Origin of the sequence: Haloplanus salinarum (assembly GCF_009762275.1) — an archaeon.
In the GTDB taxonomy this organism is placed as follows: Archaea; Halobacteriota; Halobacteria; order Halobacteriales; family Haloferacaceae; genus Haloplanus; species Haloplanus salinarum.
In genome coordinates, this window is the sequence record NZ_CP034345.1 from 2284711 (window position 1) to 2338551 (window position 53841).

General features: G+C 70.4%; 65 protein-coding genes (2 of these 65 cut by a window edge). 38 read left to right on the forward strand and 27 right to left on the reverse strand.

Annotated elements, in window-relative coordinates; all coding sequences use genetic code 11:
- The 10 genes from EI982_RS19180 to EI982_RS13105 form a co-directional block, all read left to right on the forward strand.
- On the forward strand, positions 1-3459 hold the 3' portion of the coding sequence (locus EI982_RS19180; protein ID WP_394352051.1) for an intein-containing protein. 906 nt of this gene lie to the left of the window's left edge; only the last 3459 of its 4365 coding nucleotides appear in the window; its start codon lies beyond the left edge, outside the window; it ends in the stop codon at positions 3457-3459.
- Positions 3460-3546: 87 nt separating this feature from the next.
- Complete coding sequence (alaS, locus tag EI982_RS13065) at positions 3547-6315, forward strand: alanine--tRNA ligase (protein ID WP_157690119.1); 2769 nt, start codon at positions 3547-3549, stop codon at positions 6313-6315.
- Positions 6316-6367: 52 nt separating this feature from the next.
- A complete protein-coding gene (locus EI982_RS13070) occupies positions 6368-6646 on the forward strand; it encodes a hypothetical protein (protein WP_157690120.1) in 279 nt (92 codons plus the stop codon).
- A gap of 57 nt (positions 6647-6703) precedes the next feature.
- Complete coding sequence (locus EI982_RS13075) at positions 6704-7474, forward strand: alpha/beta fold hydrolase (RefSeq protein ID WP_157690121.1); 771 nt, start codon at positions 6704-6706, stop codon at positions 7472-7474.
- A gap of 32 nt (positions 7475-7506) precedes the next feature.
- On the forward strand, positions 7507-8205 hold the full coding sequence (locus EI982_RS13080) for a type 1 glutamine amidotransferase (RefSeq protein WP_157690122.1): 699 nt from the start codon (positions 7507-7509) through the stop codon (positions 8203-8205).
- A 56-nt stretch (positions 8206-8261) separates the two neighbouring features.
- Positions 8262-9050 carry an HVO_0234 family beta-propeller protein gene (locus tag EI982_RS13085; RefSeq protein ID WP_157690123.1) on the forward strand — a complete coding sequence of 263 codons (789 nt, stop codon included), beginning with the start codon at positions 8262-8264 and terminating at the stop codon, positions 9048-9050.
- Positions 9051-9087: 37 nt separating this feature from the next.
- Positions 9088-9939, forward strand: a complete 852-nt coding sequence (gene prs, locus EI982_RS13090) for a ribose-phosphate diphosphokinase (RefSeq protein WP_157690124.1) — start codon at positions 9088-9090, stop codon at positions 9937-9939.
- Between the two features lie 188 nt (positions 9940-10127).
- Positions 10128-11234, forward strand: a complete 1107-nt coding sequence (locus EI982_RS13095) for an ABC transporter substrate-binding protein (protein ID WP_157690125.1) — start codon at positions 10128-10130, stop codon at positions 11232-11234.
- A 3-nt stretch (positions 11235-11237) separates the two neighbouring features.
- Entirely contained in the window at positions 11238-12782 is a 1545-nt protein-coding gene (locus EI982_RS13100; RefSeq protein WP_157690126.1) for an ABC transporter permease, read from the forward strand.
- A gap of 45 nt (positions 12783-12827) precedes the next feature.
- Positions 12828-13247 (forward strand): HIT family protein, encoded by a 420-nt coding sequence (locus tag EI982_RS13105; protein WP_157690127.1) that lies wholly within the window; start codon positions 12828-12830, stop codon positions 13245-13247.
- Between the two features lie 414 nt (positions 13248-13661).
- On the opposite strand, the gene EI982_RS13110 is transcribed toward EI982_RS13105, so the two are convergent.
- Positions 13662-13910 carry a TrmB family transcriptional regulator gene (locus EI982_RS13110; RefSeq protein ID WP_157690128.1) on the reverse strand — a complete coding sequence of 83 codons (249 nt, stop codon included), beginning with the start codon at positions 13908-13910 and terminating at the stop codon, positions 13662-13664.
- A 288-nt stretch (positions 13911-14198) separates the two neighbouring features.
- Between EI982_RS13110 and EI982_RS13115 the strand changes: the two genes are divergently transcribed.
- Together EI982_RS13115 and EI982_RS13120 are read left to right on the forward strand one after the other, a co-directional pair.
- Positions 14199-14666 (forward strand): hypothetical protein, encoded by a 468-nt coding sequence (locus tag EI982_RS13115; protein WP_157690129.1) that lies wholly within the window; start codon positions 14199-14201, stop codon positions 14664-14666.
- Positions 14667-14786: 120 nt separating this feature from the next.
- Complete coding sequence (locus EI982_RS13120; protein WP_157690130.1) at positions 14787-15299, forward strand: MOSC domain-containing protein; 513 nt, start codon at positions 14787-14789, stop codon at positions 15297-15299.
- Between the two features lie 12 nt (positions 15300-15311).
- Here EI982_RS13120 and EI982_RS13125 read toward each other — a convergent pair whose 3' ends face one another.
- From EI982_RS13125 to EI982_RS13135, 3 genes are read right to left on the reverse strand one after another with little or no spacing between them, the layout of a single operon-like run.
- A complete protein-coding gene (locus tag EI982_RS13125) occupies positions 15312-16073 on the reverse strand; it encodes a DUF7537 family lipoprotein (protein WP_157690131.1) in 762 nt (253 codons plus the stop codon).
- Positions 16070-16801 (reverse strand): cytochrome c biogenesis CcdA family protein, encoded by a 732-nt coding sequence (locus EI982_RS13130; RefSeq protein ID WP_157690132.1) that lies wholly within the window; start codon positions 16799-16801, stop codon positions 16070-16072. The genes EI982_RS13125 and EI982_RS13130 overlap by 4 nt, the downstream gene beginning before the upstream one ends.
- A complete protein-coding gene (locus EI982_RS13135; protein ID WP_157690133.1) occupies positions 16802-17350 on the reverse strand; it encodes a TlpA family protein disulfide reductase in 549 nt (182 codons plus the stop codon).
- Between the two features lie 121 nt (positions 17351-17471).
- Between EI982_RS13135 and EI982_RS13140 the strand changes: the two genes are divergently transcribed.
- The gene (locus EI982_RS13140; RefSeq protein WP_157690134.1) at positions 17472-18683 is read left to right on the forward strand and encodes an iron-containing alcohol dehydrogenase family protein; all 1212 of its coding nucleotides are present in this window, start codon (positions 17472-17474) and stop codon (positions 18681-18683) included.
- Here EI982_RS13140 and EI982_RS13145 read toward each other — a convergent pair whose 3' ends face one another.
- Together EI982_RS13145 and EI982_RS13150 are read right to left on the reverse strand one after the other, a co-directional pair.
- Positions 18684-19127 (reverse strand): peroxiredoxin, encoded by a 444-nt coding sequence (locus EI982_RS13145; RefSeq protein WP_157690135.1) that lies wholly within the window; start codon positions 19125-19127, stop codon positions 18684-18686.
- 47 nt (positions 19128-19174) lie between these two features.
- Entirely contained in the window at positions 19175-20086 is a 912-nt protein-coding gene (locus EI982_RS13150) for a hypothetical protein (RefSeq protein WP_157690136.1), read from the reverse strand.
- Positions 20087-20232: 146 nt separating this feature from the next.
- Here EI982_RS13150 and EI982_RS13155 point away from each other — a divergent pair, with 146 nt between their 5' ends.
- Positions 20233-20982 carry a P-loop NTPase family protein gene (locus EI982_RS13155; protein WP_157690137.1) on the forward strand — a complete coding sequence of 250 codons (750 nt, stop codon included), beginning with the start codon at positions 20233-20235 and terminating at the stop codon, positions 20980-20982.
- Here EI982_RS13155 and EI982_RS13160 read toward each other — a convergent pair whose 3' ends face one another.
- Positions 20983-21498 (reverse strand): DUF7858 family protein, encoded by a 516-nt coding sequence (locus EI982_RS13160; protein ID WP_157690138.1) that lies wholly within the window; start codon positions 21496-21498, stop codon positions 20983-20985.
- Between the two features lie 162 nt (positions 21499-21660).
- On the opposite strand from EI982_RS13160, the gene EI982_RS13165 reads away from it, so the two are divergent.
- On the forward strand, positions 21661-22521 hold the full coding sequence (locus EI982_RS13165) for a transcription initiation factor IIB (RefSeq protein ID WP_157690139.1): 861 nt from the start codon (positions 21661-21663) through the stop codon (positions 22519-22521).
- Here the strand turns inward: EI982_RS13165 and EI982_RS13170 are convergent.
- The 7 genes from EI982_RS13170 to EI982_RS13200 form a co-directional block, all read right to left on the reverse strand.
- A complete protein-coding gene (locus tag EI982_RS13170; protein ID WP_157690140.1) occupies positions 22500-23195 on the reverse strand; it encodes a nucleotide-binding protein in 696 nt (231 codons plus the stop codon). The genes EI982_RS13165 and EI982_RS13170 overlap by 22 nt on opposite strands.
- The gene (locus EI982_RS13175) at positions 23192-23953 is read right to left on the reverse strand and encodes a DUF7857 domain-containing protein (protein WP_157690141.1); all 762 of its coding nucleotides are present in this window, start codon (positions 23951-23953) and stop codon (positions 23192-23194) included. The genes EI982_RS13170 and EI982_RS13175 overlap by 4 nt, the downstream gene beginning before the upstream one ends.
- 17 nt (positions 23954-23970) lie before the next feature.
- Entirely contained in the window at positions 23971-24795 is an 825-nt protein-coding gene (locus EI982_RS13180) for a DUF7856 family protein (RefSeq protein ID WP_157690142.1), read from the reverse strand.
- 30 nt (positions 24796-24825) lie between these two features.
- Positions 24826-25164, reverse strand: coding sequence for a DUF7855 family protein (locus EI982_RS13185; protein ID WP_157690143.1), 339 nt, complete (start codon positions 25162-25164; stop codon positions 24826-24828).
- Positions 25165-25298: 134 nt separating this feature from the next.
- Positions 25299-25580 (reverse strand): DUF7854 family protein, encoded by a 282-nt coding sequence (locus EI982_RS13190; protein WP_157690144.1) that lies wholly within the window; start codon positions 25578-25580, stop codon positions 25299-25301.
- Positions 25580-29278 carry an LAGLIDADG family homing endonuclease gene (locus EI982_RS13195; protein ID WP_157690145.1) on the reverse strand — a complete coding sequence of 1233 codons (3699 nt, stop codon included), beginning with the start codon at positions 29276-29278 and terminating at the stop codon, positions 25580-25582. The genes EI982_RS13190 and EI982_RS13195 overlap by 1 nt, the downstream gene beginning before the upstream one ends.
- 44 nt (positions 29279-29322) lie before the next feature.
- Positions 29323-29925: a conditioned medium-induced protein 4 gene (locus tag EI982_RS13200; RefSeq protein ID WP_157690146.1), complete on the reverse strand. Its 603-nt coding sequence runs from the start codon at positions 29923-29925 to the stop codon at positions 29323-29325.
- Positions 29926-30017: 92 nt separating this feature from the next.
- Here EI982_RS13200 and EI982_RS13205 point away from each other — a divergent pair, with 92 nt between their 5' ends.
- Genes EI982_RS13205 through EI982_RS13215 form a run of 3 tightly spaced genes read left to right on the forward strand, consistent with a single transcriptional unit; the run spans position 30018 to position 32004 of the window.
- Positions 30018-30602, forward strand: coding sequence for a biotin transporter BioY (locus EI982_RS13205; protein ID WP_157690147.1), 585 nt, complete (start codon positions 30018-30020; stop codon positions 30600-30602).
- Positions 30599-31300: an energy-coupling factor ABC transporter ATP-binding protein gene (locus tag EI982_RS13210; protein WP_157690148.1), complete on the forward strand. Its 702-nt coding sequence runs from the start codon at positions 30599-30601 to the stop codon at positions 31298-31300. The genes EI982_RS13205 and EI982_RS13210 overlap by 4 nt, the downstream gene beginning before the upstream one ends.
- A complete protein-coding gene (locus EI982_RS13215) occupies positions 31297-32004 on the forward strand; it encodes an energy-coupling factor transporter transmembrane component T family protein (protein WP_157690149.1) in 708 nt (235 codons plus the stop codon). Before EI982_RS13210 ends, EI982_RS13215 begins: the two co-directional genes overlap by 4 nt.
- Positions 32005-32010: 6 nt before the next feature.
- Here the strand turns inward: EI982_RS13215 and EI982_RS13220 are convergent, their stop codons facing one another.
- A complete protein-coding gene (locus EI982_RS13220) occupies positions 32011-33261 on the reverse strand; it encodes an MFS transporter (RefSeq protein ID WP_233255231.1) in 1251 nt (416 codons plus the stop codon).
- 130 nt (positions 33262-33391) lie between these two features.
- Here EI982_RS13220 and EI982_RS13225 point away from each other — a divergent pair, with 130 nt between their 5' ends.
- Positions 33392-33871, forward strand: coding sequence for a cupin domain-containing protein (locus tag EI982_RS13225; protein ID WP_157690150.1), 480 nt, complete (start codon positions 33392-33394; stop codon positions 33869-33871).
- Here the strand turns inward: EI982_RS13225 and EI982_RS13230 are convergent.
- From EI982_RS13230 to EI982_RS13240, 3 genes are all read right to left on the reverse strand, one after another.
- Positions 33850-34146 (reverse strand): DUF7853 family protein, encoded by a 297-nt coding sequence (locus tag EI982_RS13230; protein ID WP_157690151.1) that lies wholly within the window; start codon positions 34144-34146, stop codon positions 33850-33852. The genes EI982_RS13225 and EI982_RS13230 overlap by 22 nt on opposite strands.
- Positions 34147-34223: 77 nt before the next feature.
- Positions 34224-35384, reverse strand: a complete 1161-nt coding sequence (locus EI982_RS13235) for an acyl-CoA dehydrogenase family protein (protein ID WP_157690152.1) — start codon at positions 35382-35384, stop codon at positions 34224-34226.
- Positions 35385-35433: 49 nt separating this feature from the next.
- The gene (locus tag EI982_RS13240; RefSeq protein ID WP_157690153.1) at positions 35434-35781 is read right to left on the reverse strand and encodes a hypothetical protein; all 348 of its coding nucleotides are present in this window, start codon (positions 35779-35781) and stop codon (positions 35434-35436) included.
- A 123-nt stretch (positions 35782-35904) separates the two neighbouring features.
- Here EI982_RS13240 and EI982_RS13245 point away from each other — a divergent pair, with 123 nt between their 5' ends.
- Positions 35905-37026 carry a tRNA (guanine(26)-N(2))-dimethyltransferase gene (locus EI982_RS13245; protein ID WP_157690154.1) on the forward strand — a complete coding sequence of 374 codons (1122 nt, stop codon included), beginning with the start codon at positions 35905-35907 and terminating at the stop codon, positions 37024-37026.
- A gap of 83 nt (positions 37027-37109) precedes the next feature.
- Here EI982_RS13245 and EI982_RS13250 read toward each other — a convergent pair whose 3' ends face one another.
- A complete protein-coding gene (locus tag EI982_RS13250; protein ID WP_157690155.1) occupies positions 37110-37532 on the reverse strand; it encodes a CBS domain-containing protein in 423 nt (140 codons plus the stop codon).
- A 78-nt stretch (positions 37533-37610) separates the two neighbouring features.
- Positions 37611-37949 carry a hypothetical protein gene (locus EI982_RS13255; protein WP_157690156.1) on the reverse strand — a complete coding sequence of 113 codons (339 nt, stop codon included), beginning with the start codon at positions 37947-37949 and terminating at the stop codon, positions 37611-37613.
- Positions 37950-38026: 77 nt separating this feature from the next.
- On the opposite strand from EI982_RS13255, the gene EI982_RS13260 reads away from it, so the two are divergent.
- The 4 genes from EI982_RS13260 (at position 38027) to EI982_RS13275 (ending at position 41369) form a co-directional block, all read left to right on the forward strand.
- A complete protein-coding gene (locus EI982_RS13260; RefSeq protein ID WP_157690157.1) occupies positions 38027-38707 on the forward strand; it encodes a class I SAM-dependent methyltransferase in 681 nt (226 codons plus the stop codon).
- Between the two features lie 6 nt (positions 38708-38713).
- A complete protein-coding gene (locus EI982_RS13265; protein WP_157690158.1) occupies positions 38714-39121 on the forward strand; it encodes a disulfide bond formation protein B in 408 nt (135 codons plus the stop codon).
- Positions 39122-39201: 80 nt separating this feature from the next.
- Positions 39202-40458, forward strand: a complete 1257-nt coding sequence (locus EI982_RS13270; protein WP_157690159.1) for a YihY/virulence factor BrkB family protein — start codon at positions 39202-39204, stop codon at positions 40456-40458.
- A 53-nt stretch (positions 40459-40511) separates the two neighbouring features.
- A complete protein-coding gene (locus EI982_RS13275) occupies positions 40512-41369 on the forward strand; it encodes a phosphatase PAP2 family protein (protein ID WP_199243628.1) in 858 nt (285 codons plus the stop codon).
- Between the two features lie 149 nt (positions 41370-41518).
- Here the strand turns inward: EI982_RS13275 and glnA are convergent, their stop codons facing one another.
- Positions 41519-42892, reverse strand: a complete 1374-nt coding sequence (gene glnA / locus EI982_RS13280) for a type I glutamate--ammonia ligase (RefSeq protein WP_157690161.1) — start codon at positions 42890-42892, stop codon at positions 41519-41521.
- A gap of 126 nt (positions 42893-43018) precedes the next feature.
- Here glnA and lrp point away from each other — a divergent pair, with 126 nt between their 5' ends.
- From lrp to EI982_RS13300, 4 genes are all read left to right on the forward strand, one after another.
- Complete coding sequence (gene lrp, locus EI982_RS13285) at positions 43019-43480, forward strand: HTH-type transcriptional regulator Lrp (protein WP_157690162.1); 462 nt, start codon at positions 43019-43021, stop codon at positions 43478-43480.
- Between the two features lie 67 nt (positions 43481-43547).
- Positions 43548-43889, forward strand: coding sequence for a winged helix-turn-helix domain-containing protein (locus EI982_RS13290; RefSeq protein WP_157690163.1), 342 nt, complete (start codon positions 43548-43550; stop codon positions 43887-43889).
- 71 nt (positions 43890-43960) lie between these two features.
- On the forward strand, positions 43961-44677 hold the full coding sequence (locus EI982_RS13295) for an AzlC family ABC transporter permease (RefSeq protein WP_157690164.1): 717 nt from the start codon (positions 43961-43963) through the stop codon (positions 44675-44677).
- A gap of 37 nt (positions 44678-44714) precedes the next feature.
- Positions 44715-44978 (forward strand): branched-chain amino acid transport AzlD family protein, encoded by a 264-nt coding sequence (locus tag EI982_RS13300; protein ID WP_157691206.1) that lies wholly within the window; start codon positions 44715-44717, stop codon positions 44976-44978.
- Positions 44979-44998: 20 nt separating this feature from the next.
- Here the strand turns inward: EI982_RS13300 and EI982_RS13305 are convergent, their stop codons facing one another.
- Together EI982_RS13305 and EI982_RS13310 are read right to left on the reverse strand one after the other, a co-directional pair.
- Entirely contained in the window at positions 44999-46285 is a 1287-nt protein-coding gene (locus tag EI982_RS13305; RefSeq protein WP_157690165.1) for an L-lactate MFS transporter, read from the reverse strand.
- Positions 46286-46363: 78 nt separating this feature from the next.
- On the reverse strand, positions 46364-47452 hold the full coding sequence (locus tag EI982_RS13310) for an aminopeptidase (RefSeq protein WP_157690166.1): 1089 nt from the start codon (positions 47450-47452) through the stop codon (positions 46364-46366).
- A 158-nt stretch (positions 47453-47610) separates the two neighbouring features.
- On the opposite strand from EI982_RS13310, the gene EI982_RS13315 reads away from it, so the two are divergent.
- On the forward strand, positions 47611-48180 hold the full coding sequence (locus tag EI982_RS13315) for a cyclodeaminase/cyclohydrolase family protein (RefSeq protein WP_157690167.1): 570 nt from the start codon (positions 47611-47613) through the stop codon (positions 48178-48180).
- Here EI982_RS13315 and EI982_RS13320 read toward each other — a convergent pair.
- Positions 48177-50303, reverse strand: coding sequence for a 4Fe-4S dicluster domain-containing protein (locus EI982_RS13320; protein WP_157690168.1), 2127 nt, complete (start codon positions 50301-50303; stop codon positions 48177-48179). The genes EI982_RS13315 and EI982_RS13320 overlap by 4 nt on opposite strands.
- A 114-nt stretch (positions 50304-50417) precedes the next feature.
- On the opposite strand from EI982_RS13320, the gene EI982_RS18935 reads away from it, so the two are divergent.
- The 3 genes from EI982_RS18935 to EI982_RS13330 all read left to right on the forward strand — a co-directional run bounded on the left by EI982_RS18935 (position 50418) and on the right by EI982_RS13330 (position 51112).
- Positions 50418-50552: a hypothetical protein gene (locus EI982_RS18935; RefSeq protein ID WP_257627906.1), complete on the forward strand. Its 135-nt coding sequence runs from the start codon at positions 50418-50420 to the stop codon at positions 50550-50552.
- Between the two features lie 55 nt (positions 50553-50607).
- Positions 50608-50787: a hypothetical protein gene (locus EI982_RS13325; protein ID WP_157690169.1), complete on the forward strand. Its 180-nt coding sequence runs from the start codon at positions 50608-50610 to the stop codon at positions 50785-50787.
- Positions 50788-50878: 91 nt separating this feature from the next.
- Positions 50879-51112 carry a DUF2249 domain-containing protein gene (locus EI982_RS13330; RefSeq protein ID WP_157690170.1) on the forward strand — a complete coding sequence of 78 codons (234 nt, stop codon included), beginning with the start codon at positions 50879-50881 and terminating at the stop codon, positions 51110-51112.
- A 6-nt stretch (positions 51113-51118) separates the two neighbouring features.
- Here EI982_RS13330 and EI982_RS18940 read toward each other — a convergent pair whose 3' ends face one another.
- Both EI982_RS18940 and EI982_RS18795 read right to left on the reverse strand, forming a co-directional pair.
- Positions 51119-51256, reverse strand: coding sequence for a hypothetical protein (locus tag EI982_RS18940; protein ID WP_269846461.1), 138 nt, complete (start codon positions 51254-51256; stop codon positions 51119-51121).
- A complete protein-coding gene (locus EI982_RS18795; protein ID WP_269846462.1) occupies positions 51253-51498 on the reverse strand; it encodes a putative zinc-binding protein in 246 nt (81 codons plus the stop codon). Before EI982_RS18795 ends, EI982_RS18940 begins: the two co-directional genes overlap by 4 nt.
- Before the next feature lie 35 nt (positions 51499-51533).
- Between EI982_RS18795 and EI982_RS18800 the strand changes: the two genes are divergently transcribed.
- Positions 51534-51794, forward strand: a complete 261-nt coding sequence (locus EI982_RS18800; protein ID WP_157690171.1) for a hypothetical protein — start codon at positions 51534-51536, stop codon at positions 51792-51794.
- Positions 51795-52024: 230 nt separating this feature from the next.
- On the opposite strand, the gene EI982_RS13345 is transcribed toward EI982_RS18800, so the two are convergent.
- Positions 52025-52261: a DUF2249 domain-containing protein gene (locus tag EI982_RS13345; protein ID WP_157690172.1), complete on the reverse strand. Its 237-nt coding sequence runs from the start codon at positions 52259-52261 to the stop codon at positions 52025-52027.
- An 88-nt stretch (positions 52262-52349) separates the two neighbouring features.
- On the opposite strand from EI982_RS13345, the gene EI982_RS13350 reads away from it, so the two are divergent.
- From EI982_RS13350 to EI982_RS13370, 5 genes are all read left to right on the forward strand, one after another.
- A complete protein-coding gene (locus EI982_RS13350) occupies positions 52350-52490 on the forward strand; it encodes a hypothetical protein (protein WP_157690173.1) in 141 nt (46 codons plus the stop codon).
- Between the two features lie 69 nt (positions 52491-52559).
- Positions 52560-52793: a hypothetical protein gene (locus tag EI982_RS18805; RefSeq protein ID WP_233255233.1), complete on the forward strand. Its 234-nt coding sequence runs from the start codon at positions 52560-52562 to the stop codon at positions 52791-52793.
- A 134-nt stretch (positions 52794-52927) separates the two neighbouring features.
- A complete protein-coding gene (locus EI982_RS13360; RefSeq protein ID WP_157690174.1) occupies positions 52928-53179 on the forward strand; it encodes a hypothetical protein in 252 nt (83 codons plus the stop codon).
- 94 nt (positions 53180-53273) lie between these two features.
- Entirely contained in the window at positions 53274-53576 is a 303-nt protein-coding gene (locus EI982_RS13365; protein ID WP_157690175.1) for a cupin domain-containing protein, read from the forward strand.
- A 139-nt stretch (positions 53577-53715) separates the two neighbouring features.
- A protein-coding gene (locus EI982_RS13370) for a threonine aldolase family protein (RefSeq protein ID WP_157690176.1) crosses the window boundary here: on the forward strand, positions 53716-53841 show its start. It continues 903 nt past the right edge of the window; the window shows 126 of its 1029 coding nt (coding positions 1-126); the start codon lies at positions 53716-53718; the stop codon falls past the right edge of the window.

Below are 53841 nucleotides of genomic sequence, written 5' to 3' on the forward strand. Positions count from 1 at the left end.
TTCGTGGGGCTTGCCGTGAGCGAGGCCCGGATCGATGGCGGTCGGGTGAAGTTCTACAATACGGACGACGGGCTACTCGACCGGTTCGAGACCGCCGCCGAGTCGGTGTTCGGTCTCCAACCGCGACGGGGAACACAGGACGGCGTTCCGTACCGCGAGCTTCACACGCGGACGCTGACACACTTCCTCGCAGCCTGTTTCGACGTCGACGGCGGGACGGCCGGCATCGGTTCCACGCTCGTCCGCGCCGACGAGGCGAGTCGGACGGCGTTCCTCCGTGCCGTCTTCGACGCCGAGGCGCACGTTACCGAACACGGGATTATCGAGTTGACACAGAAGGACGAACACCTCATCACCCTTCTCTCGTACTTGCTCTCGGGATTCGGCATCCCGAGTCGACGCAAGCGCGAGCGGAAGGCGCCGACGAACGGCTCGGGAACCGAGCGGGCGTACCACACGCTGTACGTCTCCAGTGCCCGACATCTCGAGCGATTCGCCGACTGCGTCGGGTTCAGCATCGACGAGAAGGCGGATCGGCTCGAAACCAACGCCGCCCGCGATCCGAATCCGAACGACGATACGGTGCCGACACAGGACGCCGCCGATACGCTCTGTGAGCGGCTCTACCTGACGAAAGGCGACTACATCCCCGACAGTCTGAATCCCGAATCCCCCGGTCGCGAGCGGTATCTCGACTGCGTCGACGCCCTCGTGGATGCGGCGACGGCGCGCCTCGACGACGCGCAGCGGACGCTCGAACGGATCGACGAACTCGCCGCAGATCTCGATGCCGTCGCATCGATCCCCGCGACGGGGGTCGGCACGCGCGACGACTTGGAACCGATCGAGACGCGACGAACCCTCGCCGAACGGGTCGGCGTCGGATCCGACCGACTGCTGGAGTACGCGGACGGCCGCCGCACGCCCGGCAGCGACCGAACGATCGAACTGCTCGATCGGCTTCACGAAGACGGCGTCGACGTCGACGTCGAGCACGTTCGAGCGACGCTTCGGGACGCCATCGAGACGCTGGAGATTCCATACGAGCACGTCGCGGACGGGACGGACATGCACGGGACGGACGTCCAGAGCCTCCTCGACGGCGGCAACGACCTCGGATCGCTGACGCGGTTCCGAACCATCGCCGATCGCATCCGGTCCATCGCGTCCGGACTCCCGTCCGCGGCGGTCCTCGACGCGCTCACGACGCTACACACGCTCACCGATGCCGACCTCTACTTCGACGAGGTCGAATCGGTCGAACCGGTCGACGAAGCACGTCGGGTCTACGACCTCGCCGTCCCCGGAACCCGCAACTACGTCGCCGGCGGCGTGCCGTCGGTGATGCACAACACCACCTGCGCCACGGCCATCGCCCGTGAGGTGTACGCCGACGACTGGCGGGGCAACTTCCTCGAACTCAACGCCTCCGACCAGCGCGGCATCGACGTCGTGCGCGACCGGATCAAGAACTTCGCGCGCTCCTCCTTCGGCGGCTTCGACTACCGGATCATCTTCCTCGACGAGGCCGACTCTCTGTGCGTACCGCCGGGGACAGAGGTGGTCACCGGCTATCCGTCAAACCCCGAAGTGAAGCCGATAGAAGAAGTGAGCGACGACGGTGAGCCGATCCCGTCGGTCGACTTCGAGACGAACGAGATACAGTCCGACAGCGGGAAACTCGTCGATTCGGGCGTTGCGGACTTCTTCGAGATCGAACTGGCGGATGGCCGGTCCGTTCTGGCGAGTCCGAGCCACCCGTTCTTCGTGATCGACGAGGACGGGAAACTCGTCGAGAGGGAGTTGCACGAACTGTCCCCGGGGGACGAGATCGCGGATTTCAAAGACGACATCGGCGTGTCGCGGTGTGAGATCTGTGATGCGTGGACCGCCGGACGCTTCTGCTCCGTCGACTGCAAGGACGAAGGGCACAGCCGGGATATGAGCGGCGAACGGAACCCGATGCACGGGACGACGTGGTCGGACGAACGACGCCGGAAGATCGTCGAGAAACTCTCTGACGGGAGGTTCGCGGGCGAAAACAACCCGAACTACGGTGGCGAGTTCCACGGCGTCCACGTCTGGGAAATGGACGAGCGGACGGTCGAGCGCGTCCGCGAAACGATCAGCGAGATGCGGTCCGGAACGCCGTGGGAGGAGTGGGTCGTCGATGCCGATCCCGAACGGGTGAAAGAGGATATCGGGTCGGCCTCTGCCGAGTGGTGGGAGGGCCTCGGCGACGACGAGCGAGCGGCGATCATCGAAAAGAGCGTCGAGAGTACGGATTATCCGGTCCGTGATATCAGCGGCGACGACAACCCCATGCGCGACCCCGAGATCGCACAGAAAGTCTCGGACGCACTACAGGGACACGAACCGACTGGCGGCAACGTCAGACACAGCGACGAACTCGGTCACCTCGTCCGCTCCGACTGGGAGTACGAGGTCGCTAAGGCGTTGCAGGACGCGAACATCGACTACGAGTACGAGCCCGCGTTCGAACTGTCCGATTCCGTGTTTCACCCGGACTTCCTGGTCGACGATACGGTAATCGAGGTCAAGGGCGTTGCCGAACTGTGGGGACAGACGGAGAAAGTAACGGAATTCCTCGACACCTACGGCGACGAATACACGTTCGTCGTTGTCGGCGACTCGGAACTCCCCCACCACGAACACTACGAGCGGTCGGAGTTCGATCCTGCAGTACTCTCGGATGGCGGCCTCCGGACGGTCGACACCGTAGAGATCAGTCGCATCGAACACAGCCACCGGGGCAAGGCCTACAACATCAGTATGGAGGGAACGCCGAACTTCATGCTCGCCAACGGGATTCTGACACACAACACCTCCGACGCCCAGTCGGCGCTCCGCCGGACGATGGAGCAGTTCGCGGACAACACCCGCTTTATCCTCTCGTGTAACTACTCCAGTCGGATCATCGACCCGATCCAGTCCCGGTGTGCGGTCTTCCGGTTCTCGCCGCTGTCCGACGACGCCATCGCGGCGCAGGTCCGCGAGATCGCCGACGCGGAGGGCATCGAGACGACCGAGGACGGCCTCGACGCCATCGTCTACGCCGCCGGCGGCGACATGCGACGGGCGATCAACACGTTGCAGGCGGCGGCGACGACCGGCGACGTCGTCGACGAGGAGGCCGTCTACACCGTCACCGGTACCGCCCGCCCCGAGGAGATCGAGTCGATGGTCGAGGCCGCCATCGAGGGCGACTTCCCCCGCGCCCGTTCGACGCTGGAGACGCTGCTCGTCGACTCCGGCATGGCCGGCGGCGACGTCATCGACCAGCTCCACCGGTCGGCGTGGGACTTCGACCTCGACGACCGCCGAACCGTCCAGTTGATGGAGCGCCTGGGCGAGGCCGACTACCGCATCACCGAGGGGGCCAACGAGCGGGTGCAGTTGGAGGCGATGCTGGCGGCGCTGGCACTGGAGTCGGAGTGAGCCGGTCGAATGCCGTGTGCCCCCGTCACGGGGCGTGAGGGCCGTTCCCGGAACTGTTTTAGGCGGAGACGGGCCAACGTGGTGGTAATGAGCGAACTCGAAGACGCCTACCGCCTCGAGTACTTCGAGGAGGAGGGGTTCACTCGACAGGAGTGTGCCTCGTGTGGCGTACACTTCTGGGCGCGGGTGGACCGCGAGACCTGCGGCGAGCCCCCCTGCGACGACTACGCCTTCATCGGTGATCCCGGATTCGACGAGGCCTACACCCTCGAGGAGATGCGCGAGACCTTCCTCTCCTTTTTCGAGGACAACGGCCACGAGCGCATCGAGCCCTACCCGGTCGCGGCGAACCGCTGGCGCGACGACGTCCTCCTGACCCAGGCCTCCATCTACGACTTCCAGCCGCTGGTGACGTCCGGCGAGACGCCGCCGCCGGCCAACCCACTCACCATCTCCCAGCCCTGCATCCGGATGCAGGACATCGACAACGTGGGCAAGACCGGCCGGCACACCATGGCCTTCGAGATGATGGCCCACCACGCGTTCAACACCCGCGAGGACGCCGACGGCGAGTACGCCTACGAGGGTGAGGTGTACTGGAAGGACGAGACCGTCGAGTACTGCGACCGCTTCTTCGAGTCGATGGGCGTCGACCTCGCGGACATCGTCTACATCGAGGACCCGTGGGTCGGCGGCGGCAACGCCGGCCCCGCTTTCGAGGTGATCTATCGCGGCCTCGAACTCGCCACGCTCGTCTTCATGTCGATGGAGCAGGACCCCGACGGCGAGTACGAGATGAAAGACGGCAACCGCTACAGCCCGATGGACACCTACATCGTCGACACGGGCTACGGGCTGGAGCGGTGGACCTGGATGAGCCAGGGGACGCCGACGGTCTACGAGGCGGTCTACCCCGAGATGATCGACTTCCTGACCGACCACGCGGGGATCGACCACTCCGAGGAGGAGCGGGCGCTGATCCAGGAGGCCGCCCGCCTCTCGGGCTACCTCGACGTCGACGAGATCGACGACCTGGCCTCCGCCCGGGCCGAGGTGGCCGACGAACTCGGCGTCGACGCCGCGGAGTTGACCGCCCTCCTCGAACCCCTGGAGGACGTCTACGCCATCGCCGACCACTGCCGGACGCTCGCGTACATGCTCGGCGACGGCATCGTCCCGTCGAACGTCGGCACGGGTTATCTCGCACGGATGGTGCTCCGGCGGACCAAACGCCTCGTCGACGGGCTCGACATCGACGCGCCGCTCGACGAACTCGTCGACATGCAGGCCGAGCGCCTGGGCTACACCAACCGCGACACCGTCCGCGACATGGTACGGACGGAGGAGCGAAAGTACCGGGAAACGCTCGAACGCGGCCGTCGCAAGGTCGAGAGTATCGCCGAGGAGTACGCCGAACGCGACGAGCCGATCCCCCGGGGGACGCTGATCGAGCTGTACGACTCCCACGGTATCCAGCCCGACATGGTCGCCGACATCGCCGACGAGTACGGCGCCGCGGTCGACGTGCCCGACGACTTCTACGGGCTGGTCGCCGCCCGGCACGAGGGCGGCGGCGACACCGAGTCGGTCACCGACCGCGACGAGCGGCTGGCCGACCTTCCGGAGACAGAGCGGCTCTTCTACGACGACCAGGAGCGGATCGAGTTCGAGGCGGTCGTCCTCGACGTGTTCGAGCGCGAGGACGGCTACGACGTCGTCCTCGACCAGACGATGTTCTACCCCGAGGGCGGGGGACAGCCGGCCGACACCGGGACGCTCTCGACCGACGAGACGACCGTCGAGGTGACGGACGTCCGGCGCCGCGACGGCGTCGTCCTCCACCGGACGGCCGACGACCCCGGCAAGGGGGAGTTCGTCCGCGGCCGGATCGACGCCGACCGCCGGTTCAGCCTGATGCGACACCACACGGCGACCCACGTCGTCGGCCACGCCGCCCGGCAGGTGCTCGGCGATCACGTCCGGCAGGCGGGCGCACAGAAGGGGACCGACCGTGCACGGCTCGACATCCGCCACTTTCGGCGGCTCTCCCGCGAGGAGGTAAAGGAGATCGAACGCGTCGCCAACAAGGTCGTGACGGACAACCTGTCGGTCACCCAGGAGTGGCCGGACCGACACGAGGCGGAGGCCGAACACGGCTTCGACCTGTACCAGGGCGGCGTCCCCCCGGGACAGCAGATCCGTCTCATCCACGTCGACGACGACGTGCAGGCGTGTGCGGGCACCCACGTCTCCCGGACGGGCGACATCGGCGCGATCAAGATCCTCGGAACCGAGCCGATCCAGGACGGGGTCGAACGCCTCGTCTTCGCGGCCGGCGAGGCCGCCATCGAGGCGACCCAGCGCACCGAGGACGCCCTCTACACCGCCGCCGACACCCTCGACGTCGATCCCGAGGACGTCCCCGAGACGGCCGAGCGCTTCTTCGAGGAGTGGAAGGAACGGGGTAAGCAGATCGACCGCCTGAAGGAGGAACTCGCGGAGGTGCGCGCGGCGGCGGCCGATCCCGACGCCGTCGAGGTCGGCGACGTCTCGGCCGTGATTCGGCGGATGGACGCCGACGCCGACGAGTTGCGTGCGACCGCGAACGCCATCGTCGACGAGGGCGCGGTGGCGGTCCTCGGAAGCGCCGCGGGCGGCAGCGCCCAGTTCGTCGTCGGCGTCCCCGACGACGTCGACCTCAACGCCGGCGAGGTCGTGGGCCGTCTGGCGGGTCGCGTCGGCGGCGGCGGCGGCGGCCCGCCCGACTTCGCACAGGGCGGCGGCCCCGACGTCGACGCCCTCGACGACGCCCTCGACGACGCTCCCGACGTCCTGCGGGCGATCCGAAACGCCTGACTCCGTCGTCACGCCGCCGAGTATCACTCCTGAGGATCGGGGGCGAGCCTTGATGTACGAAGACGCGGCACCTCGTCGCGTGAAGTCGTCGTGGCTCCCGAGTCCGTCCGCGCTGTCGGTGTACGGACTGCTCCTTGCGGGTATCGTGGCGCTCGTCGGCGTCTCGGTTCCCAGCAGTTCGCTCCTTCGGCAGGTGTCGCCGGTCGCGCTCGTGACCGGAGCGAACCCCGTCGACGTCCCGTCGCTGGCGCTGAGCGGCGGCTTGCTCGCCGTCGGGGTCGCGGCCATCGCGCTCGGCCTGTCGTTGCTCTTCGCTCGCGTCTCCCGATAGTCACCCGGCGCGGCCCGACGGGAACGCCTCAAGTGGTTCGCCCGTCTACGGTCGCCCATGTCCACCGCGTCCAACGGCTCCGTGTCCCTGTACTACGAGGTCGACGGTGATCCGGACCGGGGGACGGTCCTGCTCCTCGGCGACGCGGGCTACGGCGCCTGGCAGTGGGGGTGGCAACACGCGGGCCTGACCGGCCCCTTCGAGACGGTAGTGACCGATCTCCGCGGTACCGGCCGCTCCGACGCTCCGCCCGGTCCCTACACCGTCGACGACTTCGTCGCCGACGTCCAGGCCGTCCTCGAAGCGCACGGCAGTCGGCGGATCCACGTCGTCGGCGCCGGCCTCGGGGGGATGGTCGCGCTCGAACTCGCGCGCCTCTCCTCGCGCCCGCGGTCGCTCGCCCTCCTCGGCACCGCCCCCGTCGGCGCCGACCTGACCCTCGATCCGCTGTACGGCGACCCGTCCGATCCCGACGCCCTGGAGGCGTCGCTCGCGGCCGCCCTCTCGCGGGACTTCCTCGACGCCCATCCGGACGTCGTCGAACAGGTCGTCGAGTGGCGCGCCGCCGAGGACGCCACCCCCGAGGCGTGGGCGGCACAGGCCGCCGCCGTCGAGGCGTTCGACGTCTCGGATCGGCTGTACGAGGTCGACGTCCCGTCGCTCGTGATCCACGGCCGCGACGACGCCGTCTGGCCGGTCGAGCGCGGCCGACGCCTCGCTCGCGAGCTGCCACGGGGGGAGTTCGTCGGCCTCGACGGTGGCCACCTGATCGGGATCGAGCGCTCCCGCGCGGTCAACGATCGACTGTTCGGCTTCCTCGGGGCGTAAGAGCCAACCGTCTCGGCGGCCTCACCGTGCGTATGCAGCGCCCCCGTCTCGCCCTTCTGGACGCCTCCCACGGCGCCGACCACACCCGCCGCAACTTCCGGCGGGAGCTAGACGCCGACCTCGCCGAGTTCGACGTGACTGTCGGCGACCTGCCGCCGAACTTCGACTACGACGGCGTGGTCGTCACCGGGTCGCGGGCCTCGGTCTACTGGGACGAGTCCTGGATCGACGACCTGCTCACCTGGATCGAACGGGCGGTCGACCGCGGTCTGCCGGTCCTCGGGGTCTGTTACGGGCACCAGGCGCTCGCGGCGGCCCTCGGCGGCCGCGTCGAGGCGATGGACGACGTCGAGATCGGTTACCGGGAGATCGACGTCGTCGACGCCGATCCCCTGCTCGCGGGGATCGACTCGCCCTTCGTCGCCTTCGAGACCCACTCCGACCGCGTGGCCGACCTCCCCCCCGGCGGGACCGTCCTCGCGGAGAACGACCGGGGGATCCAGGCGTTCCGGCGCGGCGACTGCTGGGGCGTGCAGTTCCACCCCGAGTACGACCGATCGAGCGCCGAGACGGTCACCCGTGGGAAGGACCTCCCCGAGGCTCGCATCGAGGCGGTCGTCGACGGCATCGACGCCGACGCCTACGCCGCGGCCTGTCGGACCAAGCGGCTGTTCGACAACTTCCTCGAACACGTTCGGTTGCGGGCGGTCGAGACGGCGGCGGACGCGTAGTCGATGGCCGACGACGGCCCACCACCGTTTTTCACCGCTCCCCACGGAGGTGGGGTATGAGCCACGACGTCACCATCGACGAGAAGCGGGTCTACGCGGACCGGACGGGCGCCACCGAGATACTGGTCGCCGCCGAACAGGGACTGGTCGTCGCCTCGCTCTCGGCCGACCTCGTCGGCGAGTTCGGCCTCGACCACCGGGCGGCCGTCCGGGACGTGGCCGCGACCGGCGACCGCCGCGTCCTCGCCACCGACGGGGACGTCCTCGTGGGGAGCTACGACCCCACCGACTTCGGGACCGCCGTCGCCGTCGGCTTCGACCGCGAGGGGGCGCCGCTGGCGGCGGCCCCCGACGGCCGGGTCGCCCGCCTCGACGACGGCTGGACGCGGCTGGGGACCGTCGACGACCCCCGCGCGGTCGACGCGGGGATGATCGCCGCGGCCGACGGCGTCCACCGGGTCGTCGACGACGGCCTGCGGCCGGTCGGCCTCGCCGACGTCCGCGACGTCCACGGCCGGGACCTGCCGTTCGCGGCGACCGGTGACGGCCTCTACCGACTGGGCAACGGCTGGATGGACGAACGCGACGGCGCGTTCGCGGCGGTGGGCGCCGACAGGGACCGGGCCGCAGCCGTCGGCGACGCCGGCCTCCTCGTCCGCGAGGACGTCGCGGCGTGGTCGGCCGTCGAGACGCCTGCGACCGACCGGATCGTCGACGTGGGGTTCACCGAGGCGGCGACGGTGGCGGTGACCACCGACGGGACGTTGCTGGCGGACGCGGGCGACGGCTGGCGGACGCGGACGCTGGGTGTGACCGGCGTCTCGCGGCTGGCGGTGCAGGCCTAACGGAAACGGTTTTCGGCCCGGCCGTCGACCCCCCCGTATGATCGTTCCGGGTTCCGAGTCACAGGCGCTGGGTGCGGCCCTAGCCGCGGAGACGGGGGAGCCGCTGGCCGCGGTCCGCTACGAGCGGTTCCCCGACGGCGAACGGATGGCGTCGGTCGAGGTCCCCGCCGACGCCGACCGGGCCGTCGTCGTCGCCGCGACGACCACCGACGCCGCACACGTCGAACTCCTGCAGTTACAGGACGCCGTCCGCGAGGCGGGCGTCGAGGAGGTGGTGACGGTCCTCCCCTACATGGGCTACGGGCGACAGGAGCGTGCGTTCGAACCCGGGCAACCCGTGTCGGCCCGGGCCGTCGCCCGCGCGATATCGACGGGGACCGACCGGGTCGTCCTCGTCGACCCCCACGAGGCGTCGGTGACCGACTGCTTCGACGTGCCCTGCGACGTGGTGCGGGCCGCGTCGCGGCTGGCGACCCCTCTGCCCGGGGGGCTGACCGACCCGCTTTTCCTCTCGCCCGACGCGGGCGCCGTCTCCCTCGCCGAGTCGGTGCGCGACGCCTACGGCCGCGGCGCCGTCGACTACTTCGACAAGGTGCGTCACTCGGGAACGGAGGTCGAGATCACGCCGGGCGACGCCGCCGTCGAGGGGCGGGACGTGGTCGTCGTCGACGACATCGTCGCCACGGGGACGACCATGAGCGAGTCCATCGCCGTCCTCGACGACCGGGCGGCGGCCGCGGTGTACGTCGCCTGCGTCCACCCCCTGCTCGCGCGGGCGGCGCGGACGAAACTCGAACGCGCCGGCGTCGAGGCCATCTACGCCACCGACACCATCGAACGCGACGTGACCGCCGTCTCCGTGGCGCCGGCCCTCGCGGACGCCCTGTAGGCGATGGCCGGCCCCGACGTCCCGACCCCCGACGACGCCCTCGTCCTCGACCCGGACTGTCGCCGGTGTCCCGCCCTCGTCGACGCCTGCCACGTATAAACCATCCCGCGAAACATTTTTAAATCAACCGTCGAACTACCGGACACCGAACGAATCGGCCGGCCTCGGTGCCGGTCGGGGATCCGACCATGACGACGACACCCTCACGACGACGCGTGCTCGGTGCGCTCGGCGCCACGTTCGCGGTCGGTGCCGCCGGCTGTCTCGGCGGGACGGCCGGCGACAGCGGGGCCGAACCGACGACGGCGGCGACGCCGACGCCGGAGCGGTCCTCGGTCCAGTTGCTCCTGGACTGGAAGGCCAACGCCACCCACGCCGGGCACTTCGTCGCCCGGGAGCGGGGGTTCTACGAGGCCGAGGGCCTGAGCGTCGACATCGTCTCCGGGAAGGGCGGCGCCTCGACGGCGAAACAGGTCGGCCTGGAGAAGTATCCGCTGGGGCTGACGAGTGCCGCGGCGACGCTCGGCACCCGCGACGAGGGCGTGGCGCTCCAGGCCTACGCCGCCGCCCAGCAGGGTCCGAACAGCGTGGTCTACACCACCGCCGAGGCCTTCGGCGGACAGCTCGACGGGCCCGCGTCGCTCGCGGGCAAGACGGTCGCCGTCCCGCCGGCGGCCTCGAACCTCGCGCTGCTGAAGGCCATCCTGAAGGGGGCGGGCGTCCTCGGCGAGGTGTCCTTCCTCGAAGTGGGGTGGGGCGGGCTGACCTCCTCGGTGCTGTCCGGCGACGCCAACGCCGCGCTCGGGGCCTTCCCCGACGGTATCTCGCTCGGCCGCGACGGCCACGACTCCGCGATGCTGTGGATCGCCGATCACATCCCCACCGTCGGGCGGTCGGTCGTCGCCAACCCCGCCTTCGTGGAGTCGAACCCCGAGACCCTGCGGGCGTACCTCCGGGCCACCGCCCGCGGGTGGGCGTGGGCGTCGAACAACCCCGAGGGGGCGATGGACCACCTCGTCGACGCCCAGCCCCGACTGGAGGCCTCCTACGACCTCGGCGTGACGAAGATCAAGCACACGGCGAAGCGCCTGATCCTGACCGACGCGGTGCGGGAACACGGCTGGGGGTGGCAGTCCGCGACGGCCTGGGGGACCGTCGCGGACGCGCTGACCGAGGCCGACCTCCTCTCGGCGGACGTCGCCGTCGACGACGCGTGGACCAACGCCTACCTCGACGGCGACGACCCCTACGTCGGATCGTACGCCGACCGGGTCTCGGCGGAGTACGAGTTCTGACCCGTGGGTGGGACGCGCTCGCTGTCCGGCGCCGAGCGCGCACCCGCCCTCGGGCGGCGGTCGGCGGCGCTGCTGGTCGCGGCCGCCGCCCTGTTCTGCTGGCACGCCCTCGCCGTCGTCGTCGGCGTGCCGTCGCTGTTGCTCCCGGCGCCCGCGACGGTGGCCGCGACGCTCGTCCGTCGGGCCCCCGAGATGGCCCCCCACGTCGCCTACACGGGCTACGAGGTGATCCTCGGGGGTGGCCTCGGGGTCGGCGTCGGCGTCCTGCTCGCGCTCGCGCTCGCCGTCTCCCGTCCGATCCGACTGCTCGGAACGCCACTCCTCCTCGGGGTGCAGGTCGTCCCGGTGGTGGTGTTCGCCCCCCTCCTGATCCTCCTGTTCGACGCGACGCTCCTGACCCGGACGCTCATCGCCGCCCTCCTCACCTTCTTCCCGGTGACGGTGGCGACCCTCGACGGCCTCCGGTCGGTACCCGCGGGCCAACTGACCCTCCTCCGGTCGGTCGGCGTCCCGCGCTGGCGACGCGTCCTCTACGTCCGCGTCCCCAACGCCCTCCCGACGTTCGTGACGGGGCTGAAACTCGCTACGCCGGTCGCCATCCAGGGGGTCATTCTCGCGGAGTTCCTGGCCGCCGAGCGTGGCATCGGACACCAACTGCTCGCGACGGCCAAGCGCTTCGACACCGCGCTCCTGTTCGCGTACGTCCTCGTCCTCGCGGCGTTCGGCGTGGCGCTGTTCGTCGCGGTGGCGGCCGTCGAGCGCCGGCTCCACGCCGACGCCACGGACGTGACCGACCTGCTCGAATCCACCGGCGTCCTCGGGAGCGCGTCGCTCCCCGCCCGCGGCACCGCCGCCGTCGCGTCCGTCCTCCTCCTCCTCGGTGGCTGGCACGTCGCCGCCGCGGCGACGACCCTCCTCCCGACGCCCGCGGCCGTGGCCGCCACGCTCGCCGCCTTCCCCGCGCTCTTCCTCTCCACGAGCGTCGACACGCTGACGAAGTTCGGCGTCGGGTGGGGCGCGGGCGCGGCCGTCGGACTCGCCGTCGGCACCGCCACCGCGCTGGTCCCGGAGGCCCGCTCGACCGTCGAGGGGTCGCTGATCGGCCTCCGTGCGGTCCCGGACCTCGCGCTCGTCCCCCTCCTGCTCGTGTGGGTTCGCATCTCCTTCGAGGCGGCGGTGGTCCTCGTCGCCATCGCGGCGGTGTTCCCGGTCACCGTCGGCACCGCCGCGGGACTGCGGCGGATGCCCGCCGCACACGCCGACCTGCTGGACCTGGTCGACGCCGCCCCCCGGCGTCGGCTCGCGGTCCGGTTCAGACACGCCGTCCCCGCCCTCTTCGCCGGCGTCAAACTCTCGGTCGTGCGGAGCCTCGCCGCCGTCGTCGTCGCCGAGTGGTTCGTCGCCGAGTCCGGGGTCGGCGTCCTCCTGCTTCAGGGGATGACCAACGGCCAACCCGCGCTCACCTTCGCCGCGGCCGTCGTGCTCTTCGGCCTCGGGTTCGGCCTGTTCGGCCTGACCGCCGGCCTCCAGCGTCGCGCCTCGTGGTGACCGCCGCCGCGTAGTTTCTTTAGCGTGGACACACTATCCGCACCCATGACCGACTGCATCTTCTGTTCGATCGTCGACGGCGAGATTCCGAGCGACACCGTCTACGAGGACGACACCGTCGTGGCCTTCCACGACGCCAACCCGCTGGCCCGCGGGCACACGCTCGTCATCCCCAAAGCACACCACGAACGCCTCGACGACCTCCCCGCGGACCTCGCGACCGACGTCTTCGCCGCGGTCCACGGCCTGACCGGCCGCGTGGAGCGGGCGGTCGACGCCGAGGCGACGACGGTCGCCGTCAACAACGGCGAACTGGCCGGGCAGGAGGTCCCCCACGTCCACGTCCACATCGTCCCGCGGTTCGCCGACGACGGCGGCCGCCCGATCCACGCCCTGATCGACGAGCGTCCGGAGCTGGACGACGACGAACGAGCCGAGGTGGCCGCGGCCATCGAGTCCGCCTGACCGGCGACGTCCCGCCCCTCATTATACAGATAAATGAGTCAAAGGAAATGCAAACAAACGCATTTATACTAACGATGCGTGCACCCTGATGCGAGAGGTGATCGAACATACGAACAAATAGAGGCGATTGGTGACCGATTCGACGATCTGGTCTCGCCGCATCGTCAACGCCACACGAGCCGGTCAGTCTTCAGGGTGATCGGACTGGGAATGCTACCCATCAGCTCGTCCATGGCCGACACGCCCATCCGCTCCCGGTGGGCGTTCACCCTGGTTTCGCGATATGCCACATCACCTGCCCGCTGGCCACGGGCACCGATTCTCACGGTCGATTCCTGCCACGGTAACCGATCCGCCACCACGAGCGGATCGACCGCCCCGACGCCGAGTCCGCCGGGAGCCCCGCCGACGCCGTTACGCCGCCGGGACGTACCGTGCGCCGTCGCGGTTGATCGCGTCCCGCTCGGCCAGCGTGTCCAACACCGGAAAGAGCGTGATCTTCCGGAGGTCTAGGGCTTCGTGCAGTTCTTCGACCGTCGCCCCGTCGGTGGCAGCGAGGAACACGTAGACGAGTTTCGATTCCGCGGATCGGAGCGTCTCGGGCACGTCGATGTTCGGTCGGTCGCGCTCGTTCACGTCGGCGGCGAGGTGGGTGGCACTCATCTCGACTAGTCCGATGAGCTACATGTCCATAAAAATTTCTGCAATATGATATGTCGTAATCGATCCGGATAATTCCCTCATCGACGATGGCAACGGATTCGTAAAATCGGAACAGATCCCTATATAACGATCTTTACGCTAGTTTTCGACTTCCGAGACATTCGCGCTCGTTCGTGGTCGATCCCGCGTACTTTCCCATTATCTATCGGAAAAATTACCTTCGTGAACGGCGGGCAGCCGTCACCCGACCACCGTCAGGTCGAAGTCGGTCGCGTCCGTACGGCCCGCATGTCGACACTGCCGTCGGCGTCGCCCGCCGTATCGTTGCTGTTCCCGGTCGGCGTCGCCGCCGCCGTGGTCGCGACGCTCGTGATGGACGTGGTGATGGCCCGCCTTCCGGAGGGGGAGACGCCGCCGTTCGTCGCGGCCGGCGTCCTGACCGGCCGACCGCCGGACGATGCCCCCGGCCGTCTCGCCGCCGTCGTCCACTACCTCGCCGGCGTCCTGACCGGCCCGCTTTTCGTCTGGCTCTCCCTGACGGGCACGGCCCTGTTCGGCCCGTCGCTCGTCGTCACCGCGATCGCGGCCGGCCTGCTCTATGCCCTGATGGTCGCCTTCTTCGCCGTCGTCGTGTTGCCCCGGTCGCGGGTCGCCGACGGTCGGGTTCCCGCCATCCGACGGGGGTGGGCGGTGTCGGCGGCCGCGTACCTGGCCGTCCTCGTCCCGCTCGTCACCCTCGTCGGGCGGACGCTCTGATACGGATTATTGTAACTGGTTGCCGGTGGTTCGCCGGACCGTCTCGGCGAACCACCGGTAATGACTTACAATAAACAGTATGAGCCCACTGGTTATGCGTCACGGCCGCCAAGATGGGGTATGGCTCGCGTCACCGATCTCTTCGTCGCGCCCGCAGGCTCCGAACCCATGGCGTCGGTCGACCGCGTCGAGGCCGTCGCCGACGCCGGCCTGCGCGGCGACCGCTACTGCACCGGCGAGGGGTACTACTCCCCCTACGACACCTGTCAGGTGACGCTCGTCGCCCACGAGGCCCTCGCGGAAATCGAGCGCGAGGCGGGTATCGACCTGACCGACGGCCGCCACCGGCGCAACGTCGTCGTCGCCGGTCTCGACGTCCACGACCTCCTCGATCACCGGTTCCGACTCGGCGAGGCGACGCTCGTCGGGACCCGTCCCCGTCCGCCCTGCGCACACGTCGAGGAACTCGCCGAGGAGGCGGGCGTCGCCAGAGCCCTCGGCGACGGCCGTGGTGGGATCTGTGCCGACGTGATCGAGGGCGGTCCCGTCGCCGTGGGGTCGACGGTGACCGACCTCGGCGACCGGGACCGCACCGACGCCATCGTCGAGCGGCTGCGCGCCGAGGGGGAGTGAGGCGGGCGTCGCTCAGCCGGCGGTGCCGTTTCGCGCCGACTCCGTGGCTGCCCCGTACCAGTCGGGGTGTTCCACGGTCGTGGTACCGACTCCGGTGATGCGGACGGTCGTCGAGAGGTCGCGCTTCCCGTCGCGGTACCGAACGGTCCGTTCGCTCTCCAGCCTGCGGACCACGCCGTCCGCATCGATCAGGAGCGTCAGCGACCCGTTCGAGGCCACGGCGGTGTCGTTCAGCGCGGCGGTCACGCGGTAGCGGCGTCGTCCGTCCCGTAACACCGGCTCGACCGTCGCGTTCCGGCGGGTGCTCAGCCGGTAGAGGCGGGTCCGCTGGAGCGCGGCGTTCAGTTTCACCGGCGAGTCGAACAGGGGGACCCGGTCGTAGGTACTCGTCCCGTTTCGGCGCACGCGTCGGTACGTCGTCGCCCCGTCGCGCCAGGCGGCGACGCTGTCGGGGCCGGCGGCGACGCGCTCCGGTGGGTCGCCCACCGCGTCCCGGCGACTCACCACCGTGCCACGGATCGGATCGCCGGGAGCCACGCGCCACGTCCGGTTGCTGACGGCGGTGTAGTTCCCGCTCCGTGGCCGCATCGTCGTGGTCGATCGGACGGTGAACGGTTGGTCGTCGAGAGCGTCCGTGTGTGCCCGAATCAGCGCGTTCGTATCGGTCACGTCGTCGGTCGAGAGTCCCGGCGACGGCCCCGACTGTCCCGTCGGCGCGACACAGCCGGCGGCGACCACCAACAGACAGACGAACGGCACGGCCGGCCCCCTCATCGCGGGATCACCGCCGGGAACCCGTAGAAGTAGTAGTAGATCTCCGCGAGCCCCGACGCCGCGAGCAGGGCCCCCGAGACGCGGTAGATGCGCTCGGTGTGCTCGCGCAGGACCGACACGACCGACGTGCCGCCGAGCGCGGAGAGTCCGGTCACCGCCGTCAACACGGCGCTCATCCCGAGGGCGTACGCGACGGCGATGCCGACGCCGACCGCCGGCGCCGACGCCAGTCCCTTCGCGACGACGGCGACGAACAGCGGCGCCGTACAGCCCGCGGCGGCCCCGGCGTACAGGACGCCGAAGACGAAAAAGCCGACCACCGACCGTCGCCGCTCCGGAAGTCGGACGTGGACGGGCGAGCGACCCCGCCAGCCGACGGCCATCGCGACACCGGCGATCAGAAACAGGCCGCCGACGACGGCTTCGAGCACCGCGATGTCCGCGAGTGCCCGCGCTCCGAGCGCGGCCGTTGTTCCGGCCAGCCCGACGTAGACGAGCGTGATGCCGAGGCTCACGACGACGCTTATCAGCCCTGCCCGGACGAGTGGCCGACGCACCCGACCGACGAGCGCGCCCGACGCCGCGTCGGCGCCCGCCCGCGACGCGGTATCGCCCAGGAAATACGAGAGGTAGCCGGGCAGGAGGGGAAAGGCACAGGGGGCGAAAAACGTCACCGCTCCCGCGGAGAACGCCAACCCGAACGGGGCCGCCGACACGTCCCCGAGCATTCAGGACTCCTCCACTAGCGGCCCGACGAGGCCGTCGAACTCCGCGAACGTGCGCGCCCGCACCTCCGGGTCGTCGCCGCTCGCCGGTTTCCCGTCCGCGTCGAACAGGAGGTTCGTGGGGTACGCGTTGGCGTTCCACCGCTCGGTGGCTTCGAGCGCGCCGTCGATGACGACGGGCCACGTCCCCTCGTACTCCGCCCAGAACTCCTCGACGAGCGTCTCGTCGACCTCCGGCGTGATCGAAACCATATGCAGTTGGTCGGGCTCGTACGCCGCGCGGAGCTTCCGGAACTCGGACATCTCGCGCTGACACGGCTTGCACCACGTCGTGAAGAAGTTCAGCAGGCTGACCGTTCCCGACTCCTTCAGCCGAACCTCGCCGTCCGGCAGTTCGCCGCGCGTGACTGCCGAAGGGAGGGAGAGCGGTTCGTCGTCGGTCCCGGTGTCCGTCGACCCGCCCGCGGACGGACCGCCGAGACAGCCGGCGATACTGCCACCGATCGCCGTACCGATGGCTCCCAGGAGGAGCCGACGCTGTCTGGAGGGCATGCAATTTCGCCCGTTTCGGCGTCCGATGCATATAGGTTGGTGCCCCGTCTCAGGACGCGCCGGACGGCGCCGACATGCCGCGGTGCCCGCGCTTAACACCGGGCCGACCGTACCGGGACGTATGTCCACCGCTCCGTCCGACCGGGCGTTCACCTTCGACTACGACCCCGGCGAACTCCGCTGTGGCCGCGGTCGGGTCGCCGACCTCGGCGAGGTCCTGGCCGCCCGGGGCCTCGAATCCGCCCTCGTCGTCACCGGATCGAACGTGGGCGCGACCCCCGCCGTGATGGATCCGGTCGCGGCCGGTCTCGGCGACCGCCTGGCCGGCGTCTTCGACGAGACGACCCCCGAGAAACACCTGCTGACGGGGCTTTCGGGCGCCCGCCGCGCCCGGCGCGAGGGGGTCGACGCCCTCGTCGCCGTCGGGAGCGGGAGCAGCCTCGACGTGGCCAAGGTGGTCGCCGCGCTGGCGAGCCACGACGACCCCGCGGCCGCCGCCGAGCGGGCCGTCGAGACGGGAACGGTTCCCGTCGACGCCGATCCCCTGCCCGTCGTCGCGGTGCCGACGACCCTCGCCGGCGCCGACCTCTCGGTGATCGCCGGCGTGGGACTCTCGCACGACCCCGCCGGCACGCCCGCCCACGAGATTCCCAACGGCTCCCTGAGCGACGCGCGACTCATGCCGACCGCGCTCTGTTACGACCTCGCGCTGTTCGAGACGACGCCGAAATCCGTCCTCACCGCCTCCGCGATGAACGGGTTCGACAAGGCCGTCGAATGCCTCTACTCGCCGTACGCCACGCCCGTCACCGACGCCACCGCGACCCGTGCGCTGGCGCTCATGTCCGCGGGGTTCCCGACCCTCCCCAGCGAGTCGATGGACGCCGACCGCCTCTACGACGCCGTCTGTGGGGTCGTCCTCGCCCAGTACGGCATCTCCACGCCCGGCACCTACCGGGCGTCGATCATCCACGCCTTCGGCCACGGCTTCTCCCACGACTACGACGCCCACCAGGGCGTCGTCCACGGCGTCCTCGCGCCGCACGTCCTCCGCTACGTCTTCGACCGGGTCCACGGTCGCCGCGACCTGCTGGCCGGGGCGCTCGGCGTCGACGACGCGGCCGATCCCGCCGAAGCGGTCGTCGACGCCGTCGCGGACGTCGCCGCCGACCTGGGGCTCCCTGCCGAACTCCGCGCGATCGACGGTCTCACGCACGACGATCTGTCCGGCATCGCGGCCGAGATCAACGACGACGGGCTATTGGAAGTCGCGCCGGACGGAATCGATCCCACGCCCGCGGAGATCCGGTCGGTCCTCGAGGCGGCGTGGTGATTACCCTTCGACGACGAACTTCCCGCGGACGTCGTCGAGGACGTCCGCGGCGTGGCCGGCCGGCTCGGGGGCGTAGGTCGCGAGCACCTCGCCGTCGGCGAGGAGGACGGTGCGGCGGTCGGCGTATCCGTGCTCCGTCGAGACGCCGAACGCCTCGGCGACGGTCCCGTCCGGGTCGGCGAGCAGGTCGAAGCGCAGTCCCTCCGCGTCCGCGAACTCCGCGTGGCGCTCGGCGTCGTCCATCGAGACGCCGTAGACGGCGACGCCGAGTTCGCGGAACTCCGGGAGCGCCGCCTGGAACTCCGCGGCCTCGGCCGTACAGCCCTTCGTGAAGTCCTCGGGGTAGAAGAAGACGACCGTCGGCTCCCCGAAGTCGGGTGTCACCGACTCGCCGTCCTGGTTGCGCGCCGAGACGTCGGGCGCCGGATCGCCGGGTTCGAGCATCGGCCGGCCTTCGGCCCCGACCGGGATAACGGGTTCGACACCGGCGGTCATCCCCGGATCGCCGCGACCAACATCCCCGCGCCGAACAGCCCCAGCGTCGCCACCGCGTACGCGACGACCGCCAACCGCTCGGCGGCGAAGACGGCGAAGATTCCGGTCGCACACAGGAAGATTGCTCCGAGGGCCCCCAGCGCGATTCGGACCGAACGGTCGAGGCCATCGCCCGCCCCCCAGTCGCTCGTCCGGACGATCCGTTCGAGGGCGGCGCCGACCCGTTCGGCCGCGTCCGCGGGGACGACGAGGAGGACCGGCCGACCCCACCAGCCCCGGCGTCGATACCGGAGGACGAACACCGCGTACTCGCCGACGTGGAGTCGATGGACACGGCGGAGCGGCGAGAGGTCGTGGGTCCCCACCAGCCGTTCGTCCGGATCGAGTCGCTCGGCCTCGGCGTACTCGACGGCGGCCGCGCCGACCGCTCGCCGGAGCCGTCCGGTCTTCGGATCGAGGCTGCCGACCGTGTACCGCAGGTCGACGACCCACCTGGCGGCGACGAACGCGAGCGGGTAGGCGAGCAGGAGCCCCGGTCGGAGCGCCAACGGCAGGAGGAGGAGGGGTCCGCCGACGGCGGCCACCGGCAGGTAGCGACGACGGAGCCACCCCGCGTTCGGCAGGATCGCGCCGAGTTCGTGGTCGGTGCCGTACGTCGACGCGAGACGGAAGTACCACAGCGACATCGGCCCCCCGACCAGCAGGAGTACGACGACGAGGAGGACGGTCCCGGTGTCGCCCCCGAGGCCACCCTGGACGGCGAGCGCGACGAGCACCGCCACGAGTAGGAGGCCGACGACGGCGGCGACGCCGGCCCCGAGGTGAAAGAGGAGCAGTCGGAGCCGGTCCGATTCCCGGTCGGGGAGCGCCGCCCACGTGACCGTCGAGTCGTTTCCCGTGGGGACCATGTTCGCCCTCGGTCCGTCGGCGACAAGGCTCTTGTCCCGCCTGTCGCGCGAACGCGCTCACTTCGTCGGCGTCCACGCCGACGAACGCCCGGTCGTCACCGATCGCCGTCCGACCATTTTAATCGGAAGCCGCCGCATGCGGTGGTATGAGCGACGGTGAGGCCGGCACGGTGGCGGCGCTGGTCGGGGCGACGGGCGGGGCGGGGACCACGCGACTGACGGTCGAACTCGGGGCGCTCCTCGCGGCCGACGGCCGGTCGGTCGCGGTCCTCGACGCCGCCTTCGCCACACAGGGGCTGTCCGACTACCTCTCCGGGCGACTCGACCCGGACCTGACGGCGCTGCTCACCGACCGACGGGAGGCGCCGCTCGAAGCGGGGCTGGTCGACCTGCCGCTCGACGCCGACGGCGGACGGTTGGCCTGTTGTCCCGCCGCGGCACCGTTCGAGCGCCTGGCCCGGGCGAAATCCGCCGACGCGGCCCGGCGCTTCGAGTCGCGCATCGCCGCCGCGGCCGACGCGTTCGACCACGTGGTCGTCGACACGCCGCCCGTGGCGGCGAACCAGTCGGTCGCGGCGGTGAACGCCGCCGATCGAACCGTCGTCGTCGCGCCGGCGACGACGCGAGGACGCGACGCCGTCCAGCGACTCCGTGGCCGAATCGAGGACATCGGAGCGAGTGCCGACGCCGTCGTCGCGACCCGTGGCGACCTGTCGGTCGCCGACGCTGCCCTGCCCGAGACGACGGCGGCGGTGACGGCCGCGCCGACTTGTCTTGACGAGGGGACGGTCGCGACGGCCGTCGCCGAGGTGGCCGACGTCGTCTTCGACGCCGACCCCTCGATCGAGGACGGAACCGGGCTTCTCGACTCGGTCGGCGACTTCGTCCCGCGGTAGCTACCGCAGGTCGCCGACGGAACTCATCGTCTCCGCCAGCGCGTCCCGCTTGTCGACCGTCGCCGTCGCGTCGGGTTCCAAGACGCCCTCGACGGCGTCCGCCAGGTCGGGAACCGGGTCGTGCGTCTCGACGTACGCCGCCAGCGCGAAGTCCGCCTCGTCGGCGCCCGCGAGTTCGGTCGCCTCCGTCCGGGGGAGGTCGCCCGCCAGCCAGTCCCGGACGATCCGACGTCCCGTCGGACCGAGCGGCGACAGCCCCGTGACGCCACAGCGGTGGAGCAGTTTGGCGGCCGTCATCGGTGCCAGCCCCGCCTCCCGGGCGCAGTCACCGACGCTCGTCCCCCCCGCGTACGTCTCCAGCACCGTCGCCGCCGCCTCGGGCGTGCACGGCAACGCCTCCGCGTGGCCGTCCAGGCGGGCGACCAGGTCGCCACCCGTCGCGTCCACCGTCGGGACCCCACGTTCCCGTTGCCGCTCGTGTACCTCGATCCCCGCGGCGATGTCGGACAGTCCCATCGCCGCACAGTGGCCTCGCTTCGGTTGTAAAACCTACCGCCGATCCGCGGAGCCGACGGTAGAACGTACCGGTGACCGGTACGCTTCTCGCCGGCGAACCCCTCGAATTTCCCGGCTCGCGCCCCCGTTTAAATACTCCATCGGGACCAACTTTCGACTGTGATGAGCCAGGCACGGACGGAGTGTCCGGAGTGCAGCGGGCGACTGAACACCCAGGGGACCGAGACGGTCTGCGGGCAGTGTGGGCTCGTCGTCGACGAGTACCGGATCGACCACGGGCCCGAGTGGCGCTCCTTCGCCGACGACGAGACGTCGCCCGAGCGGACCGGCGCGCCGCTCACCCAGTCGCGACACGACCGCGGTCTCTCGACCGACATCGGTCGGTCGACCCGGATCAAGGGGCGGAAGCGGCGTCGGCTGTCGCGGATGCGGACCCAGCACAACCGGGCCCAGATATCGACGAAACGCGAGCGCAACCAAGTCTACGCGTTCACGGAGATCAGGCGGCTGGTCGGGGCACTATCGCTCCCGCGGCACGTCCGCGAGTCGGCGTGTTCGCTGTTCCGGTCGGCTCAGGAAGCGGACCTGCTCCGTGGCCGGTCGCTGGAGGGCTTTGCCTCCGCGACGGTGTACGCCACCTGTCGGATCTGCTCCGTCTCCCGGACCGTCGACGAGGTGGTCGACGCCGCCAAGGCCAGCGAGACGGAACACCGCGCGGCCTACCGGGCGCTGAACCGCGAACTCGATATCGCCACCGGTCCGATCCACCCGGTCGAGTACATCCCCCGCTACGCCAGCGAACTCGACGTGAGCGAAGCGGTCCGCCGGAACGCCGAGGCCCACGCGCGGCGCCTCCGCGAGTCGGGCGACATCGCGGGCCGCAACCCGAGCGGCGTCGCCGCGGCCTGTCTCTACACGGCCGCCCGCGAGGCCGGCGCGTCGCTCACCCAGCAGGATGCCGCCGACGTGGCCGGCGTCACCCCCGTGACCGTCCGCAACACCTACGCGCTGCTGACGGAGTGACCGCCACGCTCCCGCTCGCAGGTCCGAACCGCGTCGCCGAGCGAGCGAAACGCCGCGGCGGCGTTCGAATCCGGCGCTGCCGACACCATCGGCCGCTCGTCGTCGACGGACCGACCGACGCGCGGGTCGGCCGGCACCGCCGAGACTGGCGCCCCGAGCGTCCGCCGGAGCGCGTCCACCGGCGGGTCGTCGTCGCCGGTCGTCCGGTTGAGCACGACGCCGACCAGCCCCGCGTCGAGTTCCCGCGCCAACTCCCGCGTTCGGACCACGTCGGCTAACGCGAACCGTCGGGGCGACGCCACGAGGACGCAGGCGTCGGCGACGGCGAGGGGGACCCCCACGTCGGCACGGAGGCCGGCCGGGCAGTCGACGATCACGTCGCCGGCTCGTGACGCCACCGTCCGGAGCGCGTCAGCGAGTTCGCGGACGTCCGCCGCGCGGGCGCCGGCGAGCGAGCGACCACAGGGCAACAACGACACCCGTCCGTGGCGGACGGCCTCCGTCGGGGCCGCCCGCCCCGCGAGGACGTCGTGGAGGTCCGGCCCCCGACCGCGGGGGAGGTCGGCCATCCCCAGGTCGGCGTCGACGACAACGGCGTCGAGTGCCGCCCCCAGGTTGTACGCGACAGTCGTCTTCCCCACGCCACCTTTCCCGCCGGCGACGGCGACGATCACGCGAGCCTCCGGAGGGCCGCGTGGGGCACGTCGACCGCTCCCGCCCGCTCCGCGAGTCCCTCCGCTCGCTCCGCGACGGCCCGGAGCCGTTCGGCGTCGGCCGCGATCCGGTCGCCGAGGTCGGCGACGTCGCCGCCGTCGAGCGCGGACGCGACCGTCTCGGCCGACGCGTCCGTCAGTCGCTCGCCGCGTTCGATCCGCCGTTCGGCCGCCGCCAGCCACGACTCGACCGCCGGCGGCGCCACCGTCGGCGACCCACCGTTCGGTGACGGCGGTTCGCACTCGGTCGCCGGCGGGTCCCCGTTCGGTGACGGCGGTTCGCAGGTCCGCTCCTCCGACCCGCCGTTCCGGTCCCCCGTGTCCGTCCCGTCCGCCTCGCTCGTTGCCGGCCCGTCCGGCAGCGCGTCGGCCGGCGGGCGCGCCTCGGCCAACCCACGGATCGCCGCCGCGACCGTCGCCCCCGATTCCTCGGCCGTTGCCCGCCCCTCGTCGCTGATCTCGACCGGCGGGCGTTCGTCGGGCGCCGGGCAGGCGTACCCGAGCGCGAGGCGGTCGCCGGCGGGAACGACGCCCGTGAACCCGTCGGCGTCCCATCCTCGTTCCGGCACGCCGGCGCGGCGCGGGGGCAGGAGCGGGCCGGACAGCCGGTTCGTCACCCTGACCCGGCGGTCGACCGGCGACGGGTTGTGCAGTTCGACCGTCACGAGGGCGACGTCGTCGCGGCCGTCGAGCCGCGTGAGCGTCCAGTCGGACTCCATGACCCGGACTGGCCGCGTCACCGAACATAAATCACCGGCGCGTCGAGGGTCGTCGCCGCCGCCGCAGCCCCCGCAACGCGGTCGAGACTCTCGACGACGACCGGCGCGTCGAGGGGGGCGAGGCGGGCCACACCGAGCGCGGCGGTCGTCGCGTCGCCGTCGTAGTCCCCGGGCGACTCGCCGACCGTCGCGCTCCCTGGGACCGCCTCGACGGCCGACCGGAACGCCCCCCACACCGCGGCCGCCAGTTCCTCGCGGACCCGCCGTTCGAGGTTCGCCACCCGATCCTCGAGTTCGAGGCGCTTCTCGCGCCGGTCGCGGGCCTCCCGTGCCGCCCGTTCCGCGCGGTCGAGCGCCTGTTCGGCCGCGATTCGCTCGGTTTCGGCCTCCGCGAGGTCGCTCGTCGCCGCCTCCAACTGCGCTTCGACCGCCGTCGTGCCGGCGCCCGTCTCGCGCCGCGCCTGCATCCGCCCCCGGAGTTCGGCGACGCGCTCCCGGAGGCGCTCCTCCTCGGCGCCCGCCGCCGCGACACGCCGACGCGCCTCCCGGACGTTGACCGTCGGCGGCGACGCTGCGGCCAGTTCCCGCCGCGCCGTCTCGAGTTCGGCCGCCGTCTCGGCCTCGTGACCCCGCGCCCGTGCCGCGTCGGCGAGCGCCGCCCGCCGGTCGAACGCCGACGGCGGGAGCCGGGCGACGTGTTCGTGGACGGCTCCCGGCGTGGGGCACTCGACCCGGATCGGCGCCTCCGCACCGCGGATCGCCCGGACGAGCGCCGCCGTGTCGACACCGCGGAGGTCGATCGCACGCCCCTCGTGGACGTCCCCGTCGATCCTCACCCGCATCCGTGTCGTTCCCCTTCGGTTCGCCCCCGCCTACAGGTCGGCATCGCGCATCGCCTCCGGATCGGGATGCTCGGTCCCCGCCGCGAACTTGGCGTACGGCGTGCTCGGCGTCTCGCGATCCTCGTAGGCCGTGGCGGCGGTCCGCACCGGATCGGGGACCGCCTGGAACTCGTTGAACGGGTGCGTGCGTTCGATCTGCGTGTCGTCGCCGTGTTTCGCCCGGAGCCGCAAGGCGAGAAACGCTCCCAGCTCGGTCTCCTCCAGCAGCGCTGCCCGCCCGAACCGTCGGACCACCGTCCCCTCGTGGCTGCGACAGACGTTCCGGAGCGTGGTGCGTGCGTCCCGCGAGTACGTGACGACGAGTAGCACCGTTGCCGTCCCGTGTCGCGACCGATCACCTAATCCTGACGGTACCGGCAGTCATACTGTTTATTGTAAGTCGTTACCGGTGGTTCGCCGGACCACTCTGGCGAACCACCGGTAAACAGTTACAATAATCCGTATCAGTCCAGGCGTTCGACGTCGAACGACGACGGCGCCGCCGGGGCGTGGTCGGCGATCCGATCACGCGCCTCGGCCGGCGACGACGCGATCACCACCACGTCCTCGACGGCCTCCGCCCCGCGGCCCACGTACGCGCCGAGACCGCTCCCGTCCTCGAACTCCGTCGCGTACGTCCGGAGCGCGGCGAGCACGCGCTCCTCGGTCGCCGCGAGGTCCGCCTCCCCCGCCTCGAACGCCCGGAGCGCCTCCTCGACGTTCCTGATCGCGGAGATGCGGTCCATCAGACCACCTTGTACTGGTCCGTCTTCGGACTGTACACGTCGCCTTTCCGGCGCAGCTGCTCGATCTGATCCATCACCTTCTCCTCCTCGATGCCCTCGGCCTGTGCGCGCTCGACGATGGCGTCGAGCGGCGCGCCGGCCTCGCCCTCGTACTCGGCGTCGACCGTCTCGATGACGTCCTTGATGCTCTTAATGCGGTCGCGCTGGCTCTTGGAGGTTCCCGTCTCGATGACGTCGGCGTCGAACTCGCCCGTCTCGGGGTCGACCCCGATGTCCTGCAGACAGGAGCGGACGATGTCGATCACGCGCTCGGCGTCCTTGCGCTCGACGGTATCCGAGAGCCGGACGCGCGCGCTCGCCTCCGCCAGCCGCACCAGCGCCTCCAGCTTGCGGGCGGTGACCGGCACCGGAGCGTCCTCGTCGGCGCCCTTCGCCCGGAGGTCGACGTAGAAATCGCGGATGGCCGACTTCGCCTCGTCGTCCATCGTCGGATAGCAGGTTCGTTTGGCGTACGCGATGTACTTCCGCAGCAGTTCGGGGTCGATGGCCGGATCGACCGTGTCAGTCACCGATTCGACCTCCTCCTGGCTGTGGTTGGCGTTCGCCACCTCCGTCCGCTGGGTGTTCAACTCGCCCGCGTAGTTCGTCCGCAGGATGTGCTCCGCGAGGGCGGCGTCCTCCTCCGGGTCGGGCTGGTCGGTGACGGTGAAGATGAGGTCGAACCGCGAGATCAGGGCGGGTTCGAGGTCGATCTGTTCGCCGATGGGTTCGTACTGGTCGAACCGGCCGTACTTGGGGTTCGCGGCGCCGAGGAGCGAACAGCGGGACTTGAGGGTGGCGTTGATGCCGGCCTTGGAAATCGAAATCTCCTGCTGCTCGAGCGCCTGGTGCATGGCCGACCGATCCTCCGGTCGCATCTTGTCGAGTTCGTCGACCGCGGCGATGCCCTGGTCGGCCAACACCAGGGCGCCCGCTTCGAGGCTCCACTGTTGCCCCTCGCCGAAGTCGTCGCGAACGGCGGCGGCCGTGAGCCCCGCGGAACTGGAGCCCTTCCCCGAGGTGTAGACGGAGCGGGGGGCGATGTTGCGGATGTACGAGAGCAACTGCGAGTTGTGTGAGACGAGCCCGTTGGCGAGGTACGTGTGTGTGCCGACGACTTCGAGGTCGTACACCCAGTCGTCGTCCGGTTCGACGGCTTCGATTGACTCGATCCGCTCCCAGATCACGTCGTTAGTACAGCACGCCGCTAGCTTCTCGACGGTCTCCGAGACGTCGAGCGCTTCGTCGATGCTGTCGAGTAGCACACTCTTTGCACTGGTGACGCTTCCACCATCAGGTACGGCGTCAGTCCGTTCGTAATAGCTCACCGCGGTCTGGGAGATGTCCATCCCAGAAGCGAGTTCCGTCTGGGAGAGGTTCAGATCGTCTCGAACCGTTTCGACGGCCTCCCAGTTCCCGTCCTGCAACTGCTCTCGTTGCGCTCGGAGCCAGTCGAGACGTTCCCGAAACGCCTCGACGATCGTTTCGAGGCTCCCTCTGCTCGGATTCCGGTCGCCGCGTTCGTAGTGTTGGTACGTCGTTCGCGGGACGCCACAGTCGAACTGCGAGAGGTGAAGCCGTTCGCGGATCCGCCGGAGGTCGTCGCCGATGTCGGGGACAGTATCGACGTTCGTGTTACTGCGGACCGACTCGAACGCCTCCGCTGCTACCGTCTTACGATCGGTGACGAAGCCGATTCGGCGAACGTATCTCTCGAAACTGTTACCGCTGATTCGGAGACGATAGCTGCCGTTGGAACGCTGTTCAAGCGTCGATTGGACCTCGAACTCCAACAGGAGTGATCGAATCCCCTCCAACAGTTCAGGACTCATAGACGCGACGGTGAGTTCACGCTGTTTCGTCGAGACGTGTCCTTCGCCGTCGACGTACGCGCGGAGGAACTCCCGCTTGGTCGTTTCGCTCGCAGTACGCACGGCCTCCGGGACTCGCTGCTCCCCGGATCCTTCTAGGATCGCCGGCTCGAGGCCTTCGAGAAAACTGACGAACTCGCTGGCCGTACATCGAACTCTGCTTGCAGAGGTACCCGGCCGCGGTTCATCGATGGTGTACGTCAGTCCGAGGTCGTCCAGAGCCCGACTGACGTCGGACAGAATCTCGTCGTCTTGGTTGGTGATCCGAACGTCTGCGGTGTTGTCGTCGTGGCGGACCGCGTGTCCTTCGGCAATGATGAATCCAACGAGGCGTGCAAGACGGGGTGTCCACCGATCCGGCAGGTCGAGACGGACGGCGTTCGGGGCTTTTGATTCCCGATACCCGATATCGAGCGTGTCGTTGCTCTTGAGGTCGAGTTTTCGCGGTGCTGCGACACGGTCGCCGACGGTGAGTTCGTCGGCTCTGGTCGCTTCGAGGTGCCCAGTGTCCTGTACGAACAGCGGATGCGACGGCGTCGCTTCGATTTCCCGACCGCTCGTCGTCCGGATCCGATATAGGCGCTCGGGTGCCTCCCGTTTCCACACTCTCGTCGCTCGCCGTGTCGTGACCGTCCCGTCCTTCGTGACCGAGGCCACATCGATGTCCGTCTCGTCGTAGACGCCGTCGTCCACGGCCGTCGGATCGTCGAGATTCCGTTCGACGAGGGCTCGAATCGGCACCTCACGACCGTCAGCCAGCGTCACCAGGGTCTCTCCATCGAGGCACTTCCCCGTCCCGGGGTCCCCGATCAACAGCATATGCAGGTCCCCCCGAATCCGCGAGCCGTCGGGGAGTTCCTTCGTCACGCCCGAGAACAACTGGAGGATCATCGCGAGTTTCTCCTCGTCGTAGCCGTAGATGGAGGGCGCGACGGAGGCGACCATCTCCTCGTAGATGTCGGGGTGGTTCGACAGTTCGACGATGTTTCGCTTGTCCGCCTCGCTGATCTCCATGTCCTCGAACTGTTCGTCCTCGATCTCGACGCTGACCCCGTCCATGTAGAGGTCGAACAGCTGTGACTTCTCGTTGCCCTCCGTCACCTGGTCGATGTGGAGGACGCCGGTGACGGTGACGTGGTCCCCCGCGGTCACCTCGCCGGTGATGTCGTCCTCGATGTCGATGTCGATGCTCTGGGGGGTCTCCCCGCCGCGCAGGCCCTCGGGTGACTCCTGGACCCGGAGCTTCTGGGAGTCGACGAACTCCGACTGGTCGTAGTTGACGCGGAAGGGGCCCTGTCGCTCACAGCCCTGGCACTCGTGGGGTTCCTGGAAGCCGCCGTCGGACTGGGGGATGTACGTCATCGTGCCACAGCGCTGGCACTCGAAGGCGGCCTCGGTGATCTTCGGGCGGACGTCGGTGGCCTTGCGGATGATGCCCGAGACGGCGATCAGGCGTCCGACGTGGTTGTCGTGGACGCGGATCGAGCGGATGTCGACCGTGTCGGGGAGGTTCCGCAGGCGGACGTGGGCCTGTCCGAGCGATACGTCCGCGGGCAGGTCGTACACCCGGAGGGCCTCCTCGGCGAACTCGCCGATCTGTTCCGGCTGGGAGAGGAAGTCGTCCGCGAGGTCCTGATCGAAGGTGTAGAGGTCGTCGTAGTCGACGTGGAGGGACCGCTGTTCGTTGGGGTAGCGCTGGGCGAGGCGGCTGATCTCGTCGCGGTAGTAGTTCCGGTAGAACCTGACGAACCGGTCGATCAACTCCTGGTTTTGCGACGACTGCGCCATTGACACTCACTGGTTCCGGATCGCCTAAGAGTCTTCGCAAGGAGTCAGAGCGACACGTCCGTCTCGATGTCCTCGGTCGCCTCGCGGAGGCCGTCCTCGCGGGAGTCACGCGCCAGGCGCCCGGAGAGGTCCGCGTCCGTCAGGAGGTCGGCGAAGGCGTCGCGGAACCGCTCGTTGGCGCGGGTGGCCTCGCGGTCCGCCGCCACGACGCGACGGACGTGCGCGACCGCCTCGGGGTCGCAGTCGAGGTCCGTGGCGACGGCTTCGTCGTCCGCCCCGTCGACGATCCGCTCACGGATCGCCGCGAAGGCGGGGTGATCACGGTCGTCCGCCCGGACGAGGTGACAGTCGAGTCGCGCCCGGACGACCGTCCCGACGTCGGTTCCGAGCCGTTCCGCGAGGTCCGCGTCGGTCGCCCCCGCGTGGAAGCCGTCGACGAGGTGGAGGTACGCCTCCGTCTCCAGGCCGGTCTCGAAGTCGTACCGCTCGCGCATCGTCTCGAGCAACTCCCGCAGGCGCGCGGTCACCCGCTCGGGGTCGACGGCGTCGACGAGCGAACCGCGGGCCGCCGACTGGCGCTCCGTGACCGTCTCCGTCCCCGTCGCATCGAGGAAGACGTCCCGTAGCTCCGCGGTCTTGTCGTCCATACTGACACGAAACCCGCTCGGCGGTAAAAACCCGTCGGCGACCCGTCTCGTCAACCACTACGTACTAAGTGGTTTACGAGCGTCGGGCCGGTATGACGACCGCAACGGACTCGGTCGAACTGGTCGGCGAGGAGGCCACCGGCAACGTGGCCCGCGCGGTGCTGTTCGCCGCCGCGACGAGCGCGACGGCGCCCGTGGACATGGTCCACCCGCTCGCGCCGAACGTCCCGATCACGCTCCAGACGCTGTGGGTGTACCTCGCGGGGGTCGTCCTCGGCCCCCTGTGGGCGGGCGTGGCCTTCACGCTCTACCTGCTCGCGGGGCTGATCGGCCTCCCCGTCTTCGCCGGCGGCAACGCCGGTCTGGGAGTCGTCCTCGGCCCGACCGGCGGCTTCCTGATCGGCTTCCCGCTCGCCGCGATGACCGTCGGCGCCGTCGCCCACGGGCTCGACGGCCTCACCGCGCCCGACGCTATCCCCGTGCCGCGACTCGTCCTCGCGCTGGTCGCGGGGACGGCCGTCGTCTACGCCGCCGGCGCCGTCGGCTACGCCCTCGTCCAGGCTATCGGCCTCGTCGCCGCCGTGTCGGCCGTCGTGGTCCCCTTCCTGCCCGTGGCCGGCCTGAAGGTCGCCGCGACGGTCGCCATCGTCCGCAGCGACGCCCTCGTCGCCCGATGACGATCACCGTCGAGGGGTACACCTACCGGTACGGCGAGGACGTCCTCGCCGTCGACGACGTCTCCCTCGCCGTCGGGGACGGGGAGTTCCTCGTCCTCGCGGGCGCCAACGGCTCCGGCAAGACCACGCTCGTCCGCGGCTTCAACGGCCTGCTCACACCGGACCGCGGGACCGTGTCGGTGAACGGCCGCCCCGTCGACGACGACCCGGTCGCCGCCCGCTCCGCCGTCGGCATGGTGTTTCAGGACCCCCGCGACGGCTTCGTCGCCGCCACCGTCGGCTCGGACGTGGCCTTCGGCCCCGAGAACCTGGGGCTCGAGCGTGCGGACATCGACCGCCGCGTGGCCGACGCCCTCGACGCCGTCCGCATGGCCGGCCGGGGCGAGGAGCGCATCGACGAACTCTCCGGCGGCGAGCGGGAGCGGGTCGCCATCGCGGGCGCGCTGGCGATGGATCCCGACCACCTCGTCCTCGACGAACCGTTCACCGGCCTGGATTGGGCCGCCCGGCGGTCGGTTCTGGACCGACTGCGGGCGCTCCGTGACGAGGGGGTGGGGGTCGTGGTCGTCACCCACGACCTGCGGGACGTGGCGGCGCTCGCCGACCGGATCGTCGTCCTCGCGGACGGGGCGGTCGCCCTCGACGACGCCGATCCCTCGCCCGCGGCGCTCGCCGAGCGTGGCGTCCGCCCCCCATGAACCTCCGATACCTCGCGGGCGACACCTACGTCCACCGCCTCGACCCCCGGACCAAGCTGTTCGTCCAGGCGGCCGTCGCCGTCGCGGCGTTCGCCCACACGACGCCCGCGGGACTGGTCGCGCTGACGGCCTTCGTCGGCGGTGTCTGCCGACTGGCCGCGACGCCGGTCGCCGCCAGCCTCCGTTCCTACCGCGCGTTCCTGCCCTTTCTCGTCGCCGGGCCGCTGGTCGAGGCGGCGACCCTCGGCGCCCCGTGGTTCGTCGTCGCCGACGCCGTCACGCCCGCGCTGGCGAGCTACCGGGTCCTCCTCCTCCTGCTCGTCTCCACGGCCTACATCCGCACCACCCGCGTCCGCGAGTCGCGGGTCGCCATCCAGTGGCTGCTGCCCGGACGGGTCGGCGTCATCCTCGGTGCGGGCGTCGGGTTCGTCCTCCGTTTTCTCCCCGTCCTCCGCGACGACCTCGCGACCGTCCGGGCGGCGATGCACGCCCGCCTCGGCTCCGAGCGCTCCCTCCGCGAGCGGATCCGGCTGATCGGCGTCACGGGCCTCCGGCGGGTGTTCCGCCGTGCCGACCGGTTCGCGCTCGCCCTCCAAGCCCGCTGTTTCGCGTGGAACCCGACCCTCCCCGCGCTCTCGCCGACGTGGCGCGACGCCCCGGCGACGCTCGTCGGCGTGGCGTTGCTGGCGTGGGCCGTCGCGTGACGGGCCTCACGTCCCGTCCCCGTCCGAGGCGACGAACAGGCCGAACGTCGACGACCCGGGCGGTCGGCGCTCGTGACCGACGAGGTGGGCGAGTGCGAGGGCGACGGTCGCACACCCGAGCACCCCGGCGAGGAGGCCGACACCCACGGCCCAGCCGGCGGCGTCGGCGAGCCCCCCGACCGCCGCCGGGCCGAGGGCGCCGACGAGGATGTAGCCCGTCCGGACCGCGCCGAACCCGACGCCGCGTTCGGCGTCGGCGAGGGCGTCGACCGCTCGCGACTGGACGGGCGGCCCCCACGCCATCGCGGCACCGACGAGTACCACGGCCGGGCCGGCGACGGCGAGTCCCTCCCCGACGGCGAGCGCCGCGTAGCCGACGGCGCCGCCGGCGAACAGCACCCCGGTGACGGCGTCGCGGCCGAGGCGGTCGGAGAGCCACCCGCTCACGGGCTGGAGCGACGCCACGACGAGGAAATACCCCCCGAAGAGGGCGCCCGCCACCGACGTCGACACCCCGTGGTGCTCGGCGAGGAACGTCGGCAGAAAGGAGAGCGTTGCCAGCGCGGCGAACTCCCCTACCGCGGCCAGTCCGGCGGCGAACGCGACGGACGGTCTGGCGAGGACGCCGAGCAGCGCGCGCGGGCCGACCGTCGTGCCGCCGTCCGTCGCCGTGGCGCGCGACGGCGACGACGCCGACCCACGCAGGACCACGGCGGCGAGACACCCCGCGGCCACGAGCGCACCGCTCCCGACGGCGGCCCGCCAGCCGAAACGCGCGCCGAGAAGCGCCGCCAGCACCGGTGCGACCAGGCCCGCAGCCTGACTCCCCATCCGGTGGACGCCGATGACACGACCCACGTCGTCGAACCGCGCCGAGAGCAACGCCGTCGCCGGCGTGTAGTAGAGCCCCGCACCCATGCCGAGGGCGAGCGCGAAGGCGCCGAACGCGAGGACCGACGGCGCGGCCGCGAGCGCCAGCGCGGCGGCGGTCGTACACCCCAACGCCGCGAGGACGACCCGGCGCGGCCCGTAGCGGTCGGCCGCGGCGCCGCTCGGCACCTGCGAACAGGCGTACACCAGCCACATCCCGGTGAGGATCACCCCGACGGTCCCGCGGGAGACGCCGAACGTCGCCCGGAGCGACGGCACGAGGGGACTGACGAGCAGTTGGGCGAGCCGCACCGCGAAGTACGCGCCCACGCACGCCGACAGCGCCGCGTGGCGTTCGTCCCACCGGGACATCCCCAACTGTGACATACTTTGTCATTTGTAGCACTCTATAGATTATATATTTTTTGCGGACCCCCCGGCTCCGCGGCCGCGTGCGGCGCTCGGTGCGCCGCCGTCGCACCCCTCGACATTTGACGGCGGCGCCCGAACCGCCGCCATGCGCGTCAACGAAGCCGACCTCGACTGGGAGACGGTCGACCGCGGCGAGACGGGGTTCCGGCGGAAGCGACTCGCTACCGCCGCCGGCGGCGACCGACTCGGCTGCTCGCTCTACGAACTACCGCCCGGGGAGAAGTCCTGGCCCTTCCACTTTCATACCGGCAACGAGGAGGCCGTCTACGTCCTCGCGGGAGCGGGACAGCTCCGAACCGCCGACGGCGTCGAGTCGCTCCGATCGGGCGACTACGTCGCCTTCCCGGTCGGTTCCGACGGCGCTCACCGCGTCGTCAACGACGGGGACGACCCCCTGCGGTATCTGGCCGTCTCGACGATGAACGATCCGGACGTGACGGTCTACCCCGACTCGGGAAAGATCGGCGTCTACGCGGGGTCGCCCCCCGGCGGCGACGACCCGCGAACGGTCGAAGGCTACTACCGCCGCGACGACGACGTCGACTACTGGCTCGACGAGGGCTGAGCGTCGAGGGTCGACAGGATCGACCGCGCCGGCTCGCGGTCGCGTTCCGGCGCGTCGGTCAGATACGTCGTGAGCGCGCCGCGGACGAGGGAGCGATCGCCCGTATCGAGTGGTTCGCACGCCTCGACCCGATCCAGGAGCGCGACCCCCCGGTCGGGCGATCGGCCGGCCTCGACCCGTCGCTCGACGTGAGCCAGGATCGCGACGTGGAGGACCCACGCCTCCTCCCGGGAGAGGTCGAGGCCGTCGGGACCGTGGCACGTGGCGGGACACATGGCCGTTCACCTCGGTCGTACGGCCAGGGTGCCCTTGGAAACGTGGGTGATGGGCATACACCACACACGACCGTCCGTCACTCGAACGCGGACAGCCCCGTCAGGTCCTCGCCGAGGATCAGCGAGTGGATGTCGTGGGTGCCCTCGTAGGTGTACACCGTCTCCATGTTCGCGAGGTGCCGCATCGGCGGGTAGTCGGCGGTGATGCCGTTGCCGCCGAGCATCTCGCGGGCGCGCCGGGACTCCTCGCGGGCCATCCGGACGTTGTTTCGTTTGGCCATCGACACCTGCTGGGGCCGGAGGTCACCCCGCTCTTTCAGGTCCGCGAGCCGGTGGGCCAGCAGTTGGGCGGTCGTGATCCGGGTCGCCGTCTCGGCGAGTTTCTCCTGTTGGAGCTGGAAGGCGCCGATCGGTCTGCCGAACTGTTCGCGCTCGGTGGCGTACTCCCGGGCCGTCTCGAAGCAGTCCCGGGCGGCGCCGACCGCCCCCCACGCGATGCCGTACCGGGCCTGGGTGAGACAGGAGAGCGGTCCTTTCATCCCCTCGACGTCGAGGACGTCCGCCTCGGGGACCCACGCGTTCGAGAGGCTGATCTCGCCGGTGATCGACGCCCGCAGGGAGAGTTTCTCGTGGATCGGCTGGGTGGTCACGCCGTCGCGGTCCGTCTCGACGAGAAAGCCCCGGACCGGGCTCCCCTCGGCGGAGCGGTCCCGCGCCCAGACCACCGCCACGTCCGCGATGGGCGCGTTCGTGATCCAGGTCTTCGACCCCGAGAGCCGGTAGCCGTCGCCGTCGCGCTCGGCGGTCGTCGCCATCGACGACGGGTCCGAGCCGTGTTCGGGTTCGGTCAGGCCGAAACAGCCCACCGCCTCGCCCCGCCCCAGAGCGGGGAGCCACCGCTCCTTCTGGTCGGCCGTCCCGAAGGCGTGGATGGGGTACATCACCAGCGCCCCCTGGACACTCGCCATCGAGCGGACGCCCGAGTCACCGGCCTCGAGTTCCTGCATCAGGAGTCCGTAGGCCCGCTCGCTCACGTTCGGCAGGCCGTAGCCGTCGAGGTTCGGCGCGTAAAACCCCAGTTCGCCCATCTCCGGGATGAGATCGGTCGGGAACGTTCCGTCGAGGAAGTGTTCGCCGATGTCGGGGCGGACCTCCTCGTCGACGAACTCGCGGGCGGTGTCCCGGATCAGTCGCTCCTCCTGATCGAGGTCGGTCTCCAGGTCGACGTAATCGAGCATGACGGAGGTGGGTGTGGCCGGGTGAAAGTTCTTCCTCTCGGCTCGCCGACTACAGGAACTCCCGAACCTCGGAGTACCACATGTCGTGGTGGTCGACGGCGTCGACACGCTCGGCCACCTCGACGGCCAGCGCGTGCCAGCACCGCTGGCTCGGATCGTCGGTGTCGAGGTTGTACTCGGCGTCCTTGCAGGTACAGCCGCCGTCCTCGACGATGTACTCGTCGTCGTGGCCGACGACGACCGTGAAATCCCGGTACTGCTTGACGCGCTCCTCCGAGACGGCCTCGATGGCCCGCTGGCCCCGGTCGCCGTGGGCCGAGAGGATGGCGTCGACGATGGGCCCGGATAGCTCTCCCGCCGACGCGAGCGCCGCCCGCCAGTCCTCCACCTCGCTCACGACGCGAATCCTCGGGCCTCGCCGTCTAAAGGGGTTCGGTCGGTCGGACGACCGGCGGACTGGCGTCGGACACCACTCCGATCGAACCGCGGCGCTTTTCGGCCCGCCCCGCCCACGCCAACCATGCGCGTCACCGAGGGGCAGGTGGAGTTCGAGGTGCCCGACGCCCGCGACGGGGCGAGCGAGGGCCGCGGCGACGGCGTCTTCTACAACCCGACGCAGGAACTGAACCGCGACGTGACCGTGGCCGTCCTCCGGGCCTACCGGGACCGCGAACCCCGCGCCGACTCCTATCTCGACGCCACGACCGCCAGCGGCGTCCGCGCGCTCCGTGCCGCGAGCGAGGGCTGGGCCGTGACCGCCGCCGACACCGACGCCGACGCCGTCGCCCTCGCCCGCGAGAACGCTGCCCGCGCCGGCCTCGCGGACGACGTCGCGGTGGTGGAGCGAAACGCCAACGCCCTCATGCACGAGTCGACGTTCGACGTGATCGATCTCGACCCCTTCGGCACGCCCGTCCCCTTCGCGGACGCCGCGTTCGTCGGCGCGCGTGACCTGGTCTGTGTCACCGCCACCGACACCGCGCCGCTCTGTGGCGCCCACTTCGAGAGCGGCGTCCGCTCGTACGGCGCGGTCCCCCGCAACACGGACTACCATCCCGAGATGGGGCTTCGGGTCCTGCTCTCGGCGATGGTGCGGACCGCCGCCCGCTACGACACCGCCGCCCGTCCGGTCTGCTCGCACGTCTCCCGACACTACGCCCGGACCTACCTCGAACTCGACGGGCGGGCCACCCGCGCCGACGAGTGCATCGACGAACTCGGCTACGTCCACCACTGCGAGGACTGCCTCGCCCGCGACGCGGAGTGGGGGTTGATCGCCCACCCACCTGAGACGTGCCCGACCTGCGGGAGCGGCCGGGTCGTCACCGCGGGGCCGCTCTGGCTCGGCGCGATCCGCGACCCCGAATTCGTCGCCGCCGTCCGCGACGCGCTGACCGACGACATGGGCGAGGCCGACCGTGCCAGCCGCATGCTGGAGACCGTCGCGGCCGAACTCGACGAGCCGACCCACTACGACCAGCACCGCCTCTGCAAGCAGTGGGGGCGCTCGGCGAACGCGATGGACGAGTTCCTGGCCGACCTCCGGGCGGCCGGCCACGATGCCTCCCGCGCCCACTACGGCGGGACGACGTTCAAGACCGACGCCGACGTCGAGGCGATCCGGGTCGCGACCGCGGACTGACGGCGGTTCCGCCCCGTGGGCCCGTCAGTCGACACCGACGGCCGCCACTCCCGGGTGGCGAACCCCGCGACACGGGGACGGTATCAGTACGGCGGACGCTGTGCGCGGATGATCTCCGCGACCCCGTCCATCTCGTCGGCCAGCAACTCGGTCAGGTCGTCCGCCGTGAGGATCCCCACCAGGTCGCCGTCCTCGTCGTGGACGGGGAGTCGCCGGACGCCGTGTTCGCTCATCAGCTCCGTCGCCCGGTAGAACCCCGCCCGCCGGTCGATCGTACACGGATCCTCGGTCATCACGTCCGCAGCGGTCGTGTCGGTCGGGTCGATCCCCGCCGCGAGCACCCGGACCGTCAGGTCGCGGTCGGTGACGATCCCGACCGGCTCGTCGTCCCGCGTGACGACGACGCTCCCGACGTTCCGTTCCTTCAGCGTCGATGCGAGTTCGTCCACCGACGCCTCGGCGTCGGCCGTCACGACGTCGTCGCGTGCGAGATCAGCTACGGGCATGGCTCGGGTGACGCTTCGACCCTCCAATATTAATAAATAGATGACACTTCTCGCCGTGTGGGAATCGGGCGACCGGCGTCACCGCACGGCGGCGAGACCCAGCAACGGGCCGCCGTGCCGGACGACGGCTATCGCCGCAGTCCGACGATCCGACGGGGAAACGGGGGGATCCCGAAACACGGCCTGCCAGAAGAGGACCGTCGCCAGCAGCGCCCCGCCCAGCAGCCCCCGGTGGAACACGACCGACGGGAGCGGGCCGACGACGCCCCCGAGCGACACGTGTTCGACCGGCTCGCCGGCAACGACGTCGACGCCGTGCGGAACGGACCGTCCGGCGGGACGGGGAACGGACCGCCGCGGCGTCGTCATCGACGGCGAGGACGGCAACCCAGTCAAGCAGGCGACGTGGACGGTCATCAACACCGTGAAGGGGCTGCTGTGATCGCCGCGCGTTCCAGCAGAGGTTTGTGGCTCGCTCCCCTCGTGATCCGGTGATGAGCGTACAGGCGGAGTTCGACGCGTGGGCGGCCGAGGGGAAAGACAGGGGAATGGAGGAGCGCCACTGGCACACCGCCAAGGAGGCGCTCGCGCGGATGCCCGTCGAGGCGGGCGAGACGGTCCTCGACCTCGGCACCGGATCGGGCTACGCCCTCCGGGCGCTCCGCGAGACGCGCGATATCGGGTCCGGCGTCGGTCTCGACGCCTCGACGGCGATGGTCCGCAACGCCCGATCGTACACCGACGATCCGACACTCGGTTTCCTCGCCGGCGACTTCCAACATCTCCCCTTCCGGGACGGCACCGTCGATCACGTCTGGTCCATGGAGGCGTTCTACTACGCCACCGATCCGGCGACGACCCTCGCTGAGATCCGACGGGTTCTCCGTCCCGGCGGCACCTTCTTCTGTGCCGTGAACTTCTTCGAGGAGAGCGAACACACTCACCGGTGGCAGGACCAGGTCGACGTCGAGATGCAACTCTGGGACCGCGAGCGGTACCGCGAGGCGTTCCGCGCGGCGGGCCTCCACGTGGCCGAGCAGGACACGATCCCCGACCGGGAGATCGAGATCCCGTCGGCGGCGGCGTTCCCGACCGACGACTGGGACCGTCGCGAGGACATGGTCGACCGCTACCGGGAGTGGGGGACGCTCCTGACGGTCGGCGTGGCGCCCTGACCGCCCGTGGCTCCCGCCGACACGCGGCGCCGACTGGCCCTCGGGACGGCCATCGCGGCAGTGGCGACGGCCGGTAGCCTCTGGTTCAGCCTCGGCCTCGGGCTGGTTCCCTGCACGCTGTGCTGGTACCAGCGGATCCTCATGTACCCGCTCGTCGTCGTCCTCGGGGTCGCGGCCCTCGACCGGCGGCCGGACGTCTACCGGACCGCGCTGCCGCTCGCGCTCCCCGGCCTCGGTCTCGCGGCGTACCACTCCGTCCTGCAGGCGACGACGGCACGGTGTACCCTCGCCGGGCCGTGTGCGGCCGTGCAGTGGCGGGCGCCCGTGGTCGGCCTCACCATCCCGAACCTCTCCCTGCTCGCCTTTAGCCTGCTCACGCTCCTGCTCGTCGCGACGTGGCTGGACGGGCGCTGACGGCGCCGGTGGCGGACGGCGGTGCCGCCGCGAGCCGGCGCGACCACGGTCTTTTGCCCTCGCCGCCCGAATCGGGCGGCGTGTCCGCTCGACTCGCTCGGTCGCTCGCCGTCGCGCGCGCCGTCGCCGGCGAGGTTCGTGACCGGGACGTCTCCACGCTGGCCGCCAGCATCGCCTACTACGCCTTCGTCTCCGTGCTCCCCCTGCTCGTGCTTGCGACCGTCGTCGCGACGACGGTCGGCGGCCCGTCGCTTCGGACGGCCGTCGTCGACCTCGCCGGCCGGTATCTCCTCCCCGTCGGCCGGGGGCTCGTCGGCGACGCGCTGGCGAACACGACCGGCCAGGGCGGAGTCACCCTCGTCGGTGTCGCCCTCCTCCTCTGGAGTTCGCTCAAGCTCTTTCGCGGCGTCGACACCGCCTTCGCTCGGATCTACGGCACGACCCCCCGTGGCTTCCTCGGGAGCGTCCGTGCCGGCGTGACGTCCCTCGTCGCCGTCGGCGTCGGCGCCTTCGGCGGGATCGCCCTCATCGGCGCCGTCGCCGTCCTCCGCCTGCCCGTGGCGTCCGTCGGGGCTCCCCTGCTCTTTTTCGCCGTTCTCCTCGCCGCCCTCTTCCCGGTGTACTACGTGACGCCCGCGGTCGATCTCTCACCCCGCGAGGCCGTGCCCGGTGCCCTCCTCGGGGCGCTCGGCTGGGCGCTCCTCGGGACCGCCTTCGCGCTCTACGCCGCCATCGCGACGACGAGCGGTCGGTTCGCGGTCTACGGCGTTCTCGGTGCCGTCCTCCTGCTCGTGACGTGGTTCTACCTCGCGGGGATGGTGTTGCTCGTCGGCGCGACGCTCAACGCCGTCCTCGCGGGACGAACGACCGCCCCGAACCGGCAGGTACAACATCCGCGGGGCCGAGACGACGTGACGACGGCAATGACCGGAGACGACACGCGACGCGACGCGGAGCCCTCCCCGGCACCGGACATCGAGGACCTCGCCGAACGGGTCGAGGCGGTCCGTGCCGACCTGGACGCCTTCGAGGCCGACGTCGAGGATCGGACGGTCGACCGGCCGGAACTGGAGGACGACCTGAAGGCGTACGTCCGTCGCCGGATGCGCCGCGGGCACGCCCGCGGCTGGGGCCCCTACCTCGTCCTCCTCTACGGGACGATCATGACCCTCGGCGCCTTCTACCTCCTCTCCGACCTGATCGCGCTGGTCGCGATGATCGTCATCTTCCTCTCGACGCTCGGCCTCTACGCGCTGTTCGTCCTCGTGGGCGCCGGGCTCTCCCTGCTGAACACGCCCGGTCGCGCGCTCGACGCCGTGCGTCGGTTCCGGCGCTGAGGGGTGACCCCGGAAGGCGGGAATATATGACGCTCCACCCACAGCCACGAGATATGTCGCTCCCCGCCCGCGTCGCCGACCGGGGTGTGGGCGAGACGGCCGTCGTCGAGACGCTGCCCGAGGCCGTCGTCGCGCTCGCCGGCCTCGTGACCCGTCTCGGCGATCCGCTGACGCTGTTCGTCCTCGTCGTCGGTGCCTACCTGCTGGCGAACCGACTCGACGTCGACGCCCCGCGAATGGCCGCCGCCCTCGGCCTCGCGCTCGGCGCCTTCACGCTCACGCTCGCGCTCAAACACGCCTTCGCGCTCCCCCGCCCGCCCGGTGCGGGGGTCGACGGCTACGGCTTCCCGAGCGGCCACGCTCTCGGGGCGACCGTCGTCTACGGCGCCCTGGTCGCCCTGCTCCCGGCCCGGCGGCGCTCGCGCACGCTCGTGGCGGCCGCCGGCACGCTCGTCGCCCTGGTCGCGCTCTCCCGGGTCGTCATCGGCGTCCACTATCTGATCGACGTCGTCGCCGGCGTCGCCGCCGGCCTCACCTTCCTCGCCGCGACCCTCCGCCTCGGGCCCGGCGTCGTCCCCGAGCGGGTGACCGTCGCCGACACCCGCCGCGTCTTCGGCGTCGCCGTCGGTGTCGGCGTCGTCGCCGTCGCCGTCGCCGTCGTCAAGGACACCGTGGTCGCCGTCGCCGCCGCCGGGGGCGGACTCGTCGGCTGGCATCTCGCCGCCGACCGGGTCGTCGCCGCGCCCGACTCCACGCGGCGCCTCGTCGCCTCGCTCGCCGTCCTGCCCGCCGTCGCCGCCGTCGTCGCCCTCGTCCTCGAGGGCGGCGTCTCGCTCCCCGCCACGGCGGGCATCGCCGGCGGCGTCGTGGCGCTGTTGCTCGCGCTTCCGGGACTGATCGCCCTCCGCTGATCGTCGACGAACGCGCGAGCCGCGGCTCGGCGGTCGGCGCGTCGAAAAAGGTCGCGGGCGGTCGCCGTCATAGCGATTATTGTAACCGTTTACCGGCGTGTTGCCGCCCCGTTCGGCAACACGTCGGCATTGGCTTACAATAATCGCTATCAGAACTTCTCGAGGTAGCGGTCGATCTCCCAGTCGGAGACCTCGACGATGTACTCGCCGAACTCCTGGGATTTGGCCTCGACGAACTTCTCGGAGACGTGGTCGCCGAGGGCGTTCTGGATGACTTCGTCCTCCTCGAGGGCGGCGACGGCCTCGCCGAGGTTCGAGGGCAGGGTCGTGATGCCGTACTCCTCGCGTTTCTCCTCGTCGAACTCGTAGATGTTCTCCCGAACCGGCTCCGGGCAGTCGAGGTCGCGCTCGATGCCGTCGAGGCCGGCGTGGATCATGGCCGCGAAGGCGAGGTAGGGGTTACAGGACGGGTCCGGCGACCGGAGCTCGATCCGGGAGGCCGCGGGCACGCGCGCCGCGGGCTTGCGGATGAGCGCCGAGCGGTTGCGGTCGGACCAGGCGACGTAGACGGGCGCCTCGTACCCCGGAACCAGCCGCTTGTAGGAGTTGACCGTCGGGTCGGCGATGGCCGTGATGGCCGGGGCGTGCTCGAGGATGCCGGCGAGGTAGCTCTTGGCCGTGTCGCTCAGGTTGAACTCGTCGTCGCCGTCGTGGAAGGCGTTCTCGCCGTCCGTCGTGAACAGCGACATGTGGGTGTGCATCCCCGAGCCGTTGATCCGTGCGATGGGCTTGGGCATGAACGTCGCGTGGAGGTCGTGCTCGGCCGCGATGGCGCGGACGACCGCACGGAAGGTGGCGACGTTGTCGGCCGTCGACAGCGCGTCGTCGTACGTGAAGTTGATCTCGTGTTGACCCTGGGCGACCTCGTGGTGCGAGGCCTCGATGTCGAAGCCCATGCTCTCCAGCCCGTAGATGATGTCCCGCCGGACGTCGCCGGCGAGGTCCTTCGGCGCGAGGTCGAAGTACCCACCGGCGTCGTTGGTGACGGTCGTCGCGCGGCCGTCCTCGTCCTCCTCGAACAGGAAGAACTCGGGCTCGGGCGCCATGTTGACCTCGTAGCCCATCTCGTTCGCCCGCTCGATGGCGCTTTTGAGGACGCCACGCGGGTCGCCCGAGAACGGCTCCCCGGTCGACGTATCGATCACGTCACAGATGAGGCGGGCGGTCGCGCCCTCCTCGTCGTCGCGCCACGGGAGGATCGCGAACGTCGACGGGTCGGGGTCGAGCCGCATGTCCGACTCCTGGATGCGGACGAAGCCGTCGATGGAGGATCCGTCGAAGTAGATGCCCTCCGTGAACGCCTTCTCCGCCTGGCTCGCCGGGACCGAGACGTTCTTCACCGTTCCGAGGATGTCGGTGAACTGGAGCCGGAGGAAGTCGACGTTCTCCTCGTCGATCTCGTCGATGACGTCCTGTTCTTCCGCCGTCAAACCGCCGTCAGCCGCCGCAGTTTCGTCCGTCATGTTCTGGACAGCTGTAATCTATACTCCTAGTATTAAGCCCTTTTTGTTGTCTGCAAATTCATCTTCGCTTCGATCGGAATTGGATATTCGTAAACTTCTATACCCCCCGGGACGTGCGTAACTGCCATGACGTACGAAAATCTCGACGCCAAGCTCATCAACGCACTCTTGGGCGACGGACGCGCCAGTCTCCGGAGCCTCGCCGAGGAGCTCGACGTCTCGGTCACGACCGTTTCCAACCACCTCCGCGACCTGGAGGACGAGGGGGTCATCGAGGGCTACACCCCGCGCGTCAACTACGACGCGATCGGCTACGACGTGACTGCCATCCTCCAGTTGAAAGTCGAGGGGAGCGCGCTCCCCGACGTCACCGAGACGCTCCGCAACCAGAAGCAGATGACCAGCGTCTACGAGGTCACCGGCGACTACGACGTCATCGCCATCGGCAAGTTCCCCGACACCGACGGCATGAACGACCAGATCAAGACCCTGCTGACCGACGCCAACATCCGCGAGTCGAACACCAGCGTCGTTCTCAACGCCGCCGTCGAGAACAAGCAGTTCGAACTCGACCTCGACGAGGAGTAGACGGACCGACCGCGGGCGGCCCGCCGCCCCGGAACCGTTTTGCCGGTCGCTTCCGTGACGCGCTCGTATGGCGATCCCCACTTGGACGTGGAGCGACGCGCCGGCCCCCGGGGCGCCGCCGTCGACGGCGGCCGTCGACCCCGCCGCCGAGACGCTGTCGGTCCTCTCCCATCCGCACCGCCTCGAAATCCTCCTCGCGCTCGTCCGAGCGGACGGTCCCCTCGCCTACTCGTCGCTCCGTGCCGCGACGTCCGTCGCGGACAAGGGGCAGTTCAACTACCACCTCCGCCAGCTCCGCGGGCGGTTCGTCGCCGACGGTGACGACGGCTACGCCCCGACCCCCGCCGGTCGCGCCGCCGTCCGCACGGTCCTGACGGACGCCCGTCTCCACGACGGAGCGCCTGACTGACCTGTCCGCACGCCGGGAGAAACACGCTTCTCCGAGAGTTTACGCTCCCGCGCCCGCAGGGTCGGTCCACGATGTCGAGCGATCCCGATGGCGGTGGTGTCGACGAGGTGCGGTTCGGACCGACGGGCGTTCGCGACGGCTACCTCCGGTGTGTCCCCGTGGCGCTCGGCGTCGCGGGCTACGGCGTCGTCTTCGGGGTGCTGGCGCGCGAGGCCGGCCTCAGCGTGGCCGAGGCGACGCTCATGAGCGCGACGGTGCTCGCCGGCGCCGCGCAGTTGGTCGCGGTCGAACTCTGGGCGGATCCCGTCCCCGTCGTGGCCGTCGTCGGCACGACGCTCGTCGTCAACCTCCGGTACCTGCTGATGGGCGCCGCGCTCCGACCGTGGTTCCGTCACCTCGCGCCCCGGCACGCCTACGCGAGCGTGTTCTTCACCGCCGACGAGAACTGGGCGCTGACGATGGGCGAACTCCGATCCGGGAGCCGGCAGGGCGCCTTCCTGCTCGGCTCCGGCCTCGCAGTCTGGTCGTTCTGGGTGGTCGCCACCGTCGTCGGTGCGACGGCCGGGAGCCTCGTCGGCGACCCCGCCCGCTACGGCCTCGATTTCGCGCTGACGGCCGTCTTCCTCGTCATCGCGACCGAACTTTGGGAGGGCCGGTCGACGGTCGCTCCCTGGGCGGTCGCCGCCGCCGTCGCCGTCTTGACCGAGGCGGCGCTCCCCGGCCGGTGGTACGTCCCCTGTGGGGCACTCGCCGGCGCGCTGACCGTGGTGATCCGGCGTGACGGGTGAGCCGTTCGCTCCGCTCCCCGTCGGGGTCGTCCTCGCCATGGCCGTCGTCACCTACCTGACCAAGGCCGGCGGTCTCTGGCTGCTCGGCCGCGTCGACCTCTCCGACCGCGCCGCGGCCGCCCTCGACGCCCTCCCGGGAGCCGTCGTCGTCGCCATCCTCGCGCCCGCCGTCGTCACCGCCGGGCCGCCGACGTGGCTCGCGGCCGGCGTCACGGTGATCGCCGCCCGGCGGACCCGCTCGGTCCTCGCGGCGCTCCCCCTCGGCGTCGGGACGACCGTGTTCTTCCGGACCGCGTTCTGAGGTGGAACGACTCCCGGCGCCTACCGCTCCGTCCCGTGTGGCGTCCCCACGAGTTGGGCTTCGCGGACGACGCTCACCCGCCAGCGGAGCAGTCCCACGCACACGAGGCCGACGCCGAGCATCCCGGCCACGGCGTAGAACGCGAGGTCGTACGAGCCGGTCAGTTCGACGATCCGTGCCACCAGCGTCGGGCCGGCGACCCCGGCCATCGACCACGCCGTGAGGGTGTAGCCGTGGATCGCCCCGAGTTCCTTCGTACCGAACAGGTCCGCGAGATACGCCGGGAGGCAGGCGAACCCGCCGCCGTAACAGGTGACGATCAGGAACAGCACGGCCGCGAACAGCGGGACGGTCGTGACGTTCGGCAACGCCAGAAAGGCGAGGATCTGGACGACGAAGAAGGTGCCGTAGGTGGTCGTCCGGCCGATGTAATCCGAGAGGCTGGACCACCCGATGCGGCCGAGCCCGTTGAACAGGCCGAGCAGCCCGACGACGGTGGCCGCGACGGCCGCGCTCGCGCCCGTGATCGACTGGGTCATGTTCGATGCCACCGACAGGAGCATGATCCCCGCCGAGACGTTGATGAAGACGATCAGCCAGACGAGGGAGAACTGCGGCGTCCGGATCGCCTCGCTCGCGGTTCGCTGTTCGAGGTCGGCGGCGACGATCACGCCGTGACTGTCGGCCTCGACGACCGCGTCGGGGTCGATCCCCGCCGGCATCCACCCCTCCGGCGGCTTCTCCAGATACCACGCGCCCGCCGCCATCGCGACGAAGTATCCCGCCCCGAGGACGAACAGCGTCGTCGGGATGTCCGTCGCCTCGATCAGGTGGTTCGCGAGCGGCCCGGTCACCAGCGCGCCGGCGCCGAACCCCATGACGGCGAGGCCCGTCGCCAGACCCCGCCGGTCCGGGAACCACTTCACGAGCGTCGAGATGGGGCTGATGTAGCCCAGGCCGAGTCCCACGCCCGCGACGACGCCGTAGGTCATCACGAACCCGACGTGGCTCCCGACCCGGACGGCGACGCCGGCGAGCATCGTCCCGCCGGCGAAGGCGACGGCCGCGGCGAGCCCCGAGATCCGCGGGCCGTACCGCTCCACGTACCGACCCAACAGCGCCGTCGACAGCCCGAGGGTGAAGATGGCGACGGTGAAACCGAGCGTCACGTCACCGACCGTCCACCCCTGGGTCTCCTGGAGCGGCCGCTGGTAGACGCTGTAGGCGTACACCGAGCCGATGGACAGGTGGATCAGCATCGCCGAGGCGGCGATGAGCCACCGGTTTTTCTCCCCCGTGCGTGACATACGCCCCCCGACGTCCGTCGCCGACAAAAAGCTACGTCGGGGGACCGTCCGCGGACGCGGCCACGTCGGGCCGACCCGCTACTCGAAGCCCTCTTCGAAGACGAAAGTTCCGTTCCGCTGGACGACCTCGCCGTCGACCTCGATGGTCGAGTCCTCGGACATGTCGACGATCATGTCGACGTGTTCGGCGCTCTCGTTGCGTTCGTTTTCCTCGCCGACGGTGTCCGCGTAGGCGTTCCCCACCGCCATGTGGACGGTGTCGCCCATCTTCTCGTCGAACAGCATGTTGTAGGTAAACCGGTCGATGGAGCGGTTCATCCCGATGCCGAGTTCGCCGAGGTAGCGCGCCCCCTCGTCGGTGTTCAGAATCCCCGTGAGCACCGCCTCGTTGCGCTCGGCGCTGTGGCCGACGACCTTCCCGTCCTCGAACCGGATTCGCGCCCCTTCGATCTCCTTGCCCTTCCGGTAGAGGGGCATGTCGAAGTGGACTTCGCCCTCGACGGACTCCTTGACCGGCGCGGTGAACACCTCGCCGCCGGGGAGGTTGTGCTCGCCGTAGTCGTTGAGCGTGGGGTTGCCCGCGACCGACATCCGGACGTCCGTCCCCTCGCCGCTCCGGATCCGCACCTCGTCGGCGCCGTCGAGGATGTCGACCATCCGCGCTTGGTGTTCGCGCTGTTCGTCCCAGTCCAGCGTGACGGCGTCCCAGACGAAGTTCTCGTACGCCTCGGTGCTCATGCCCGCGAGCTGGGCGTGCCCGGAGGAGGGAAACTGCGTGAGACACCAGCGCGTCCCCAGCCGCTCGTCGAGGACGGGCCGCATCGCCCGGCGGTAGGCGGCGTTGGTCTCGGGGGTCACGTCGCTCTGCTCGGAGGCGTTCGGCCCCCCGCGAGCGATGATGGCCGCGTCCGTCTCCTCGTAGAGCGCGAGCTGGTGGGCGGGCGTCTCGAAGCCCTCGTCGTCGCTCGCGCGGAGGTACGCCCGGCTCGCCCGCTCGGAGTTGTTCAGGTACACCGGGTTCGCCCCCCGGTCGCCGAGCACCTCGTGGAGCGCGACCGCGAGGTCCTCGGCGACCGCCGGCATGCTGACGACCACGTCGTCGCCGGCCTCGATCCGCGTCGAGTGGTCGACGATGATCTCTGCGTGCGTGCGAATGCGCGGGTCCATGCACGGCCGTTCCGTCGCGGGCGGCAAAGCCTTTCGGAGTCCGCCCGTGGTAGAGGCCGCGGCCGACCGGTTCGCTCGCGAACCACGGACGTCGCCCGCCTTCGCACAGCGCCCACGCGAACCGCTTACGTGCCGGCGACGCGAACCCGACGGATACGGTGACACTCGACACGCGAGCGCTCGACCGGTTCCTCGACGACGTCGCGTCCGCCCGCGTGGCGCCCGCCGGCGGGACCGGCGCCGCCGTCGCCGGCGCCCTCGGCACGGCGCTGTGCGAGATGGTCTGTGTCCACTCCGCCGATACGACGGGGGGGACGCTGGCCGACGTGCGCGACGACCTCCGGACCGAGCGCGACCACCTCAGCGACCTCGCCGCGGCGGACGCGGCCGTCGTCGACGACCTGTTCGCCGCGGCCGACGGCCCGGACGAAGCGGGCCTCAAGCGGGCCACCGGCGTCCCGATCACGACGGCCGAGGCGTGTCTGACCGTCCTCGAACTGGCGGTCGACGTGACGGAACGGGGGAGCCCCACCGCCGTCGCCGACGCCGTCACTGGCGTCCTGCTGGTGGACGCGGCGCTCCACGCGTCGCTTCGCACCGCCCGACACAACCTCGATCGGATCGCGGACCCCTCGTTCGTCGCGGTGATCGAGGAGCGAACCGCGGAGATCGAGGTCCGGGCCGACGACGCGCGCGACCGGGCGATGGGAAACGCCGAGGCTCGCTAGTCGGCGCCTTCGACCGCCTCGACGAGCAGTTCCGCGACGTCGACGATTTCGATGTCGTCCTCGTAGCCGCCGGTCTTACGTCCGTCCTCGTACATCGTCATGCACATCGGACAGGCGACGACGAACTTCTCGACGGCGTCGCCCGCGTCCGTATCTTCGAGTGCCTCGCGCATCCGCTCCTCGCTCGGCTTGGTCTCCTCGTCGTGGTCCATCCAGAGGCCGCCGCCGCCGCCCCCACAGCAGAAGGCGTCCTCGCGGTTCCGGGGCATCTCCGCGAGGGTCGCCCCCGTCGCCCGGATGAGTTCCCGCGGCGCCTCGTACTCGTCGTTGTACCGGCCGAGGTGACACGGGTCGTGGTAGGTGACCGTGTAGTCGAGTTCGTCGCCCGCGAGGCCGAGGGCGCCCTCGGCGACCAGTTCCTCCACCGCCTGGGTCCAGTGTAGGACGTCGACCGCGCCGTCGGCGTTCCACTCGCCGTCGTAGTCGAACTCCATCAGCGGGTCGTCCGCGAACTCCTCGTATTCGACTTCCGGATACTCGTTTGCGAACGTGTTGTACGAGTGCGGGTCGGTACAGACGATGGCCTCGGGGTCGACCGCCTCGAACTGCTCGACGTGGTGGCCGGCGAGGTCGACGTAGAGGAACTCCTCGCCGAGGCGGCGGACGTCGTTGCCGTCGTACTTCTCGTCCTCGAAGAGGATGCCGTAGTCGACGTCGGCGCGTTCGAGGAGCCGAGCGAGCGAGCGGGCCACCCGCTTGTTCCGCTCGTCGTAGCTCGGGTAGTCGCCGACGTACCAGAGGTACTCGACGTCGGTCTCGCGGGCGTCCGCGACCTCGAAGTCGAGGTCGTCGGTCCAGTCGGCGCGCTCCTCGGGGCGTTCGCCGAAGGTGTTGCCCTTCCGCATGACGTTGTCGAACACGTCCTGGACGTTCGAGTCGACGTCGCCCTGGTCCGTGAGCTGGCGGTTCATGCGCGTAAAGGAGGTGAGGTGTTCGATTTCGACCGGACAGGCGTCCATGCAGGCCATACACGCCATGCAGGACTCCATCGTCTCGGCGGCGATGACGCTCGTCCCGCCGTCGGCGACGATGTCGACTTCCTCGCTCTCGCCCGCCTCCACCTGCTCGCGGTACGCCTTCAGGTCGAGGATCACGTCCCGCGGGTCGAGCGGGCGGCCCGAGGATTCGGCCGGACAGACCGACGAACAGCGGCCACACTTGGTGCAGGCGTCCTGATCGAGCAGCTCCTTCCAGGTGAAGTCCTCGACGGCCTCGGCGCCGGTGTCGGCGTCGAGGTCGGCGGGGATCCCGGGGAGGCGCGCGCCCGCCTTCTCGTCGCGGGTCACGACGTTGGCGTACGACGAGAGCATGTGGAACGGCTTGCCGTAGGGGAGGGCGGCGACGAACGCCAGCGCGAGCAGCGAGTGTGACCACCAGACCGCCGGGTAGACCGCCTCGGCCGTCGCCGCGCTCATCCCCGCGGCGGCCAGCACCTCGGCGACGAACCAGCCGACGAAACTCACCGTCTCGAACGACGGGAAGCCGGTGCCGAGGATGCGAACCCCCTCGGTCAGGTAGCCGCCGACGCCGAGGAGGAAGAGCGCCCAGACGAAGAGGTCGTCCTCCAGCCCCGTGTGTTTCCCCCACAGCCGCCACTTCCGGGCGGCGTACCGCCGGTAGAGCGCGACCCCGAGACCGACGACGAACAGCAGCCCCATCGCGTCCATCACCAGCGAGTACGAGAGGTAGAAGTCGCCGACGAAAAAGGAGGGCTGGCCCAACAGCTTGGTCCAGATATCCATGTCGACCGCGAGGATGGTCGTCCCGATCAGCAGTGTGAGAAATCCCCACATGATGAACGCGTGCATGAGCCCGCCGACGACGTCGCGGTCGAGGAGCGTCCGGTTCGAGAGGACCACCCGCGCCGCGTCGACGACCCGGCGCGGCAGGTCGTCGAGCCGGTCGATCCGGTCCGCCTGCCCGGTGGTGTATCGCTCGATTCGCCGGTAGACGCCGTACGCGAACGTCAGGATCGCGACGGCCGAGAGCAGGTAGAAGACGAGTTCGCCGACGTGTCCGATGCCCCAGAACGTCGGTCTGGTTACGGTGCCTTGGACGGCCATGACTAGAGACGTTCTCGAATCCCGGAATAAATGTTGCTACGAACCGGCGACGATGGACCGTCGCACCCACTTGGTCGACGTCACTACTATGCGTCGGGTGGTCGTATCGCCGCCATGGTTTCCCTCGATCGGTTCGATCACCCCGCGTGGACCGCCGGCGCCGCCACGGCCGTCAGCTACGGCCTCGGTCTCCTCGCCCTGTTCGTCCTGCTTTTCGTCCTCCCGTTCCTGATCTTCTCGCTCGTCTAGGGACGCGAACCGGTTCGCCCGAACGCTCTCCGCCCTCCGGAACGGAGGTGGCGTCGTGCTCCCGCCGTCGTCGCTCGCCGCCCGCCCGGGACTCGCCCTCGGCGCGCTCTGTGGCGTCGCCGGCCTCGCCCTCGGCAGCCCGGAAACCGGCCTGCTCGGGGCACTCGTGGGCTACTTCCTCGGGAAGTCGCTCCGGAGCGTCCGCCGGACGGTCGAGGGCGGTCGGGCGGGGTGAGCCGCCGGGTGACGTCCCGGGCCGCCACCGGCCCGACCCGAAGGCCTTCGCGGTAAGGGTCACACGGCGTCCCGCCCACGGCTACACTGCGATGACCGAACGACGACTCGACCTCCGCGAGATTCCGCCGCCGAAACGCCATCCGAAGATCTTCGATGCGTTCGAGGAACTGGAGAGCGGCGAGGCGCTGACGCTGGTCAACGACCACGCACCCACGCCGCTGTACCACCAGATGAACGCCGAAGTGGACTCCTTCGACGCCGAGGGGTATACGGTCGACCGCGTCGGCCAGAACGAGTTCGTCGCGCGGCTCCCGAAGGAGTAGGGCCGCTCAGGCGGTCGCTTCCAGTTCCGCCACCGTCTCGGTCGGGTCGTCGAACAGCGCCGCCGCCCGCTCGCCGTCGTAGTCGGTGTGATACTCGTTGGGGACCCCTCGCTCGGCGAGGTTCACGTGGCGATCCGGCGTCACGTCGTGTCGTTCCAGGCTCTTCCGGGCGCATTCGAGCGGACAGCCGTCGACGACGAGGTCGGCCGGTCCGCCGTCGCGGTGGCCACCAGCGGCTCCACGTCGCCCCCGACGCCCGCGATACAGGACATCTCCGCCAGCCGCTCGTGGTCGAGTCGCACCGCGAGGTCGTTCGCCATCCGTGCGGCGCTCGAACAGCCCGAACAGGCGTAGACCAGCGGCAGGTCGTCGTAACTGTCCGTCATCGACCGGACCTCCCGCCGCCGCCCGCGAAAGGGTCGTGCCGAACGACGTTCCCGTCGCGCCCTCACTCGACGACGGAGGACTGGTGGTCGCCGCGGGTCCGCACGTCGAGAAGTGGTGGCGCCCCGCGTCGCCCACGTCGCCGGTGAACGTCCGGCCCGCCTCGAACCCGCGGACGTCGTGGGCGGCGAGGCGCTCCCGTACGTCCGCCGGTACCTCGTCGCCGGCGGCGACGTCGACGATCACGGGGCGGTCGGTGAAGCTCCTGGCGCGGAACGCGTCGTCGACGGTCCCGTGATCGCACAGTTCCGCAACCAGGCTGCGGAGCTCGGCCTCCCGGTCGGTCGTCGTCCACCGCCTGGCTCCCCGTCCGAAAAGGCGTCCCCGCGAACGTCTTCGTCCCCACGCCCGTCACTCGGCGTTCGACCCGAACGCCGAGGCGACGCCGGACCCGGCGCAGTTGGCGACCGGCAACCCCGCACTCCGACGACTGGCCCCCGACGCGGACTGATCGCCGTGGCCCCGCCCTCAGGCCCGGGTGATCTCGACGTGCCACACCGAGGCGTCCGGGTGGGTGGTCTCGTACTCGTAGCCCCGCTCCGCCAGCACGTCGTACAGCGGCGTCGGTTCGAAACTGTTCACCAACAGGAGCGATTCGCCGTCCGCCAGTTCCTCCAGGGCGGCCACGATGTCGCCGAAGGGTTCCCCCTCGATCTCGCGAACGTCCAGTCGCTCGCTGGTCCCGTCCACCCGTTTCGAACTCATACCGGTACGTAGGGGACGGGACGTGCTATATATTCACCCGATGACGTTCGACCTCTCCCTTTCGGACGGGGCAGGCGAAAGGCGACGTATGTCCCCGGATCCGCGGACAGGGTCGTCGCTGTCGGACGTCGAGCGGCGAGTCGCGCCCTCCCTCTTTGCCATCGCGGTCCTCCGGGATCCGGCACGGACCGGGTCGCGACCGGTGAACCCCGGGAGTATCCGGACGTGACCCCCGCGAGCGTCACGGAGATGGTCTCGCGGCTGGACGACCGCGGACTGGTCGCCCACGAGCCGGGGCGTGACGCTCACCGAGCGGGGGGACGCCGTCGCGACGCAGACCGGCTGGCGGTTCCGTGTCGTCGCCAGCTTCTTCGACTCGATGCTGGAGACGTCCCTCGACGACGAGACGGCCTTCGACATCGGGGTGGCGCTCCCGCAGGACGGCATCGCTCGCCTCCGGGGACTCGTCGATTCGGCCTGTCTCGGGCGCTGTCCGGCGGCCGACGGCGACGCCGGGAGGTGCGTGGCCTGACTAGAACATGTTCGCGCCAACGCTTTTCCGACAGCCCCGCGCAGTCGCATCCGCATGATTTTAGGCCAGCCTAAAACGAGCGGATCGGAGCGGGCGACCGGGCGTCTCGACCCCCCGATCGGGGTGGTAGCGCCGTGATCCGGAGCCACCTCCGCCACCTCCGGCACGCCTTGGACGAGCGGTCGATCACGATCAGGGCCGCGGTGACGTTCGCGGCGCTCCTCTCCCTTCCGGTCTTCGGGTCCGGCGTTCGTACGCTGGGGCAGAGCCTCGGCCTCGGTCGGCTCGTCCTCCCGTTGCTGGTGCTCGTCCACGTCCCGGCAGTCGTCGCGATCATCGCCGTCTGGTCGATCGGCTGTGACGTCTGTCGGGGTGAGTCGGCGTGACGACGACCGACACCGATTCCGGACCGGCGGCCGTCCCGTCGGCCACCGCACGCGAACCGCCAGTCGACGAACGACGGCGATCAACCCACTCACAATGACCACGATCCATACCCTCGACGAACTGGACGGACAACCCCACGCGAACGTCTTCCCCGACCGGGAGCCGAAGACGGTCAGACTCTCCCTCGATGCGGACGAGTCGGTTCCAGCCCACTCTCACCCCGGGCGCGACATCGTCCTCTACCTCGTCGAGGGGGAAATCGAGTTGCAACTCGGCGACCGGACACACGACCTGACGGCGGGCGAGATCGCCCGCTTCGAGGGCGAGCAGGAGATCTCACCCCGGGCCGTCGAGCCGAGCGTCGCCCTGATCGTCCTGGCGCCCCGGTCCGAGTGACGTCGTGCGGTCGTCCGGCCGTCGGCGGCGACCTCCTCGCGCTGTTCGGGGCCGCGGGGTACGCGTCCCTGCTCGGCCGTCGGCTGCTTGGCTGCCCCGCCGACCGCACGCTTTTCACGCCGGCCCCCGGACTCGGGTCATGATCGACCTGCGTTCCGACACGGTGACGGCACCCTCCGACGCGATGCGCGACGCGGCCCGCGACGCCGCGGTCGGCGACGACGTCTACCGCGACGATCCGACGGTGAACGAACTCGAGCGGCGG

Bases quoted from the DNA above. Each gene is read 5' to 3' on its own strand.
- EI982_RS13330 (WP_157690170.1), top strand. From the start codon at position 50,879: ATGACCGAACGACGACTCGACCTCCGCGAGATTCCGCCGCCGAAACGC.
- EI982_RS13300 (WP_157691206.1), top strand. From the start codon at position 44,715: ATGGCCGTCGTCACCTACCTGACCAAGGCCGGCGGTCTCTGGCTGCTC.
- EI982_RS13205 (WP_157690147.1), top strand. From the start codon at position 30,018: ATGACGACCGCAACGGACTCGGTCGAACTGGTCGGCGAGGAGGCCACC.
- EI982_RS13305 (WP_157690165.1), bottom strand. From the start codon at position 46,285: ATGTCACGCACGGGGGAGAAAAACCGGTGGCTCATCGCCGCCTCGGCG.
- EI982_RS13150 (WP_157690136.1), bottom strand. From the start codon at position 20,086: ATGGTCCCCACGGGAAACGACTCGACGGTCACGTGGGCGGCGCTCCCC.
- EI982_RS13085 (WP_157690123.1), top strand. From the start codon at position 8,262: ATGAGCCACGACGTCACCATCGACGAGAAGCGGGTCTACGCGGACCGG.
- EI982_RS13165 (WP_157690139.1), top strand. From the start codon at position 21,661: ATGAGCCAGGCACGGACGGAGTGTCCGGAGTGCAGCGGGCGACTGAAC.
- EI982_RS13200 (WP_157690146.1), bottom strand. From the start codon at position 29,925: ATGGACGACAAGACCGCGGAGCTACGGGACGTCTTCCTCGATGCGACG.
- EI982_RS13225 (WP_157690150.1), top strand. From the start codon at position 33,392: ATGCGCGTCAACGAAGCCGACCTCGACTGGGAGACGGTCGACCGCGGC.
- EI982_RS13155 (WP_157690137.1), top strand. From the start codon at position 20,233: ATGAGCGACGGTGAGGCCGGCACGGTGGCGGCGCTGGTCGGGGCGACG.
- EI982_RS13310 (WP_157690166.1), bottom strand. From the start codon at position 47,452: ATGGACCCGCGCATTCGCACGCACGCAGAGATCATCGTCGACCACTCG.
- EI982_RS13195 (WP_157690145.1), bottom strand. From the start codon at position 29,278: ATGGCGCAGTCGTCGCAAAACCAGGAGTTGATCGACCGGTTCGTCAGG.
- prs (WP_157690124.1), top strand. From the start codon at position 9,088: ATGATCGTTCCGGGTTCCGAGTCACAGGCGCTGGGTGCGGCCCTAGCC.
- EI982_RS13080 (WP_157690122.1), top strand. From the start codon at position 7,507: ATGCAGCGCCCCCGTCTCGCCCTTCTGGACGCCTCCCACGGCGCCGAC.
- EI982_RS13160 (WP_157690138.1), bottom strand. From the start codon at position 21,498: ATGGGACTGTCCGACATCGCCGCGGGGATCGAGGTACACGAGCGGCAA.
- EI982_RS13075 (WP_157690121.1), top strand. From the start codon at position 6,704: ATGTCCACCGCGTCCAACGGCTCCGTGTCCCTGTACTACGAGGTCGAC.
- EI982_RS13070 (WP_157690120.1), top strand. From the start codon at position 6,368: ATGTACGAAGACGCGGCACCTCGTCGCGTGAAGTCGTCGTGGCTCCCG.
- EI982_RS13190 (WP_157690144.1), bottom strand. From the start codon at position 25,580: ATGGACCGCATCTCCGCGATCAGGAACGTCGAGGAGGCGCTCCGGGCG.
- EI982_RS18795 (WP_269846462.1), bottom strand. From the start codon at position 51,498: ATGACGGACAGTTACGACGACCTGCCGCTGGTCTACGCCTGTTCGGGC.
- EI982_RS13260 (WP_157690157.1), top strand. From the start codon at position 38,027: ATGAGCGTACAGGCGGAGTTCGACGCGTGGGCGGCCGAGGGGAAAGAC.
- EI982_RS13350 (WP_157690173.1), top strand. From the start codon at position 52,350: ATGTCCCCGGATCCGCGGACAGGGTCGTCGCTGTCGGACGTCGAGCGG.
- EI982_RS13295 (WP_157690164.1), top strand. From the start codon at position 43,961: ATGTCGAGCGATCCCGATGGCGGTGGTGTCGACGAGGTGCGGTTCGGA.
- EI982_RS13245 (WP_157690154.1), top strand. From the start codon at position 35,905: ATGCGCGTCACCGAGGGGCAGGTGGAGTTCGAGGTGCCCGACGCCCGC.
- EI982_RS13175 (WP_157690141.1), bottom strand. From the start codon at position 23,953: ATGGAGTCCGACTGGACGCTCACGCGGCTCGACGGCCGCGACGACGTC.
- EI982_RS13345 (WP_157690172.1), bottom strand. From the start codon at position 52,261: ATGAGTTCGAAACGGGTGGACGGGACCAGCGAGCGACTGGACGTTCGC.
- EI982_RS13140 (WP_157690134.1), top strand. From the start codon at position 17,472: ATGTCCACCGCTCCGTCCGACCGGGCGTTCACCTTCGACTACGACCCC.
- EI982_RS13135 (WP_157690133.1), bottom strand. From the start codon at position 17,350: ATGCCCTCCAGACAGCGTCGGCTCCTCCTGGGAGCCATCGGTACGGCG.
- EI982_RS13365 (WP_157690175.1), top strand. From the start codon at position 53,274: ATGACCACGATCCATACCCTCGACGAACTGGACGGACAACCCCACGCG.
- EI982_RS13125 (WP_157690131.1), bottom strand. From the start codon at position 16,073: ATGAGGGGGCCGGCCGTGCCGTTCGTCTGTCTGTTGGTGGTCGCCGCC.
- glnA (WP_157690161.1), bottom strand. From the start codon at position 42,892: ATGACGGACGAAACTGCGGCGGCTGACGGCGGTTTGACGGCGGAAGAA.
- EI982_RS13275 (WP_199243628.1), top strand. From the start codon at position 40,512: ATGTCGCTCCCCGCCCGCGTCGCCGACCGGGGTGTGGGCGAGACGGCC.
- EI982_RS13290 (WP_157690163.1), top strand. From the start codon at position 43,548: ATGGCGATCCCCACTTGGACGTGGAGCGACGCGCCGGCCCCCGGGGCG.
- EI982_RS18935 (WP_257627906.1), top strand. From the start codon at position 50,418: ATGGTTTCCCTCGATCGGTTCGATCACCCCGCGTGGACCGCCGGCGCC.
- alaS (WP_157690119.1), top strand. From the start codon at position 3,547: ATGAGCGAACTCGAAGACGCCTACCGCCTCGAGTACTTCGAGGAGGAG.
- EI982_RS13110 (WP_157690128.1), bottom strand. From the start codon at position 13,910: ATGAGTGCCACCCACCTCGCCGCCGACGTGAACGAGCGCGACCGACCG.
- EI982_RS13235 (WP_157690152.1), bottom strand. From the start codon at position 35,384: ATGCTCGATTACGTCGACCTGGAGACCGACCTCGATCAGGAGGAGCGA.
- EI982_RS13130 (WP_157690132.1), bottom strand. From the start codon at position 16,801: ATGCTCGGGGACGTGTCGGCGGCCCCGTTCGGGTTGGCGTTCTCCGCG.
- EI982_RS13320 (WP_157690168.1), bottom strand. From the start codon at position 50,303: ATGGCCGTCCAAGGCACCGTAACCAGACCGACGTTCTGGGGCATCGGA.
- EI982_RS13145 (WP_157690135.1), bottom strand. From the start codon at position 19,127: ATGCTCGAACCCGGCGATCCGGCGCCCGACGTCTCGGCGCGCAACCAG.
- EI982_RS13215 (WP_157690149.1), top strand. From the start codon at position 31,297: ATGAACCTCCGATACCTCGCGGGCGACACCTACGTCCACCGCCTCGAC.
- EI982_RS13255 (WP_157690156.1), bottom strand. From the start codon at position 37,949: ATGACCGTCCACGTCGCCTGCTTGACTGGGTTGCCGTCCTCGCCGTCG.
- EI982_RS13115 (WP_157690129.1), top strand. From the start codon at position 14,199: ATGTCGACACTGCCGTCGGCGTCGCCCGCCGTATCGTTGCTGTTCCCG.
- EI982_RS13180 (WP_157690142.1), bottom strand. From the start codon at position 24,795: ATGCGGGTGAGGATCGACGGGGACGTCCACGAGGGGCGTGCGATCGAC.
- EI982_RS13105 (WP_157690127.1), top strand. From the start codon at position 12,828: ATGACCGACTGCATCTTCTGTTCGATCGTCGACGGCGAGATTCCGAGC.
- EI982_RS13210 (WP_157690148.1), top strand. From the start codon at position 30,599: ATGACGATCACCGTCGAGGGGTACACCTACCGGTACGGCGAGGACGTC.
- lrp (WP_157690162.1), top strand. From the start codon at position 43,019: ATGACGTACGAAAATCTCGACGCCAAGCTCATCAACGCACTCTTGGGC.
- EI982_RS13230 (WP_157690151.1), bottom strand. From the start codon at position 34,146: ATGTGTCCCGCCACGTGCCACGGTCCCGACGGCCTCGACCTCTCCCGG.
- EI982_RS13220 (WP_233255231.1), bottom strand. From the start codon at position 33,261: ATGTCACAGTTGGGGATGTCCCGGTGGGACGAACGCCACGCGGCGCTG.
- EI982_RS13095 (WP_157690125.1), top strand. From the start codon at position 10,128: ATGACGACGACACCCTCACGACGACGCGTGCTCGGTGCGCTCGGCGCC.
- EI982_RS13120 (WP_157690130.1), top strand. From the start codon at position 14,787: ATGGCTCGCGTCACCGATCTCTTCGTCGCGCCCGCAGGCTCCGAACCC.
- EI982_RS13250 (WP_157690155.1), bottom strand. From the start codon at position 37,532: ATGCCCGTAGCTGATCTCGCACGCGACGACGTCGTGACGGCCGACGCC.